The organism is Proteus faecis, assembly GCF_030286765.1.
Lineage (GTDB): Bacteria > Pseudomonadota > Gammaproteobacteria > Enterobacterales > Enterobacteriaceae > Proteus > Proteus faecis.
This window is the reverse complement of record NZ_JASVWV010000013.1, coordinates 1-57,671: the sequence shown is the minus strand read 5'-3', so window position 1 is coordinate 57,671 and position 57,671 is coordinate 1. Positions and strand designations below refer to the sequence as shown.

Below are 57,671 nucleotides of genomic sequence, written 5' to 3'. Positions count from 1 at the left end.
TCATTATTTAATGGTGCTGGAACCGTATTTTCATCAAACCAATCTGTATTAACCACTGTCACGTTGCCCGCTTTAGCAGCAGGAGCTAATGTGTCGTTATCATTAGATGCAGCTTGGCTCACTTTTTGTTGTAATGCGAAGAAATCATCAATTGCTTTGTTTTCACGCATTTTTGCCAATAAATCTGTTTTCACATCATCAAATGGTTTTACAACAGAGGGTTTGACATCATCAAGGCGGAAAATTGCGTAGCCATTGCTGATTTTAACAGGTTCAGAAATTTGACCTTTTTCTGTCAAACTTGCATTAGCCAGCTCGGGTAACTCTTGTCCGATAGTTATCCAACCTAAAGAACCATTTTGTTTTTTAGAGAAACTATCAATAGATTTTTCTTTCACTAATGAAACAAAATCAGCGCCTTTTTTCAGCTCGTCTTCTGCTGCTTTAGCCGAAGCTTCATCAGCTAATACTAAGATGCTGTACTGTTTCTGTCCTGCAGCCGTGAACTCATCAATATGACCATCGTAGTAAGCCTTCGCTTCTTCATCAGTAATATTGATATTATTAAAATCTTTTTGAGCATTTAATTGGATATAGCTAACTTTAAATTGCTCTGGCGCGATGAACATTTGGTTATTTTGCTCATAGAACGCTTTCACTTCTTCATCAGATGCCGTTTCTTTTTCGAGGAATGGCTGAATGTCTAATGATGCTAAACGTACATTACGGCTTTGTAGCATTAATCCAGCAAACTCTTTAACTTCACTATCTAAAGCAAAATCGGTACCTTGAATAGAAAATCTTAATTGCTGGTTAATTAGATTTTGACGAATACCTTCTGCGAAGGCATCCGCATCGATATTATTGCCTTTCAATAAATCGACATATTTCTTATTGTCAAATTTGCCGTCAGTTTGAAAGTAAGGAAGTGCGAAAATAGCGTCTCTAATTTGCTGATCACCAGCTGAGATACCCAGCTTTTGTGCAAATTGATCAAGTAATGCTTGGTTGATTAATAAATCAAGCGCTTGTTGGCGAATGAGCTTCTGGCCTTCTTCTGAGGAAGCAAGAGCAGCAAAATTTTCACCCATATCTTGTTGTAATTGAGCACGACGTTGCTGGTAAGCTTGCTCTAATTGAGCACGGCTAATTTTATATCCGTTAACTTCAGCTGCATCATTAACGCCTGAACTAAAGAGATATCCGCCCACACCAGTTAGGACGAAGGAGAGGATAATCACAGCTAATAATATTTTTATAAATGGATTATTAGCAGTGGAACGAATGTTGTCCATCATAACGAGACGAGGCTCCGTTTGGTGAAATAAAAATTATTTTTATGGGTGTTACACGACTATTTTGAGCACAGCGAAAAGATAATATGCTCATGCTGGCTTAATATCAAAATGTCGCGACACGCGACAATCATTAAAAACAGCCAGTCCCGTATTAATGCACAGTCCTAACACGCACTTTCTATAACTAAGAGAAAACTAAACAGCATTATTTGATTCATTGATTAATGGCAGTTAACTCATCACTGAATCATTCATTGTTGTCTATTTCAGTTATAGAACAACGGGTCATTCTATCAAATGACCACTTCAGTTTCACGTTTTATCGCCAGAGAATACAAGGTTTAATCGTGATTTGTAATCTAAAAAAGAAAAGCGCATCTCAAAAAGATGCGCTTCATTTTTTAATTGAGTTGTTTTCTGTTTACCCATAACGTTAAGCTAATAACAAATTGGCAGAAAATAAGTTCAACTATTATTGATTAACTGCGTCTTTTAAGCCTTTACCTGCACGAAATGCAGGAACTTTTGCAGCTTCAATTTGGATCTCTTTACCTGTTTGTGGGTTACGGCCTGTACGAGCAGCACGATCACGTACAGTGAAAGTACCGAAACCTACTAATGCTACATCATCACCTTTTTGTAAAGATTCAGTGATAGAAGCAACCAGAGCATCTACAACACGACCTGCTGCCGCTTTTGAGATATCTGCATTTGCAGCAATTTTGTCGATCAGTTGAGTTTTATTCACGCTTTCATCCCCATAATTTTATGCGTTATTTTTCACCATTAATGGCAAATTTTGCAAACGTCGTTATATCAAGCCTTTTTAGATATAGCAAGACCGATAAAACAGCATTTTTAATTAAAATCGCCATTAAATTAGCGACACAAAAAAAGGCTGGCAAGCTTTTATTACTTATCCAGCCTTTTTTTTAGCTATAATTTATGACTAACATCACTCTTTAGTGTGATTTATCAGTAATAACTTCCATGCCAAACGGCGAGTTTTGCAGGGCTAGCGATAAAACTTCCTCTATTGTTTTCACTGGGTGAATATCCAGATCAGCAACAATATTTTCAGGAATTTCTTCTAAATCACGTTTATTTTCATCAGGGATAAGAACTGTCTTAATTCCACCACGATGTGCAGCAAGTAACTTTTCTTTCAGTCCGCCAATTGGCAACACTTGCCCGCGTAACGTAATTTCACCCGTCATTGCAACATCAGAACGTACAGGGTTACCTGTTAGGCTTGATACCAATGCAGTACACATTGCGATACCTGCACTTGGACCATCTTTTGGTGTTGCGCCTTCAGGAACGTGTACGTGCATATCACGTTTTTCATAGAAATCGCCATTAATGCCCAGTTTATCAGCACGAGCACGAACTACCGTCATTGCCGCTTGGATAGACTCTTGCATCACTTCACCTAAAGAGCCGGTAAATGTTAGCTTACCCTTACCTGGTACACTTGCTGTTTCAATAGTCAGTAGATCACCACCCACTTCTGTCCATGCAAGTCCTGTTACCATACCTACTCGGTTTTCTGTATCAGCACGACCGTAGTCAACTTTACGAACACCTAAGTAGTCTTTGAGATTATCTTCGTTAATCTCAATATGCTTGATTGTGCTATCCATTAGCAGCTGTTTCACGGCTTTACGGCATAATTTAGAAATTTCACGTTCTAAACTACGTACACCTGCTTCACGCGTGTAATAACGAATAATGCCCATAATCGCGCTGTCATGGATTGTCAGCTCGCTTGGTTTTAACGCATTACGCTCAATCTGTTTTGGTAACAAATGTTGCTTAGCAATATTGAGTTTTTCGTCTTCGGTATAACCTGATAAACGAATAACTTCCATACGATCTAACAACGGTGCAGGTATATTCATGGAGTTAGATGTCGCCACAAACATAACATCAGACAGATCGTAATCAACTTCCAGATAATGATCATTAAATGCGATGTTTTGTTCTGGATCTAACACTTCTAACAGAGCAGAAGCTGGATCGCCTCGCATATCCGATGACATCTTATCAATTTCATCTAACAGGAAAAGTGGGTTTTTGACGCCAACTTTCGCCATTTTCTGAATCAATTTACCTGGCATAGAACCGATGTAAGTACGACGGTGACCACGGATTTCAGCTTCATCACGTACACCACCTAACGCCATACGAACATACTTACGGCCTGTTGCTTTAGCAATAGATTGACCCAGTGAGGTTTTACCTACTCCCGGAGGCCCTACCAAGCACAGGATTGGCCCTTTAATTTTGCTAACACGAGACTGAACCGCGAGGTATTCAAGGATACGCTCTTTAACACGTTCTAAACCGTAATGGTCAGTATCAAGAACTTCTTGTGCTTTCACTAAGTCTTTTTTAACTTTGCTACGGCTATTCCAAGGAACTTGAACCATCCAATCAATATAACTACGTACAACCGTGGCTTCTGCTGACATTGGCGACATCATTTTTAATTTCTGAAGTTCCGCTTCTGTCTTCTCTTTTGCCTCTTTTGGCATTTTAGCCGCATCGATTTTACGTTTCAGCGATTCCATTTCATCAGGTGCATCATCCATCTCACCTAATTCTTTTTGAATAGCTTTCATTTGTTCATTGAGATAATACTCTCGCTGACTCTTTTCCATCTGCTTTTTAACACGGTTACGAATCCGTTTTTCAACTTGTAGCAGATCGATTTCTGATTCCATCATCGCCATTAAATATTCAAGGCGTTCTGTCACATCAGACATTTCAAGCACAGCTTGCTTATCTTTTAATTTCAGCGGCATATGTGAAGCAATGGTGTCTGCTAATTTCGCTGATTCTTCGATAGCATGTAACGAGGTTAATACCTCTGGCGGAATTTTTTTATTCAGCTTGATATAACCTTCAAACTGATTAATCGTTGTACGATTTAAGACTTCTTGTTCACGCTCATCAACGGCTGGCGTTTCAAGGTATTCAGCTTTCGCCTGAAAGTATTCACCATTATCAGATAACGTCGTAATTTTGGCACGACGAATACCTTCAACAAGTACTTTTACTGTTCCATCAGGTAGTTTTAGCATCTGTAAAACAGACGCAACTGTACCAACAGAAAAAAGATCATTAACACCTGGTTCGTCAGTAGATGCATCTTTCTGCGCAACCAGCATAATTTGTTTGTTGTCGTTCATCGCGGCTTCTAAGCAATGAATAGATTTTTCACGACCAACGAACAACGGGATCACCATATGCGGATATACAACGACATCACGTAATGGCAATACAGGTATTTCAATACGTTCTGGACGCTCAGGATTCATAGAGCTCTCTCTTCGTTTTTAGCTTAACGCTTTTACAGGTAATTTTATTCGCATGTCACCAAATAAAATTAATTCCACGGATTGTCAAAATATATAAGGGCACTTTTCTGACATTCAATAGCATTACGCATTAAAAAAACAAAATGAGGGAAAATTCCCTCATTTTTATTGCGTTGGCACGCCTTATCTTAAATTTCCCTCTTATTTTTGAGAGAAAACGAGATAATGTCAGACAAAAGACACTGCCAAATTACGATGCATTATTCACCTGAAGCCTGATTTTCTGGCTGGCTATAAATAACCAGTGGCTCAGATTTTCCATTAATAACGCCTTCATCAATGACCACTTTTTCTGCATTTTCAAATGAAGGAAGGTCATACATCGTATCAAGTAATGCAGCTTCAACAATCGAACGTAAACCACGAGCACCCGTTTTACGTACCATGGCTTTTTTCGCGATTGCCGTCAGCGCTTCCTTACGGAATTCTAAATCCACACCTTCTAATTTAAATAATGCCTGATATTGCTTAGTCAATGCATTCTTAGGTTCTTGTAAGATTTGGATTAACGCTTCTTCGTTTAATTCGCCTAGCGTTGCAACAACAGGTAAACGACCAATAAATTCAGGGATAAGACCAAATTTAATCAGATCTTCTGGCTCAACTTGGGCTAATAATTCACCTTCGCTAGCTTTCTCTTTTTGGCTTTTAACTTCTGCACCAAAACCGATACCTGAGTGTGTATTTAAACGCTGTGCAACGACTTTATCGAGTCCTGCAAATGCACCACCACAAATAAAGAGGATCTTAGAAGTATCAACTTGTAAAAACTCTTGTTGTGGATGCTTACGTCCGCCTTGAGGAGGAACAGAGGCTACAGTGCCTTCAACTAATTTCAATAATGCTTGCTGTACACCTTCACCAGACACATCACGGGTGATTGATGGGTTTTCAGATTTACGCGTGATTTTGTCAATTTCATCAATATACACAATACCACGTTGTGCTTTTTGCACATCGTAATCGCATTTTTGTAGCAGTTTTTGAATGATGTTTTCAACATCTTCACCCACATACCCCGCTTCTGTCAGGGTTGTAGCATCTGCCATAGTAAAAGGAACATCAAGGTAGCGTGCTAATGTTTCTGCTAGTAACGTTTTACCGCTACCAGTGGGACCAATCAGCAAAATATTACTTTTCCCTAACTCAACACCATCGGCTTTATCGCCATTACGCAGACGTTTATAGTGGTTATAAACGGCAACAGCCAAAACTTTTTTAGCCAATTCCTGACCGATAACATAGTCATCAAGGTGCTTACGGATTTCATGCGGCGTTGGCAATTCACTGCGTTCATGATGAGGTGCCAGTTCTTTTATTTCCTCACGAATGATATCAACACAAAGATCGACACATTCATCACAGATATAAACCGACGGACCAGCGATCAATTTTTTTACTTCATGCTGGCTTTTACCGCAGAAAGAGCAATACAGAAGCTTCCCTGAGCTATCTTTGCGCTTATCTGTCATCAGTCAACCTCACTTAGTTATTCTTCTTATCATTTATAAGAAGAAAGTCTTTTTTACATAAATATTGATAGCCGTTTCCTTTGCGTGCGTTATTGACTAACAAAAGAAACGTATTAATTCAGTTGCTATTACAACGTGTAATAATTAGCTACGTTGAGTATAGACTTTATCCACTAATCCATATTCTAACGCTTCGTTAGCGGATAAGAAACGATCACGCTCAGTGTCTCTTTCTATTTCTTCAATAGATTTACCTGTATGTTGAGCCATTAGCTCATTCATACGAGATTTTACTTTCAAAATTTCTTGAGCATGAATTTGAATATCTGTTGCTTGACCTTGGTAACCACCTAATGGTTGGTGGATCATCACACGAGAGTTAGGTAAGCAAATACGTTTACCTTTCGCACCAGCAGATAATAAGAAGGCACCCATTGAACATGCCTGTCCCATACAAATTGTACTAACATCTGCTTTGATATACTGCATGGTGTCATAAATAGACATACCCGCAGTAATTACACCACCCGGTGAGTTAATATACAGGTTGATGTCTTTCTCTGGATTTTCAGCTTCTAAAAATAGCATTTGAGCAACGATAAGATTAGCCATGTGATCTTCAACTTGGCCAGTCAGGAAAATAATTCGTTCTTTTAATAAACGTGAGTAAATGTCGTAAGAACGCTCTCCTCGCGAAGTTTGCTCTATAACCATCGGCACCAGAGCCATATTAGGTGCGAATTGTTCCTGTGTGTCGTTAAATGACATGTCTGTCTCCTATTGCATTCTTATTGGTGCCAATGACAACAATTTTACTTGAGATAATTGATCATGACCATTTCTAATGATCTAATCTCTCACAAGACATTCAAGGCGCCTCGCGAGGAGTGATAAAGAGAATATAGAATTATCTGGAGATAATCGCTCAAATTTCAAGGCAAATTTGATAAATTTATATAAACTGAAAAAAACCCGTGGTAAAAACCACGGGTTTTTGCTTAAAACCAATATTCGCGGTTAAGAATTAACCCATTTGAACTTCGTTCATTAGTTCAGTGAAGTTAGTTTCTTTTTCAGTTACTTTAGCATTTGCTAAGATTTTTTCTACCGCTTGCTCTTCTAACGCAAGATTACGGATGTTGTTCATCAGTTGTTCGTTCTTATTGTAGAACTCAACAACTTCTGATGGATCTTCGTAAGCTGAAGCCATTTCATCGATCAGTGCATTCACACGATCGTCTTCTGCTTTCAGTTCATTACTATTGATCACTTCACCTAACAGTAATCCAACGATTACACGACGTTTAGCTTGTTCTTCGAACAGTTCACGTGGTAATTGCAGAGCTTGTTTCTCATCGCCACCAAAACGTTGAGCTGCTTGACGTTGCAGAACTTCAATTTCGCTGTCAACAGCAGCTGCGGGTACGTCAACTTCGTTTGCTTTAACTAAGCCATCAATAACTTGTGATTTAACACGAGTACGGATTGCATTTTTCAGTTCACGTTCCATGTTTTTACGTACTTCAGCACGTAAACCATCAACAGAACCATCAGCAATACCAAAACGTTTGATGAACTCTTCAGTTAATTCAGGCAGTTCACGCTCTTCAACTTTTTTCAGGTTGATAGCGAATTGTGCTTTTTTACCTTTCAGGTTTTCAGCGTGGTAATCTTCTGGGAAAGTCACATCAATTGTGAATTCTTCTCCAGCTTTATGACCGATAACGCCTTCTTCGAAACCTGGGATCATACGACCTTGACCCATTGCCAGTACGAAATCTTCAGCTTTTCCGCCTTCAAATTCTTCACCGTCAATAGAACCGTTGAAATCAACAGTTACGCGATCTTCTGCTGCGACTGCGCCGTCTTTGTCTTTCCACTCTGCTTGTTGCTTACGCAGTGTTTCTAACATGTTATCGACATCTTCGTCTTTAACAGTGACAACAGGTTTTACAACTTCAATGCTTTCCAGATCTTTCAGTTCGATTTCTGGGAAAACTTCGAATTCTACAGAGTAAACAAAGTCTTCACCTTCTTTGTATTGCTCTGGTTTGTAGTCAGGCGCACCAACTGGGTTTACTTTGTTTTCGATGATAGCGTTAATGAAATTACGCTGCATCATGTCACCCAGAACATCATTCAGTACTGACATACCGTAACGCTGTTTAACCATTGACATTGGAACGTGACCTTTACGGAAACCATCAATGCGAACAGTTTTAGCAGCTTTTTTCAGTTCACTGTCTACAGCAGTTTGGATATCAGCGGCTGGTACGGTGATTGTGACACGACGCCCTAGGCCTTGAGTCGTTTCAACAGAAACTTGCATCTTGTTACCTCAAAATAAGTTTTAGTGCTCGGTCTACTTTAAAGGAAACTAACATGATATTGACATGATTAGATTTATTTTCCTTTCAGAACCGGGGCCGCCACATTTAAAAAAACGAGGATCCCTGATATCAGAAGCATCCCGAAACCTTACTGAAAATTAGACGCGACATTATAACGATCTAGAGGGGTTGAGTCGAGAAAGAGCCGTTTTATTCCTCAATTTTTTCATAAAATCGAGCAACTCCCCCTTTTTTTTCGCTATAAAGAACAAAAAACACGCATCTTAGGATCTATTTACTCACGATTAACGATAAGGTTGCTAATCTTCTTGGCTTCCGCCACGGCACCCAGGAGAGCGTAATGCTTTATCCTGCTGTTCATTCCATTCACTTAACGTAAATGTGTGTAATGCTAATGCATGAACACCATTTTCCATTTCATGAGCTAATGTTTGGTACACGTCACGATGGCGCGAAACACTGCGTTTCTCATTAAAACCATCACTAACGATAATGACTTTGAAGTGGCTTTCAGAGCCTTCCGGTACATTATGGCGATGGCTTTCGTTTATTACTTGTAAAAAATGCGGTAAAAAGCGTGAAATCAGCTTATTCTCAATATCATCACGGATCATCTCTGCCCCTAATCCTCTAGCCTTTATACCATGGCGAATAAAAAATAAGTCCACCAGATTACCTTGATTGAGTCTTTATCAATACAAAATGATGGGCTTATTCTTTTTAATTTTACTGATGATAATCGCTTATTTTTCATCTTGAGTAAAACCATTGACCAAATATTGTCAAATACACAAGTAAAAATGAGAGTAATTTGAAATAAAATCAATTGATAAAATCAGATAATTTCGTTCGTTAAGGGGATATTAGCAGCCCATCAGCAGTGGTATGATAGGCTAAAGTTTAAAGCCTATTCTACTTATTAACACAACAGACTTATTTAACCGAGATTACCTCATGATTAAAAATTTACTCTGTGCTGTTTTTGCATTAACACTACTTTCAGGTTGTGCAACCCCTAGTAACAAATTATCTATTGAGCCAGTGATGTCAGTTCCTGCGGCCGACCCAACAATGCGCCCTATTTCACTGAATATTTCAAGTCAAGACAAACGCGCATCAAAGAGCTTAGCGGAAATCAACCGCAACGGTAAATTAGAAGTCCTAGTTCCAACTCGTGACATTGCATTTTTAATGCAAGAAGTTCTACAAAAACAAATGACAGCTCGTGGTTTTATGGTGGGTTCTCCGGCTTCTGCTGATGTCATTATTGTTATCAATAAACTCAATGCAGATGTTGGCGAAGGTAGTGTTCGCCATAATATCAGTGCAAAAGCGGATATTTCAGTTATCGTCACCCTACCAAATGGCAGCTCTAATACCAAAACATTCCGTACTAGCTACAATGTCCAAGGCCCATTTGGTGCAACTAATGAGAAAATTGCCGCCGCAATTAACAATGTCTTAAGTGAACTCGTTAGCGATATGGCAAAAGACGCCTCAGTCAGTCAATTTATCAAATCTAACGCACGTTAATTTTATTAGAATAAACGACCTGTTATCTCAAACAGGTCGTTGAAAGGAATTTTTGCATGGTTCAGCCTGCCTTCAAACAAACCACTTGGTATAAATCATTTATTCTTCTATTACTTGGCTTTACTTCAGGATTACCTCTAGCGTTAACAGCAGGCACACTACAAGCCTGGATGACAGTAGAAGATATTGATTTAAAAACCATTGGTTTTTTCTCACTGGTGGGACAAGCCTATGTTTTTAAATTCCTCTGGTCACCCTTTATGGATCGCTATACCCCCTCTTTTCTTGGCCGACGCCGAGGATGGATGTTACTCACTCAAATAGGGTTAGTACTTGGTATTGCAGGAATGGGATTTTTAAATCCTAATGATCATTTATGGTGGCTTGCTTCTTTAGCTGTCATTGTTGCTTTTTGTTCCGCTTCACAAGATATTGTTTTTGACGCCTATAAAACAGATATATTAAAAGCAGATGAGCGTGGTACAGGTGCTGCAGTTTCTGTCTTAGGTTATCGCATAGCCATGCTTGTTTCTGGAGGAATGGCGCTTTGGTTAGCTGATAAATATATTGGTTGGCAAAACATGTACTGGTTAATGGCCGCCTTAATGGGAGTTGGTATTATTGCCACGTTACTTGCCCAAGAGCCAGAAACCACTGTAAAGCCACCCCGTACACTCTATGAAGCCGTTATTGAACCTTTATATGAATTCTTCTCTCGTAATAATGCTTGGCTAATTTTACTGCTTATTGTGCTGTATAAAATGGGGGATGCCTTTGCCCTAAGTTTAAGTACCACTTTTCTTATTCGCGGTGCAGGATTCGATGCAGGTGAAGTAGGATTAGTGAATAAAACACTTGGGCTTGCAGCCACTATTATTGGGGCATTGCTAGGTGGTTTATTAATGCGCCGTTGGAGTTTATTTAAAGCACTGATGATTTTTGGTATTTTGCAAGGTGGTTCAAATATCGGTTATTGGTATTTAGCTATTTCTGAGCAAAGTATTTATAGCATGGGTGCGGTAGTTGCATTTGAAAATATCTGTGGAGGAATGGGAACCGCCGCATTCGTCGCCCTCTTAATGACACTTTGTCATCTCTCCTTTTCAGCAACACAATTTGCGTTGCTCTCTGCTCTCTCTGCAATTGGTCGTGTTTATGTTGGCCCAGTTGCAGGTTGGTATGTTGAAAGTCATGGTTGGGAAGCATTTTATCTTTTTTCTATCGTTGCTTCTGTACCCGGTCTTATTTTGCTGTTTGTTTCGAAGAACACACTGATTTATACGCAAAAAACGGGGGAATTCCTTAGAAGAACCTTGTTTATTAAACAGTACCGTTTTGCTATTTATGGTTTGATGCTAACGACTCTTTTCTTTATTTGTAGTTTAATTCTTGTTGTTACAAATTCACTACCAACATTAGAAATGTTCCAATCTGTCGATTTTATTCAATCAATAGATACTGATAGATTAAGCTCTTGGGCTTCAACACTCTTTTTATATGGTGTTATCGTTGGTGCGGTAAGCCTTGTCTTTGGCACAATCCTAGATTATTTAGCCCTTAAGAAAACAACACATTAGTTTTATTATTTTCTCAAGATATGAACCATAAAAAAGGACAGTTTAAACTGTCCTTTTTGTATTCTTATGTTATGGGTAAAAAAATTTATCTAAATAATCTTACTTTTACTGTTTTACCCTTAATTTTACCTTGTTGCAGCTGTTTCCAGACTTGTTTTGCAATAGATTGTTTCACAGCGACATAAGCATGTGTTGGATTAATCATAATTTTACCAATATCGGCACCATTGAAACCCATATCCCCCGTTAATGCCCCTAAAATATCACCAGGGCGCATCTTGGCTTTTTTACCACCATCAATACATAATGTAGCCATTGTTGCTTCAAGAGGCGTAATTTGTAGCCCAGTAGGTACTGGTAACCAATTTATCTTCATGTGAAGCATCTCTTCTAAAGCGTTAGCACGCTGAATTTCTTCTGGTGCGCAAAAGCTAATAGCCAATCCACTTTCCCCCGCTCTGGCTGTACGGCCAATTCGGTGAACATGCACCTCTGGATCCCATGATAATTCGTAGTTAATTACCATTTCTAACGCTTTAATATCAAGTCCACGAGCCGCTACATCTGTTGCGACTAATACACGACAACTTCCATTAGCAAAGCGAATAAGCGTTTGGTCACGCTCTCTTTGTTCCATATCACCATGTAAAGCCAGCACACTTTGGTTGCTTTCTGTCAGTGTTTCATACACATCTTGGCAATCGCGTTTTGTGTTACAAAACACGACACAAGAAGCTGGTTGCTCACGGCTTAAAAGTTTTTGTAGCAATCCTATTTTTCCATGACGAGATATTTCATAAAACTGCTGTTCAACAGCGGGAAGCTCATCAACAGAATTGATTTCAATAGTGACTGGGTTTTGCTGGATCTTACGACTAATTGTTGCGATCTCATTTGGCCAAGTTGCAGAAAACAGCAACGTTTGACGTGCCGTTGGCATACGAGAAATAATATCATTGATATCATCAAAAAATCCCATATCCAACATTCTGTCTGCTTCATCCAACACTAATGTTTTCACATCATCTAGGGTGACAGTCTCTTTTTTTAGGTGATCAAGCAATCTGCCCGGTGTTGCAACAATAATATGTGCAGCATGTATTAATGAATCACGCTGAATACTAAATGGAACACCCCCACACAGCGTTAATACTTTAATATTTGGAAGATAACGAGCAAGACGACGTAATTCATTTGCAACTTGATCAGCAAGTTCTCGCGTTGGACATAAAATAAGTGATTGGGTATTAAACTGTTTTGCATCAATATGTTGCAAAAGCCCCAAACCAAAAGCCGCAGTTTTACCGCTACCTGTTTTTGCCTGAGCGCGAACGTCTTTTCCTTCAAGAATAGCGGGCAAAGCAGCTTCTTGAACTGGCGTCATAGAGAGATAACCCAATTCATTAAGGTTAGCGAGTTGTTCAGCAGGAAGTGCGTTAAGTTCAGCAAATGAGGTCACAATAAAAATTCCAAGTAAGATAAAAACGAATATTGGCTAATGATACTATCCCTTGATCCCTGTGTCGTGAGGTATTTTTACGCGATTGATACCACATATTTTTCTTTCTTCTCCCACTTCCTTTTTTTCTTTGCCCAAAAAGCAGTTATTAAGCGCTTAATCCATTCAAAATAGCTCAAATAATAAAAATAAACTAAACAATGCTAAAATTCTCATTTTTAATTATCAATTTAATATTCTAGAAATAGACCTTATTTTCAATATCATAATCTGCAAATTGAAATTTTATAGGTTATAGTTTCAAAGCATATAAAAATATAAATTCACCGCAAAATTATTTCATTAAAATCAATTGAGATTAGTCATGATAAAAAAAACATTTTTATTAACCATCGCAAGTACACTTTCTTTATCAGCTCAAGCTAGCTATTTAGGTGGCTTCGCTGATATCAGCATCAATTATCTTGATTGGACGACTCACACAACACACAAAACAGGGCAATCTTCTCATAAAGATGATTTTGCCTATTTAGAACTTGAAGGTGGTGCCAATTTTTCATGGGGTGAATTTTACGGTTTTTTTGATTTGGAAAATCCATTTAATCCTCGAAAAACAGAGCCCGGTGATAATCAACGTTATACCGTTAAAGCAACAAGTCGCATTTACTTAGGCGAAAGTGATTTTAATTTATACGGGCATATTTACGGTACATGGTCACTCCCAGGTAAAGAAAACAATGGCAACTTCCATGAAGTTAATACACTTTATGGCTTAGGCTATAACACACAAATAGATAATTTATGGTTTAAACCATTTGTTGCACTTCATTATGTCGATCAAACCTACTATTCAGGAAATAATGGCTACGTCGTTGGCTGGGTTACTGGATATGATTTTTCGATTAGCGATCAAAAATTTAGCATTAGCAATTGGCATGAAATGGAATTTAACCGTCATCAGCGTTATGGCAATGGTGGGAAAAATGGATTTAATGGCGCTTTAGCTTTTTGGTGGCATCCAACAACCTCTATTACCACGGGTATTCAATATCGTTATGCTTATAAAAAGTTAGGCGAAGATTTTTTGCAAGACGGCATTGTATATAGCCTAAAATATAATTTTTGATCGCTAATTGTTAATTTTTATTACAGCGAAAGCATTTTTATTCGCTGTAACCTCTTTTTACCACTTAATGAAAAGTTTTCTCATTGGATATAAATATTCATCAAATAACTAATTACCCATATTAAAAATTACACAAACATCAAATATAGATATTAAACATTAAGATAAAAAGGATTTTACCTCTCAACTCTCCTCTGACCTCTTTTTTGTTACTTTTTTAATCACAATACGTTTTCTTACACTTTTTATTGCATTTTTATTTGTAAAAATATGTATTTATTTTAAAAACATGGTACTTTATGAAATTATAGTTAATACACAATAATTAAATTAACATTTATTTAATATTTTAATTACTTGTGATCACATTAACACAAAAGACCAACCAATCACTTACTTACCATTACAATTGTTTACACTGTCGCAACCTTACCGTAAAATGTCCTTACTGATACTGATGAAACAACAATAGAACCTTTGTCATTTGGGTCGTTGGATGAGACTTATGAAATACATAAAAAGTATTGGGACACTCTCGCTATTAGCAGCAGCGCTTCTCTTAAGTGGCTGTGATATGGCGTTAATGAATCCCAAAGGCGCTATCGGCGCTGAGCAAAAAACATTAATCCTCATTGCGCTTGGTTTAATGTTAATTGTTGTGATACCGGTCATACTGATGGTGATTGTTTTCGCTTTTCGCTACCGTGAATCCAATACTAAAGCCACCTATCGCCCAAACTGGGCTCACTCAAATAAAATTGAACTCGTCGTTTGGACAGTGCCAATTATCATCATTGTGATTTTGGCAAGCATTACATGGAAAACAACCCATGAGCTTGATCCTTACAAACCTTTAGAGTCCACAGAAAAACCTGTCACCATTGAAGTTGTTTCAATGGACTGGAAATGGTTATTTATCTATCCAGAACAAGGTATTGCAACAGTTAATGAACTGGCTTTCCCGACTAATGTTCCTGTTAATTTCAAAATCACTTCTGACTCTGTCATGAACTCATTCTTTATCCCTCGCTTAGGTGGACAAATCTATGCGATGGCAGGAATGCAAACTAAGTTGCACTTAATTGCTAATGAGCCTGGTGAATATCAAGGTATGTCAGCAAGTTATAGTGGACACGGTTTTTCTGATATGAAATTTACAGCGATTGCGACACCTGATCGTGCCGGTTTCGATGCGTGGGTTGAAAAAGTCAAACAATCGCCAGATACGTTAAATACGACCGCTGCATTTAATGAACTTGCTAAACCAAGCCAGAAAAATCCAGTGACCTACTATTCAAGCGTGAAGCCAATGTTATTCCAAGAAACCATTTCTAAATTTGGTCATACAGGTCATGGCGCTCACACAGGTGGCAATCAGACAGCACATGCTGATGCAACAATGAATATGAACATGAGCCATGCGGCGCATGCAGGAGCAGAGGAATAAAGGCATGTTCGGAAAATTAACTCTTGATGCAATCCCTCTACATGAACCAATTATCGTAGTGACTTTACTCGGTATTGTTCTTGGTGGACTTGCTATTGTTGGCGCACTAACTTATTTTCGTAAATGGAAATGGTTGTGGAGTGAATGGTTAACCAGCGTTGACCATAAAAAAATTGGTATTATGTATATCCTCGTTGCAATGGTCATGATGTTCCGTGGCTTTGCTGATGCGATTATGATGAGAAGCCAACAAGCTCTCGCCTCTGCTGGCGAAGCGGGTTTCTTACCACCTCATCACTATGATCAGATTTTTACCGCACACGGCGTTATCATGATTTTCTTCATGGCAACACCTTTCGTTGTGGGTCTGATGAACCTCGTTGTACCTTTACAAATTGGTGCCCGTGATGTGGCCTTCCCTTTCCTTAACTCACTGAGCTTCTGGTTCTTTGTAGTTGGTGTTGTACTCATCAACATCTCTTTAGGTATTGGTGAATTCGCACAAACAGGTTGGTTAGCTTATCCACCACTTTCGGGTTTGGAGTATAACCCAGGAGTCGGGGTAGATTATTGGATATGGAGTTTACAGATATCCGGTATTGGTACACTGCTAACAGGGGTTAACTTCTTCGCGACTATTCTGCGTATGCGTGCGCCGGGTATGAGCATGATGAAAATGCCAGTATTCTCTTGGGCGGCTTTATGTACTAACGTCCTAATTATTGCTGCATTCCCAATTTTAACCGTTACTATTACGCTATTAACTTTAGACCGCTATCTTGGTACGCACTTCTTTACCAATGATATGGGCGGTAACATGATGATGTACATCAACCTTGTATGGGCTTGGGGTCATCCAGAAGTTTATATCCTTGTTCTACCCGTATTTGGTGTGTTCTCTGAAGTAACAGCAACATTCTCTAAAAAACGGTTATTCGGTTATACCTCTTTAGTTGGTGCGACTGTCGTTATTACCGTGTTGTCGTTTATTGTTTGGTTACACCACTTCTTTACTATGGGCTCTGGCGCCAACGTCAATGCCTTCTTCGGTATCGCCACGATGATCATCGCTATTCCAACAGGAGTTAAAATCTTTAACTGGCTGTTTACGATGTATCAAGGCCGTATCGAATATAAAAGCCCAATGCTATGGACTATCGGTTTCCTGATTACCTTCTCTGTTGGGGGGATGACAGGGGTTCTGTTAGCCGTTCCGGGTGCAAACTTCGTTTTACATAACAGCTTATTCTTAATTGCTCACTTCCATAACGTTATTATCGGTGGTGTGGTATTTGGCTGTTTCGCAGGTATGACTTACTGGTTCCCTAAAGCATTCGGTTTCACACTGAATGAGAAATGGGGTATCCGTGCATTCTGGTTCTGGTTTATCGGCTTCTTTATGGCCTTTATGCCACTGTACATTCTTGGCTTTATGGGTATGACTCGTCGTATTAGCCAAAATATCAACCCAGAATTCCATCCAATGCTGATGGTTGCAGCGGGTGGTGCGGCACTAATCGCTATCGGTATCGCTTGTCAAGTTGTCCAAATCTACGTAAGTATCCGTGACCGTGATCAAAACCGTGACTTAACGGGAGATCCATGGGGCGGACGTACACTGGAATGGTCTATTTCTTCACCCGCTCCGTTCTATAACTTTGCTGTTGAACCTCACGTTCAAACTCGTGATGAGTGGTGGGATCAGAAAGAAAAAGGCACAGCTTATCAACGTCCAACCAAATACGAACCAATCCATATGCCTAAAAATACAGGCGCAGGTGTGATTATTTCAGCGTTCAGCTTAGTGCTTGGTTTTGCCATGATCTGGCACATCTGGTGGTTAGCTATCGTTGGTTTCGCTGGCATGATTGTCACTTGGATCGTGAAAAGCTTTGATACAGATGTGGATTACTATGTCCAAGTACCTGAAATTGAAGCTCTCGAGAATAAGCATTATGAAGAACTGAAAAAAGCAGGTGTGAAATAATGTCTACTCAAACTGTAAATAACACAAACGCCCATGAACATCATGGGCACCACGATGCAGGAGCGACGAAAGTTTTCGGCTTCTGGATCTATCTAATGAGCGACCTTATCCTGTTTGCCAGCTTATTCGCCACTTATGCGGTGCTTGTTAACGGGATTGCAGATGGTCCTTCAGGTAAAGAGATTTTTAGCTTACCGTTTGTTTTAGTTGAAACCTTCTTACTGCTATTTAGTAGTATCACTTTCGGTTTCGCTATGCTGAGCATGAATAAAGGTAGCGTTAGCCAAGTAAATCTGTGGTTATTTGTTACTTTCTTATTCGGCTTAGGTTTCGTCATCATGGAAGTTTACGAATTCCATGAACTAATCGCAGAAGGTTATGGCCCAGATCGCAGTGCATTCTTATCAGCATTTTTTGCATTAGTTTCAACGCACGGTCTTCACGTAACGGCGGGTTTAATCTGGATTGTTATTATGATGATCCAAGTATCACGCCGTGGTTTAACTGAAGTTAACCGTACTCGTTTAAGCTGTTTAAGTCTGTTCTGGCACTTCCTTGACGTTGTCTGGATCTGTGTGTTCACCGTAGTTTATCTGATGGGAGTGATGTAATGAGTCATCCAAATACTTCTCCTTCAGGCGCAAGCCACGGCAGCATGAAGTCTTATCTAATCGGCTTTATCCTGTCTGTTATCCTCACCGTTATTCCATTTTGGATGGTGATGGAAGGAACAGCGACACCAGCAACAATTCTCTGGACTGTTGTCGGTATGGCAGTTGTGCAGATTGTGGTTCACTTAGTCTGCTTCTTGCATATGAATACGTCATCAGAAGAGCGCTGGAACGTCGTCGCATTCCTGTTCACACTGCTTATTATCGGCATTGTTGTCGTAGGCTCGTTGTGGATTATGTACAACCTGAACATCAATATGATGATGGATTAAGAGTTGTCGCTATGATTAAGCAATACCTACAAGTCACCAAACCAGGAATTATTTTCGGAAATTTAATTTCTGTAATAGGTGGTTTTCTGCTCGCTTCTAAAGGTGAGATTGATTACTCCCTATTTTTCGCGACTCTACTTGGGGTGTCTCTGGTCGTTGCTTCTGGTTGTGTTTTTAACAACTATATTGACCGTGATATTGACCGTATCATGGAAAGAACGAAGAATCGCCCATTAGTTAAAGGATTAATTGACCCTCGAATTAGCCTGATTTATGCCTCAGTATTAGGTATTGCAGGTGTTGTGCTGCTCTATGTAGCAGCCAACCCGCTTGCAATGTTTATCGCTGTATTCGGTTTTATCATTTATGTTGGGGTTTATAGCCTCTATATGAAGCGTAAGTCTGTTTATGGCACACTGATTGGAAGTTTATCTGGCTCTGCACCCCCTGTTATCGGTTATTGTGCCGTTAGCGGTGAATTTGATGCAGGCGCGGCAATCCTATTACTTATCTTTAGTTTATGGCAAATGCCTCACTCTTATGCTATTGCTATTTTCCGTTTTAAAGACTACCAAGCTGCAAATATCCCGGTATTACCTGTAATTAAAGGGATCTCCGTCGCTAAACGTCATATCATTCTCTATATTCTGGCGTTTATGATTGCAACCTTAATGCTGACATTAGTTGGTTACGCAGGCTATAAATATTTGATTGTAGCTTCAGCCGTTAGTATTTGGTGGTTAGGCATGGCTTTATCTGGTTATAAAGCAACTAATGATATTGTGTGGGCACGAAAATTATTTATTTTTTCTATCGTCGCAATCACTTCATTAAGCGTAATGATGTCTGTTGATCCAACAAGCTCAACAGAAGCGGTTTTTGCATATCTAAGATAATGTATTTACAAACGTACCCCAAATACCAGTCAGCCTTCTGACTGGTATTTTTTTATCTCCGTTATGACTTCACGTGATATCAGCACAGTTTTGTCTTTTTTATATCCCATTTATTGATTAACCTCGCCAAGATTTGCCATTACAATAGGAGGTATCAGTAATACGAGGTAATCCATGAATGATAATAAAATGACCCCATTAGAGCGCAAAGCGACATGGGGACTAGGCACTGTTTTTTCTCTTCGCATGCTTGGCATGTTTATGGTGCTCCCAGTTTTAACCACCTATGGGCTTCAACTACAACACGCAACAGAATCTCTCATTGGATTAGCCATCGGTATTTATGGATTAACACAAGCTATATTCCAAATTCCTTTTGGTATTTTCTCTGATAAATTGGGTCGAAAACCGATGATAGTTTTTGGCTTAATTATTTTTATTATTGGTAGTCTGATTGCGGCTCTCAGTGACAATATCTATGGCATTATTATTGGTCGAGCATTACAAGGTGCTGGCGCTATCTCAGCAGCAGTAATGGCTTTATTGTCAGATTTAACACGAGAACAAAATAGAACAAAAGCCATGGCCTTTATTGGTATTAGCTTTGGGATAACGTTCGCTTTAGCCTTAGTTTTAGGACCTATTTTAACGCATATTTTTGGCTTGCATGGCCTGTTTTGGGGAATTGCCCTACTTGCCTTTGGTGGCATTATTATTACGCTTTTTACTGTACCGAATAGCGATCACGCTATTCTTAATCGAGAGTCAGGTTTTGTTCGTGGTAGTGTAAAAAAGGTTTTATTTGATGCACAGCTTCTTAAACTTAATATAGGCATCTTTTCACTGCATACTTTATTAATGGCTGCATTTGTTGCACTTCCTCTGGTTATGAGTAGCGCCGGTTTAGCAAAAGAGAATCATTGGATTGTTTATCTAGTCACCATGCTGATTGCCTTTATTACTGTACTTCCTTTTATTATCTATGCGGAAAAGAAACGAAAGATGAAACAAGTTTTCTTATTCTGTATTTCCTTACTTATTCTGGCTCAAGCCATTCTTATTATTTCAGACACTAGCTTATGGTTAATTATTGCAGGTGTTCAAGTTTTCTTTATTGGATTTAATATTATGGAAGCTCTTCTTCCTTCATTAATCAGTAAAGAGGCACCAGCAGGTTATAAAGGTACAGCAATGGGAATTTATTCCACCAGCCAATTTTTAGGTGTGGCATTAGGTGGAATTTTAGGCGGATGGCTTTACCAACATTATAGTGCACAAATTGTATTTTTAGGTTGTTTCGTGATTGGCCTTATTTGGTTCTTCATTAGCTTAACATTACGTCAACCCTCTTATGTCAGTAGCTTACGCGTTGAATTGCCTAAAAACCTATCTTCAAGCCAACAACAGAAACTACAACAATTATTTAAGCAACAACCTGGTGTTAATGAAGTTATGATGATGGCAAATGAGCAAAGTGCTTATATTAAAGTTGATACTAAACAGACGCCGAGAGCAACATTAGAGTCTCTGATCCCTTTAGTTTAAAGATCGATAATTTGACGGGATAAAATAAAAATGCGCTGGTTTAACAGCGCATTTTTATATGACTCAATAGATAAACAATTAGTCACGAAAATTATTAAATTGGAATGGCTGTCCTAACTCACCTTCTCTAACTAATTTCATTACGGCTTGTAAGTCATCACGCGATTTGCCTGTAACACGGACTTGCTCACCTTGAATTTGAGCCTGAACTTTTAATTTACTGTCTTTGATCAACTTAACAATTTTTTTTGCTAAGGCAGTATCAATACCTTGTTTTAACGTGGCTTCTACGCTGTACATTTTTCCACTGTGAGTCATCTCTTCAGGGATATTTAATACCGCACCATCAATCCCTCTTTTTGCCATTTTCTCACGTAGAATATCTAATAATTGTTGAACCTGAAATTCAGATACACTAGTCGTTTTCACTGACTCTGCTTTTTCGTTTAATTCAAAGCTTGCTTCAACGTTACGAAAATCCCAGCGAGTAGTCAGTTCACGTTGCGCGTTTTCTACCGCATTACGCACTTCATGTAAGTCAACTTCAGATACGATATCAAAAGATGGCATTCTTTCTTCCTCAATAAATAAATACAACCCGAATAATAGCTTCTTTTAGAGTTGCAAAAAAGCATTGCACATTCAATAACAAATTTATCCCTTTCATTTCCTCTTATAGTAAAGCGCAAACATACATTAAACAGGAAAGTGTAATCAATGTTATAATTTTAGCTTAATAGTCTAATAAGCGTCAGTAGCCATCTTGCGCTATTACGATTTGCAAAAAGAGGCACAATGAAAATTACCGTTTTAGGGTGTGGTTCAATTGGTAAACTTTGGGTTGCAGCTTTAACACTTCAGTCTCATGAAGTACAAGGTTGGCTAAGAGTGCCACAACCTTTTTTAGATGTAAGTGTTGATAACATTAATGGTGAGCCTTTTTATCAGCGTATTCCCGCAAATCAACTTGAATGGTTAAAACAAAGCGAATTATTAATTGTTTGCTTAAAATCTTGGCAAGTATCAGATGCTGTTAATGCACTATTACCTTATCTTTCTGCACAATGCCCCATTTTACTCATTCATAATGGTATGGGTACAGCCGATGAATTAACAGCAACACAGCACCCCATTATCAGACCTATATTACAAGGCATTATTACTCATGGTGCTTATCAACAAGGGCAAGATGTTATTCATACAGCAACAGGAATAACACATATAGGTCCATTTAATCATGCGGCTCAACAATATAGCTATTTAGCAGAAACCTTGCACCACGCATTGCCCGATGTCGCTTGGCATAATGATATCCATACAATTAGTTGGCTAAAACTTGCAGTTAATTGTGTTATCAATCCGCTTACCGTTTATTATCAATGCCGTAATGGAGATTTATTGCGTTACCCTGAGCATATTCAAAAAGTATGCGACGAAGTTTATCAAGTGATGGAACGTGAAGGCGTCGTACCAACGTCTCAAGCTCATCTTCATGGCTATATTATTGATACCATAGAACAAACTGCAAATAATTATTCTTCTATGTATCAAGATGTGAAATATCAACGCCATACAGAGATTGACTATATTACGGGTTATTTATTACGTCGAGCTTCAGAACAAGGGCTTGTATTGCCAGAAAATAACCGCCTTTTTCAATTTATTAAACAACAGGAAGGCAATTATGACCATATCAGCGCTCATCTGCCTAGCTAATGGAAGCGAAGAAACCGAAGTCGTTACTACCGTAGATTTGCTGGTAAGGGCTGGGATTCATGTCGTACTTGCAAGTGCAGAAGATGATGTTGATGAACTGATAATTACATGTTCACGAGGCATAAAACTTGTCGCAGATGCCCCTTTAGTTCGTGTTGTCGATCATCACTATGACGTTATTATTCTACCCGGTGGATTACAAGGCACTGAAACCTTAAGGGATAGCCCTTTAGTGGTTGAAAAAGTGCGTCGTATGCACAGTGAAAATAAACTTGTTGCCGCTATCTGTGCTGCCCCAGCAATGATCCTTGAGTCTCACAATATTTTTCCCGTCGGCAACATGACTGGTTTTCCTGCATTAAAAGATAAAATATCACCGAAAAAATGGGTTGATTATCGAGTCTATTTTGATGAAAGAGTTAACTTAATTACTAGCCAAGCACCCGCAACATCTATCGATTTTGCACTAAAAATTATCGAACGCTTAAAAGGTAAAGAAGTCGCCGCTGATGTTGCCAAACAACTGGTATTGCCACCTGGTATTTATAATTACCGAGATGAGTTTACTGGATTTGGGGATAGATAGATAACAAAAGCCACTATATTGAGCAGTCTAATATGTTAGAACAATTCAATATAGTGGCTTTTTTATTTCTGATAGCTAAAGATTATCGCACTATTTTTTACGATATACTTTTACGTTTTCAAATCCTTGTTCACGTAAATAAAGCGCTTGTAAACGACTCATCATGCCACGATCACAATAGAGTAAATAGGTTTTAGTTTTATCTAAATCACCAAACTGAGTGCTTAATTTATAGAAAGGTAACTCTTTAACATCAATACCGTCTATTTTTAGTGGTGATGTTTCTTGTTCTTCAGGTGAACGAATATCAAGAATAACGTCATTAACACCAAATTCAGAGACCATTTCAACTTCAGTGACTTGTTGTACAGTTTCTTCTGCAATACGGCGAATATCCATATTCTTGGCATTTTCAACAACGCTATCAAGAATAGAAAAATCAAACTTCTCTTCTTCCGCTTCGATCTTCGCTTTGATGGCTTTCACTGTTGGACTTTTTGAAATGACACCGCAGAATTCTGGCATTGTGCGAGCAAAATCTTCTGTACCAATTTGACGTGCGATATTGATGATATTCTCTTTATCATGCGTAATAAGAGGACGTAGAATTAACGTATCCGTCGCATTATCAATTAAACGTAAGTTAGTTAAAGTTTGGCTAGAAACCTGTCCTAATGCTTCGCCCGTAACAATTGCTTGAACACCATAACGCTCTGCCACTCTAGATGCTGCACGTACCATCATACGTTTTAATACAACACCCATTTGACCATCATCGACTTTTTCTAAGATTTCTGCGACAACAGGTTCAAAATCAACAGCAACGAAATGCACTTTATGTGAACGGCCAAAACGGTTCCATAAATAATGAGCAACTTGTTTAACACCAATTTCGTGAGCAGAACCGCCTAAGTTGAAGAAACAATAGTGAACTCGGCTACCACGACGCATTAACATATAGCTCGATACACTTGAATCATAACCACCAGAGATCAATGATAAAACATCTTCCTGTGTGCCAATTGGGAACCCCCCAATACCTTCATAGCGGGCATTCACTAAAATAAGTTTATCATCTTCAATTTCTAAATTAATGGTGACATCTGGACGCGTTAATTTCACTTTTGCACTTTCAACATGTTGGTTAAAACCACCGCCAACATAACGCTCAACTTCATTGGAAGTAAAACTGTGCTTACCACGACGTTTGGCACGCACACAAAATGTTTTATTTTCAACTAAATGCTTAAATGCCGCAAAAGTTTGCTCAAAAATATTGTGTAAATCAGTATACGGGTGCTCTTCTACTTGTAAAAAGTGATGAATACCAGGAATGCGTGTTAATGCATCACATACCGCTTCACTTTTGCTTTCATCTTTACTAACAACAACAATATTATCCCAATTACGGACAACCGTGATTTCATCACCTAATGTATTAAGTACATTACGAATATTGCTAGTGAGAATTTTGATAAAACGTATACGAACTGATTGGCTTTTGATCGTAATTTCGGGGAATAATTTAATAATAAACTTCATAGTCAATGGTCATAGGTTATTAAGTAGAAACATAAACTACAGTGATGTTAATTGACTGGAGTTTATAAAAGTCACAAAGTATATCACCAATATTTAGGGCTCACCCGCAAAAATCATCGACTGAATAAGAAATTTTCATCTTACTTGTAGTAAGATGATTGCTATTATTCAGCGCTAACATGCTTTATTATCAAAAATATTATGGCTAAGAAAACGACACCAATTAACGAAGACATCTCACAAGCACCAAGTTTTGAAGCATCTATGCAAGAACTTGAGCAAATCGTAAACCGTTTAGAATCCGGTGAACTCCCTTTAGAAGAAGCGCTTAATGAGTTTGAACATGGCGTTCGTCTAGCCCGTGTTGGACAAAAAACGTTACAAGACGCTGAACAGCGTGTTCGTATTCTTCTAAAAGAAGACGATAATGCAACTCCTGATGATTTTATCCAAGAGGCTGAATAATTGAGTAACGCAACTTCAAGTACGGATGCGTTCCGTCATAAATTAGATTCCGCCCACCAGCGTGTTAATGATGCATTAAACCAAGCACTATCAGCTTTACCATTCACTGACATGCCCCTAGGGAAAGCCATGCATTACGGTGCCCTTTTAGGTGGAAAGCGCTTACGTCCTTTCCTTGTTTATGCAGTGGGTGAAATGTTTAAAGTCCCAGCACTTAACCTTGATGCCCCCGCTGCTGCAATAGAATGTATTCACGCTTATTCTCTTATACATGATGATTTGCCTGCGATGGATGATGATGATTTACGTCGTGGGCAGCCAACATGTCATATTGAATTTGGTGAAGCAAACGCAATTTTAGCGGGTGATGCATTACAAACACTAGCCTTTGAGATCTTAGCAAAAAATCCAATGCCTGATGTGGCAATAGCCGATCGCGTTGCAATGATTGCTGAATTAGCAACAGCCAGCGGGCTTGCGGGTATGTGTGGCGGTCAAGCTCTTGATCTTGAAGCAGAAGATAAATCGATTGATCTCGCATCTCTTGAAAAAATCCATTTACACAAAACAGGTGCATTAATTCGTGCAGCTGTTCGTTTAGGCGCCTTTAGTGCCGGCTCAAAAGGCCGTAATGTATTACCCGCACTAGATAAATATGCCCACTCAATTGGCCTTGCATTTCAAGTACAAGATGACATTTTAGATGTCATTGGCAGTACTGAAGAAACAGGAAAACGTCAAGGTAGCGACCAAGAATCAGGAAAAAGCACATATCCTGCACTCCTTGGGTTAGAGCAAGCTCAAAAGAAAGCACAGGAATTGTATAACGAAGCACTGGATGCCTTAGCGTTTCTTGAGCAATACGAGTACGATACAACCACGCTTAAACAATTAGCGAGTTTTATCGTCGAACGGAAAAACTAATAAAAATAAAGAGAGCAGCTTACCTGTTCTTTCCCTATTACAAGTGATTAATTAATAGGCATCACATGAGCATTGATATCGAAAAATATCCCACATTGGCGTTGGTTGAAACACCAGAAGATTTGCGCCTATTACCAAAAGAGAGTTTACCTAAACTCTGTGATGAGCTAAGGCTATTTCTTCTTAACAGTGTCAGCCGCTCAAGTGGTCACTTCGCCTCAGGTTTAGGTGCTATTGAGTTAACGGTTGCTCTTCATTACGTCTATAAAACCCCTTTTGATAACCTCATTTGGGATGTTGGTCATCAGGCCTATCCTCATAAGATCTTAACAGGTCGTCGCGACCGCATTGATACTATTCGTCAAAAAAACGGGTTACATCCCTTCCCTTGGCGAGAAGAGAGTGAATACGATAAGCTTTGTGTCGGTCACTCTTCAACCTCTATCAGTGCAGGTTTAGGTATGGCTGTTGCTGCTGAACAAGAAAAACTGAACAGAAAAACAGTTTGTGTCATTGGTGATGGTGCGATTACTGCGGGGATGGCTTTTGAAGCGATGAACCACGCAGGAGACATTGAACCTGATATGCTCGTTGTACTTAATGACAACGAGATGTCAATTTCAGAAAACGTTGGTGCATTGAATAATCACCTTGCGCAATTGTTGTCTGGCAAACTGTATACTACCTTACGTGAAGGTGGAAAAAAGGTTTTCTCTGGTCTTCCTCCAATTAAAGAATTACTGAAAAAAACTGAAGAACACATTAAAGGCATGGTTGTTCCAGGTACCATGTTTGAAGAGTTGGGCTTCAACTATATCGGCCCGGTTGATGGTCATGACGTTATTGCGCTAGTACAAACACTCGCCAATATGCGTGATCTAAAAGGCCCCCAGCTTCTGCATATTATGACTAAAAAAGGTCGAGGATATGCCCCTGCTGAACGTGATCCTATTAGCTGGCACGCTGTACCTAAATTTGATCCACAAACAGGTACATTACCTAAAAGCCCTAATGCACGACCTACATTTTCCAAAATCTTTGGTGACTGGTTATGTGAAGAAGCCTTAACCGATCCAAAACTTATGGCAATTACTCCGGCAATGCGTGAAGGCTCAGGGATGGTGCGTTTCTCAAAAGAATACCCATCACAATACTTTGATGTTGCGATCGCAGAACAACATGCCGTTACCTTTGCAGCAGGTTTAGCCATTGGTGGTTATAAGCCGATCGTTGCTATCTACTCAACATTCTTACAACGCGCTTACGACCAAGTTATCCATGATATTGCTATTCAAAAACTGCCTGTTTTATTTGCTATTGATCGTGGCGGTATTGTGGGAGCAGATGGACAAACTCACCAAGGTGCTTTTGATCTTTCGTTCTTACGCTGTATTCCTAATATGGTCATTATGGCGCCAAGTGATGAAAATGAGTGTCGCCAAATGCTTCATACCGGTTATCACTATCAAGATGGCCCTGTTGCTGTACGCTATCCAAGAGGCTCAGGTGTTGGTGCGCAATTACAACCACTTAGTCCGCTACCTATGGGTAAAGGTATTATTCGTCGCCAAGGCAAAGGTATTGCGATCCTAAACTTTGGTACATTACTACCAGAAGCATTAGAAGTCGCTGAAAAACTTGATGCAACTGTGGCTGATATGCGTTTTATCAAGCCTCTTGATAAATCACTTATCCTTTCCCTAGCAGAACAACATGACATGTTGGTAACACTAGAAGAGAATGCCATTATGGGTGGAGCGGGTAGTGGTGTTAATGAATTACTCATGCAAGAGCGCTGCTTAGTACCTGTCTTAAACTTAGGTATACCTGATCTGTTTGTGCCACAAGGTGGACAAGAAGAGATCAGAGCTGACTTAGGATTAGATGCAGAAGGTATTGAGAAATCGATTAACGCTTATCAAGCTAAATAATTCTGTTATCATTTAGAAATCGCTTCGACTTCCCTGAGTTGGAGCGATTATTAAAAAACTATTCACTGCTTATCTTACTTCTTTTAAAAAATCATCCTTGCTTGCATTCTACATTTCACTCTTTTCAAGCTTTGTTGAATGTCACGTTTTTATGAAATTCACTGAAAATAACTACTTCCTCTCTTGAATCAATTCAGCGTTAATTTATTCAATCAGTTAGATTTTTCTTTCTTTTTGTTTACCAACGAAACGTTTCGATCATGCTCACAATATGAATAAATCAAACTTGTTTTCCCATCTTTCTTTTCTACTATATAGACAGCGAAACGTTTCGCTGAGGAGGAAACATGAAAAAAGGTATATTACTTAATAGTCCCATTTCGAGTGTCATTTCACGTTTAGGACATACTGACAAAATCACTATTGCAGATGCCGGATTGCCTATTCCCTCCTCTGTTGAACGTATTGATCTTGCTCTCACTCAAGGGATCCCAGACTTTATGTCTGTGTTGCAAACGATCACCCATGAGATGCAAGTTGAAGCCGTCATGCTGGCAGAAGAAATTAAAACCATCAATCCCTCTCTGTTTAATGAAATCACCTGTTATCTCCATTTATTAGAACAAGAACAAAAAAAGCCTATTCAAATAATCTATGTTTCACATGAAGCATTTAAAAAGCAACTTACTGAAAATAAAGCTGTTATTAGAACCGGTGAATGTACGCCTTATGCCAATATTGTGTTGTTTTCTGGTGTGACTTTTTGAGGACAATATGAAACCTTTACTTGAACTTAAAGATATTGATAAGTCATTTCCCGGTGTAAAAGCACTATCAGGTGCAACTTTACGAATTTACCCCGGTCGAGTAATGGCTTTAGTCGGTGAAAATGGCGCAGGAAAATCAACGCTGATGAAAGTACTGACTGGGATCTATAAAAAAGATGCCGGTGAAATCATTTATCAAGGTGAAAGTTGTACTTTCAATGGTCCTAAATCTTCTCAAGAAGCAGGTATTGGTATTATTCACCAAGAGCTTAACCTTATTCCTGAATTAACCATCGCAGAAAATATTTTCTTAGGTCGTGAGTTTACTCGTGCTTTTGGTGCTATCGATTGGAAGAAAATGTATGCAGAGGCTGATAAATTATTAGCTCGATTAAACCTAGCTTACAGTAGCCACCGTTTAGTGTCTGAATTATCGATTGGTGATCAGCAAATGGTAGAAATCGCCAAGGTACTTAGTTTTGGTTCCAAAGTGATTATTATGGATGAACCAACAGATGCATTAACTGACACAGAAACTGAATCACTATTTAGTGTTATTCGTGAACTAAGAGATCAAGGTTGTGGCATTGTTTATATCTCACATCGCTTAAAAGAGATCTTTGAGATCTGCGATGATGTGACTGTACTGCGAGATGGTCAGTTTATTGGTGAAAAACCTGTCTCCTCATTAAAAGAAGACACGCTGATTGAAATGATGGTTGGTCGTAAGTTAGAAGACCAATACCCTCGGATTAATATCCCTCAAGGAAAAACCAAACTTAACGTCATTAACCTCAGTGGCGAAGATGTTCACGATGTTAGTTTCTCATTACATGAAAGCGAAATTCTTGGTATTTCAGGATTAATGGGAGCGGGCCGAACTGAATTAATGAAAATTATCTACGGTGCATTACCCAAAACTAATGGCACCGTTGAATTAGATGGTAAACCCTGCCAAATCAAAAAACCGGTTGAAGGATTGGAACAAGGCATTGTTTACATCTCTGAAGATAGAAAGCGTGATGGTTTAGTACTTGGCATGTCAGTAAAAGAAAATATGTCTCTGACCGCACTTCGCTATTTTAGCCGTGGTATGGGTGTGCTTAATCATAAAGAAGAGCAACTCACTGTCGGTGATTTTATTAAATTATTCAATATAAAAACCCCTTCAATGGATCAAACCATAGGCTTTTTATCAGGGGGAAATCAACAGAAAGTGGCTATCGCAAGAGGCCTAATGACTCGCCCTAAAGTACTTATTCTTGATGAGCCCACTCGTGGTGTTGATGTGGGCGCTAAAAAAGAAATTTATCAGTTAATTAATAAATTTAAACAAGAAGGATTAAGCATTATCTTAATTTCTTCTGAAATGCCTGAGGTAATGGGAATGAGTGACCGTATTTTGGTTATGCATGAAGGTCGTATTAGCGGTGAGTTTTCTGCTCACAATGTCACACAAGAAATGCTAATGGCAGCGGCTGTTGGTAAGCAATATGACGCTAAAGTAGGAGTTTGATATGAGCACAAATTCAATTCCAGCGTCAAAACGTTGGTTCTCAAAAGCTTGGCTATTAGAGCAAAAATCACTGATTGCATTGCTACTTTTGATTATTGTAGTTTCTACACTCAGTCCTAACTTCTTTACCTTAAACAATATTTTCAACATCCTCCAACAAACATCGGTTAACGCCATTATGGCGGTTGGCATGACACTGGTTATTTTAACCTCTGGTATCGACTTATCTGTTGGTTCATTACTTGCATTAACAGGTGCCGTTGCTGCTTCTATGGTTGGTGCAGATGTTAATGCGCTTGTTGCTGTTGTTGGGGCATTAGCATTAGGCGCAGCCATTGGTGGTGTTACCGGGATTATCGTTGCTAAAGGTAAAGTTCAAGCCTTTATTGCTACGTTAGTCATGATGTTATTACTACGCGGTGTTACTCGTGTCTATACAGACGGTAGCCCAATTAATACCGGATTTAGCGATAATGCTGATCTGTTTAGTTGGTTTGGTATTGGTCGCCCATTTGGCATTCCAACGCCAATTTGGCTCATGATGATCGTCTTTTTGAGTGCATGGTATTTATTACATCACACCCGTTTAGGTCGCTACATCTACGCACTAGGGGGTAATGAATCTGCCACTCGCTTATCCGGTATTAGCGTCGATAAAATTAAAATCATCGTTTATTCATTATGTGGTTTATTAGCCGCCCTTGCGAGTGTCATTGAAGTTGCTCGACTTTCATCAGCACAGCCAATGGCCGGTAATGGTTATGAGCTAGATGCAATTGCCGCCGTGGTTCTGGGAGGCACCAGCCTTGCCGGTGGTAAAGGTCGTATTATCGGTACATTAATTGGTGCGCTTATTCTAGGTTTCTTAAATAATGCACTGAATTTATTAGGAATATCATCAAACTATCAAATGATAGTAAAAGCAGTAGTCATCTTACTTGCTGTTTTAGTAGATAACAAAAAATAACGCTCTATTCTCTTAATCCGAACCCCGACAGGAACTTATATTATGAAACTGAAAAAAATGGCGACACTTCTTTCTGTTGTTGCATTAAGCGCCACAATCAGCGCCAACGCATTTGCCAAAGAATCGATCGCACTTGTTATTTCAACACTTAACAACCCTTTCTTTGTCACCATGAAAGACAGTGCACAGAAAGAGGCAAATAGATTAGGTTACGACCTTGTTGTTCTAGATTCTATGGACAATCCTGCTAAAGAGCTTGCTAACGTGCAAGATCTGACCGTAAAAGGCACACGTTTAATGCTTATTAACCCAACAGATTCAGATGCTGTGGGTAATGCAGTTATTTTAGCTAATAAAGCCAAAATCCCAGTGATCACCTTAGACCGTGTTGCAAACAAAGGTGAAGTCGTCAGTCACGTCGCTTCAGATAACCGCCTTGGTGGTAAAATGGCAGGTGATTATATTGCTGAGAAAGTTGCTAACGATGCCAAAGTCATTCAACTCGAAGGGATCACAGGAACATCGGCATCTCGTGAACGTGGTGAAGGTTTTAAACAAGCAGTTGATGCCCATAAACTGAATGTACTGGCAAGCCAACCCGCTGATTTTGACCGCACTAAAGGTCTTAACGTGATGCAAAATCTGTTAACTGCATATCCTGCGGTTCAAGCTGTTTTTGCACAAAATGATGAAATGGCATTAGGTGCATTACGTGCGTTACAAACCGCTGGTCGTACCGATGTATTAGTGGTTGGTTTCGATGGTACAGATGATGGGATCAAGGCAGTAAACCGTGGCGTGTTAGGTGCAACCATTGCTCAACGCCCAGATCAGATTGGTATTATTGGCATTCAAACTGCAGATAAAATTCTCAAAGGTGAGAAAGTGGATGCAACAATCCCAGTCGAGCTTGAATTAGTTATTAAACAATAACAACAAATACCACGGAGTGATATTGCTCCGTGGTAGCTTTAATCATTAAAACATGTTTTCACAAGGATAAAGGCTATGACAACACCTCGCCTTGCTGTTCTAGGTAGCATCAATGTTGACCACATTATGAATATTTCACAATTTCCCAAACCCGGTGAAACGATTATTGGTCATCAATACAAAATAGCCTTTGGTGGTAAAGGTGCAAATCAAGCTGTTGCTTGTGGCCGCAGTGGCGCTGATATTACCTTTATTGCTTGTGTCGGTGATGATGCCATTGGTAATGAAATAATCTCTCAACTTAAAACAGATAATATTCATATCGATGCAATTAGTATTATTCCGCAAACACCTACAGGTGTAGCGATGATCTTGGTTAATGAACAAGGTGAAAACGTAATTAGCATCGTTGCAGGAGCGAATGGTGCACTAACACCTACGCATTTTCAGCAATACCATCATATTATTGAGCATGCTGATGCCTTATTGATGCAATTAGAATCACCGTTAGAGACTGTTTTTGAAGCTGCAAAACTGGCAAAATCACATCAAACTAAAGTCATTTTAAATCCCGCACCAGCACAAACTTTATCTGATGAATTTCTGAGTTTTATTGATGTTATCACTCCAAATGAGACAGAAGCCGAAATATTAACCGGCGTTTCTGTGCATGATGAAGCGGGAGCAGCAAAAGCTGCCGACATTTTACATCGTAAAGGCATCAAACAAGTGCTTATCACTTTGGGTAGTCGCGGTGTGTGGTTCAGTGAACAAGGAAAAGGCATGTTAATCCCAGGCTTTCGTGTCGATGCTATTGATACCATTGCCGCAGGTGATACCTTTAACGGTGCATTTGTCACTGCTATATTAGAGGGGAAACCTTCCGTTGAAGCGATCCGTTTTGCTCACGCAGCAGCTGCCATTGCAGTTACACGTCATGGTGCGCAATCTTCAGTTCCTTGGCGTCATGAAATCGAATCATTTTTAGCAGAGCGAGCATAGTACTTTGGCAACAATGAAAGATGTCGCCCGTTTGGCGGGCGTTTCGACATCAACTGTTTCTCACGTAATCAATAACAATCGTTATGTTAGCGAGGGTATTCGTAAAAAGGTTAACGACGCTATAGAAACCTTAAATTACGCGCCTTCTGCTTTAGCGCGCAGTTTAAAAATGAACTGTACTCATACTATTGGAATGTTAGTGACAGCCAGTAGCAACCCGTTCTATGCAGAAGTTGTTCGTGGCGTTGAACGCAGTTGTTACGAAAAAGGTTATAGCCTTATTTTGTGTAACACAGAAGGAGATTACGAACGCATGGATAGTAGCCTTGAAACATTGCTACAAAAACGTGTTGATGGCTTATTATTAATGTCAACAGAAGCCAGAGCGCCCTCTCATGAAGTGCTAAATCGTTATCCTCGCTTACCTATGGTTATGATGGATTGGTCCCCCTTTGAATACGGGGGCGATATTATTCAAGATAACTCTCTGCTTGGCGGAGAAATTGCAACCAATTATCTGATTGAAAAAGGCTTTACTGAAATTGCCTGTATTGCAGGCCCACAAGATAAACTTCCTGCTAAACATCGTTTGCAAGGTTATTACAATGCAATGCAAAAAGCAGGGTTAGCTATTCGAGAAGAGTTTGTGTTAACAAGCGATTTTGAATTTGCTGGTGGATTTCGTGCAATGCAAAAATTACTCTCACATTCTGTTTTACCACAAGCCGTTTTTACCTGTAATGACGCGATGGCTGTTGGTGCTTATCAAGCTATTTATCAAAAAGGTTTGCGTATACCAGATGATATTTCAGTTATGGGTTATGACGATATCGATCTAGCTTCTTATATGATCCCTCCTCTTTCTACGATCCACCAACCCAAGGATGAATTAGGAAAACTCGCCGTCAGCCAATTATTACATCGCATGGAAAATATCGATGCTGATGACAATGTTCTGGTGCTTACACCTAAACTGATAGAGCGAAGCTCGGTGATAAACCATAGAAAATAATCTATTAAATTAATAGGTTATTAGGATCTGTATATATTTAATACAACATGTTTGGTATCCTATTAAAACTGCTATATACTTATGCTATATAGCAGTAATTGATAGGAGCTATTACTATGATCCAGCATGGCAAAGTATTTATGAGCAATAGAACACAAAATGTTCGTTTACCCGCTGAGACTCGATTTCCTGATGATGTAAAAGAAGTTTTTGTTCGCGTCAAAGGAAAAGAAAGAATAATCACACCGATACAAAATGCATGGGATAGCTTTTTCTTATCAGATCAGTCTGTAGCAGATGATTTTTTATCTGAAAGACCAGATCAAGTCACAAGTGAAAGAGAATCCTTTGATGATTAAATACCTATTAGATACAAACATCGTTATATTTACCATTAAACGCAGACCTGAATTTTTGCTACCGAAATTCAACCAACATGCTGAACAATTAGCTATTTCTACAATCACACTTGCTGAGCTCATTTTTGGTGCTGAAAAAAGTTTAAATTCAGCTAAAAATTTAGCTACGGTTAACGACTTTGTTTCTCGACTCACTGTTTTATCTTACGATGAGTTAGCCGCTTTTCATTATGGGGAAATCAGAGCAACACTTGAAAAACAAGGTAAACGCATTGGTGATAATGATTTACACGTAGCTGCACATGCTAGAAGTAAAGGGCTAATAGTAGTTACAAATAATACTCAAGAATTTGAAAGAGTTGATGGGTTAAGAATTGAGGATTGGACTCATCATTAATTTAGATATCAAAACTTATAGAGCGTGGCTCGGTGATAGATTTCATAAAATAACTAACAACAAGAAAGTTAGCACTATTATTACTGATGCTCTCTTTTAAGATGAGGGCTTTTATTTCCAGTTATATTTATTAAATTAAATACTTAATATCAAGTAGTTAAACTATTTTTAAAACTACGTCTATTTATCTTTATTTCCTATTTAACACTCTATATCTACTCTACTTTTCCTCTCCCGTTATGCCATAACGGGTGAAAGATGCAAATTTCCATCAAATCTATTATACTATCGCCCTTTCACATTATCAGAAGCAGTACCATATCGGAAACTGCCTAGAACTTTCACTCTTAAACGATAATGTGTCCTTTAATTTATGGGGCAAGTGTTATCCTCATTGTGACGATTAATCACTTCCCATTTTGATAAAATTTGAGAGTATTATTATGTCATTACCTTCTTGTCCTAAGTGCAGTTCAGAATATACCTATGAAGATGGTGCAATGTATGTTTGCCCTGAATGTGCACACGAGTGGAACGATGAAGAACCCGCTGTTGATAACGATGAGTTAGTGGTTAAAGATGCTAACGGCAATGTATTAGCTGATGGTGATTCAGTCACTGTGATTAAAGATCTCAAAGTCAAAGGTAGCTCAACCATGCTTAAAATTGGTACTAAAGTAAAAGGTATCCGTTTAGTGGAAGGCGACCATAATATTGATTGTAAAATTGATGGCTTTGGACCAATGAAGTTAAAATCTGAATTTGTTAAGAAAAACTAAGAATAACAGATTATTGATAATATCTTTGTTGATAGATCTAGATGTTATCGCATTCTGAAAGGCGCTTATAGAGCGCCTTTTTAATATCCATTAATATATTTAAGTATTTAAGTATTTAAGTATTTAAGTATTTAAGTATTTAAGTATTTAAGTATTTAAGTATTTAAGTATTTAAGTATTTAAGTATAAATATATTTTCACTTTTATCTCTCATCAATATAGAATATTTAAATTCTTTTTAAATCAAATCATACCATTACAAGTAATGACTACAATTATTTCTCAAAATTTAGCATTTGTAGCAGCAGATAGATTATGGACTGATTGTGATGATAACCCTGCGCCTGCCCCTTTTAAGAAATTTTATGTTCTTGATGATAGCATCATATTCTATTCTGGTTATATAAATGCAATATTAGCTGTATTAGCATTTTATATTGGAGATAATATAGGAATAGATGAAGAGTATGCTACACTAATAGGTGTTCTTTCAAATATGGATGAGGATATTTGTGAATTTATTGAAGTAGATAGAAAGAACGGAGAAGTTGTTTATTTTCAAGGCGCGACTACAACAAAAAACTATAATTATATTTTTTATGGTGCTGGTTCTGGTTCTGAATATGCAATTGAGTGTTATATAAATAATATTCAAATAATTACTATAAATGGTCAAATTTATGATTTTATCAAATACGGTGATCACTTTATTAAAATAAGTATGAATTCGGCATCTATAAAAGATCGTTGTTCTGGTGGAGGCTTTGATTATATTAAGTGGCTAGAGAAAGAGCTTATTGTTGATAAACTAAATTGGTTGGATACAGAAACAATAGAGCAATATAATAAAAAAATTCTCCGTTTAATTAAAGAAAACTGTGGAAGTAAAGAAGAACTAAGTGAATTAATATTAATGATGGATAATGAAAGGGAAAGAGATAAAGAAGAGTTAGAACGAGAAATCAAATCGGTTGACACCTCATTGGCTCATGAGCATAATTTAACCAATAATCCGCAAACTAAAGGAGGCTCTCGCATGAATAATTCAGTTAAACCCAAAACGAGAGTTGCAGTGAAAACCTCAGGTTCAAACAAAGGCGTTATACTAGATATAGCATCCATTAAAGAACGTATTGCTAAACGTAAAGCAACTGAAAGAACCTAATATAATAGCCTCTTCAAAATATTCTGAAAGGCGCTTATAGAGCGCCTTTCAAATTGAGATAGGCTTACTGCTCAGACTCACTAAAATGATCAAACCCTTTAAGATTAGGGTAAACATCTTTACCATCTCGTAAATAACGAATACCTTCAGCAATCGGCATAATTTGCCCTATACAATGAAAATCTGCGCCTGTATGTGCTAATGCAATCTCTAATGCGCCACGGTTGATTTCAGGCACCGTAAAACATAATTCATAATCTTCGCCACCACTTAATGCCCAAATCTCCGCTTGTTCTTCACTCACTTGCGCTTTCATCGCTGGCGAATAAGGTAATGCATCTAGATTTAAGCGAGCCCCACAACCACTTGCGGTAAGAATATGGCCTAAGTCTGAAATTAATCCATCAGAAATATCAATCGCAGATGTCGCCAAATGGCGTAATGCTTGACCTTGTAGCAAACGAGGTTGAGGACGCAAATGCCTTGCAACAAAATAATCACTATGCTCTTTTTCTGTCGGCTGTAATCTATTTTGTAATACAGCAAGCCCTGCCGCGCTATCACCTAAAAAGCCCGTAACATAGATCCAATCACCAATTTTAGCACCGGAACGAAGTAATGCCGTTCCTTGTGGTACAAGTCCTTGTATTGTGATTGTTAAACTCAACGGACCGCGAGTAGTATCACCGCCGATAAGCTGGATTGCATAATAATCAGCTAAGGCAAAGAAGGAACGGCTAAATGCCTCAAGCCATTCACTGTTTGTATCAGGAAGTGTTAAAGCCAATGAAGCCCAAGAAGGGTCTGCGCCAACGGCAGCTAAATCACTAATATTCACAGCAAGTGCTTTATAGGCTAAATCTTCAGGTGAGATAGAAGGAAGGAAGTGAATGCCACTCACTAAAGTATCGGTACTAATAGCGACTTGTTGCTTTTCAGGTACTGTCAATATTGCACAGTCATCCCCAATCCCTGTACTCACATCTTTTCGTTTTACAGGCTGTGAAGTGAAATATTGCTTAATAAGGGAGAATTCACCACAAGGCATTATCTATTTCCTATTGAGCTATGCATATTAAACTAGCTTTATTAAACAAAAGGCCGGAAATACCGGCCTTGAATTATTTACCATAGAGGAAACGTGAAAAACGTTATTTTTTACGTACAGTTGGTGCAGCTTTATCAAGCACGCCATTAACAAATTTATGGCTATCGTCAGCACCAAATACCTTAGCCAGTTCAATCGCTTCGTTAATCGCAACTTTGTAAGGAACATCTTCACGGAAGCTAAGTTCAAACATTGCTAAACGTAAAATGGCTTTTTCAACTTGACCTAATTCTTCAAGTTGGCGGGATAGATAAGGTTCCATCGCCTTATCTAAACGTGTTGCATTAATGGCAACACCCACTAAAAGCTCACGAAAATAAGCAATATCTACACCTTGGGTATCCTGCTCGGATAAAAACTCCAATTCCACATCCGCGATGTCATTTCCGGATAATTGCCATGAGTAGATAGCTTGAACAGCACACTCACGAGCACGACGACGAGCAGCAGGTTTCACAAAATTCCCCTTAAGTTAAAACAGATGATTAGCCTTTTATGGCTTTAAGTACATTGATCATTTCAAGTGCTGTCATTGCTGCTTCAGCACCTTTGTTGCCCGCTTTAGTTCCAGCGCGTTCAATAGCCTGTTCAATACTTTCCGTAGTTAATACACCAAAAGTCACAGGGATCTCACTTTGCATTGCAACTTGAGATAGGCCAGAACTACATTCACCAGCAACGTATTCAAAATGTGCGGTTCCACCACGGATAACAGTACCGAGTGCGATAACTGCATCGTATTTGTCGCTTTCTGCTAATGCTTTAACAGTTAATGGCAACTCATAAGCGCCTGGAACCCAAACGACGGTAATATTTTCAGAGGAAACTTGTCCAATGCGTTCTAATGCATCAACCGCACCTTCTAATAGGCTGTCGTTGATAAAGTTATTAAAACGGGCAATTGCAATTGCTACGCGTGCGTTTGGCGCCGCGACAACACCTTTGATTACGTTCATAGGTTACCTTTTTCTCCTATCCGCGGGGCGCGGATTTTATCATATTCTTTCCCTTACTGCGCTCTGTTTTATTATTACACAGCAAAGGAGCCAAAAACCCTTGATAAATCAAGGCGGTTAGTTGGCTGATAACGATGTCGTAACGACAGGAAATAACACACACGGCGCCATTTTACTACAAATAGCGCCGTAGACACACTTATTTGCGTCTATTAATAACGAGGTTTTAAACAAACTCTGATATCAGAGCCAATTTGTTGGAGAGAATCTACTGTAAATTCAGGTGCTTCGGATAATGATGACAGAGGAGAAAGTGCAAATAATCCACGTGCATCATTCCCTAAAATTTTAGGTGCAATATATATAATAAGCTCATCAACAAGCCCTGCCTCTAATAATGCAGCAGCAAAATGCGCGCCACTTTCAACCCATACGGTATTGATATTGCGTTTGCCCAATTGCATCATTAATAAAACTAAATCCACGCCACTGTTTTTGCCATTCGTTGGTAATAGAATTTCTGATACATTACCTTGCCAATCAGCAGGCTGTAATTTTGTGCGCGCCAACCAGCATTCGCCTTCAATTTGAGTGATTTTATGATGTTCAGTCACTCTATTTTGGCTATCAGCAACAATGCGAATAGGTTGGCGTAGCGTTTCTTCAGGATAAAGCGCTTTAATTTCATCTGAAAGCTCATCCCAACGTACATTCATAGATGGGTTATCAGCAAGCACTGTTGCACTTGTCGTTAAAATAGCACTAGCTTGAGCTCGGAAATTTTGTACATCCCGACGAGAGGCTTTAGAGGTTATCCATTGGCTTTCACCTGATGCTAATGCCGTTTTACCATCTAAAGATGCACCTAATTTTAGCTGGATATAAGGGAAGCCTGTTCTCATTCGCTTAAAAAAACCAACGTTAAGTTTTTCAGCTTCTTGCATTAAAACACCGTGTGAAACATCAATTCCAGCTGATAATAACTTGTGTAATCCTCGTCCTGCAACTTGAGGATTCGGATCTTGCATCGCAGCAACAACGCGTTTTACACCTGCATTAATCAAGGCATCAGCACAAGGTGGCGTTTTACCAAAGTGGCTACAAGGCTCAAGTGTGACATAAGCTGTTGCCCCTTTTGCTTTATCTCCTGCCATTTTTAATGCATTAACTTCAGCATGAGGACCACCTGCATGATGGTGATAACCTTCACCAATAATCTCCCCCTCTTTTACAATCACACACCCCACATTAGGATTAGGCGATGTTGTAAAGCGACCTAATGCTGCGAGCTCAATGGCTCGACGCATATAGTATTCATCATGCAGTCCTTCATTTTCACTTGGATTGTTGCTGTTGTTATTTATCATAATAATTACATATAAATTTATTATTTATCGTTATTTTTCAAATAATTAAATTAATTACAGTATTAATGTATTAATCCTGTAATTTCGCAATCTCTTCACCAAAATCTCGAATATCTTCAAAACTACGATAAACAGAAGCAAAGCGAATATAAGCCACCTTATCAAGCTTTTTTAGTTGTTCCATAACAAAATTGCCAATTTCTTTTGAAGGGATTTCTCTTTCGCCCGTCGCTCTTAGTTGTGATTTGATATGGCTTATCGCAGCTTCAACATCATCTGAACTCACTGGACGCTTCTCTAATGCTTTAAGCATACCTCGACGAAGTTTCTCTTCATCAAAAGGCTCTCGTATTTCATCACTTTTCACAACACGAGGCATTACTAACTCTGCTACTTCAAAGGTAGTAAAGCGTTCATGACAAACAAGACATTGGCGACGACGGCGCACTTGTGAACCATCACCAACAAGTCTGGAATCAATTACCTTGGTATCTACGGCTCCACAAAATGGGCAATGCATAGTTATTCCTACTTTTGACAATACTCATAAACAGTGTACCTGTTCAGTGAACAAAAAACACCCTGTCAGTATACACTGGCAGGGTGTTTGCGATGTTTTATCAGAAAAACGCTCTATTATGGTAAGAGAGTTGTCTGATCGGCACCCTCTTTTTCCACTTTTTGTACAATCAAGTGTTCACGTTTCATGCCCATTTTAAGTGCTAATGCAGAAGCCACATAAATAGAAGAAATAGTACCGATTGAAACACCGATTAACATAACTAAAGAGAAGCCTTCAAGCATTGAACCACCGAAGATATACAGCATTAATACAACTAATAATGTTGTTGCTGATGTCATGATGGTACGGCTTAATGTCTGTGTAAGAGAAACGTTCATAATTTCATATGATGTTCCTCGACGAATTTTACGGAAGTTCTCACGAATACGATCCGATACAACGATACTATCGTTTAGTGAGTAACCGATAACAGACATCAATGACGCTACAATGGTTAAGTCAACTTCTATATGGAACAGTGAAAGCACACCCAGTGTGATCACCACGTCATGCGCAAGTGCAATAACCGCACCTAACGCCAAACGCCATTCAAAACGGAATCCAACATAGATAAGAATACAGATAAGTGCGGATAATAACGCCATTGCACCTGTTTGAGCCAATTCGCTTCCCACGCTTGGCCCAACAAATTCAATACGTTTTACCACTGCATCGTTATCAACTTCAGCATTGATAACATCGATGACTTTCTTACCTAATTCTTGACCAGCCTGTCCTTCAACAGGAGGCATACGCACCATAATATCGCGACTGCTACCAAAGTTTTGTAACAGAGGATCTTTAAAGCCCGCAACATCTAGGCTATCACGCATTTTATCAAGGTCGGCTGGTTGACTGAGATTGATCTCAATGACTGTACCACCTGTAAAATCTAATCCCCAGTTAAATCCTTTCATCGAAATGATAGCGATTGACGCTATCAAAAGCAGAATCGAAATACTAAAGGCAACGTTGTCCCAACGCATAAAGTCAATGACTTTACGACCATGGTTTAATTGTTCAACAGTATAATCCTGTGCCACAACGTGCTCCTTAAATAGACAGTTTCTTAACGCGTTTACCACCATACAGCAGGTTTACAATCGCACGAGTACCGACGATAGCTGTAAACATGGATGTTGCAACCCCGATTGCTGTTGTGATAGCAAAGCCTTTAATTGAGCCGGTACCGACTGCATAAAGGATCACAGCTGTAATCAATGTGGTTAAGTTAGCATCAATAATACTGGAGAAGGCGCCTTTATAACCTTCATGGATTGCTTGTTGCACTGATCGACCATTACGTAACTCTTCTTTGATACGTTCGTTTATCAGTACGTTGGCATCGACAGCAACGGCAAGTGTTAAAACGATACCCGCAATACCTGGCATGGTCAGTGTTGCTCCCGGTAATAGTGACATTACCCCAACAATTAACACTAAGTTTGCCATTAATGCAGTACTCGCAATCACACCAAATTTACGATAATAAATTATCATAAAGGCAACAGACGCAATCAGACCCCATAAACACGCTTCTAAACCTTGAGTAATATTTTGCAGACCCAAAGTTGGACCAATGGTTCTTTCTTCAACGATTTGAATAGGTGCAATCAACGCACCAGCACGTAATAACAGAGATAATTGACGTGCTTCATTCGCATTTGAAATACCCGTAATACGGAAACTATTTCCTAGACGACTTTGAATATTCGCAACGTTGATAATTTCTTCGCTTTTAACCAATATAGCACGGTCATTCTCATCGCGTTTACCGCTGTCTTTATACTCTACGAACAGTGTTGCCATCGGTTTACCGACATTGTCCTTCGTAAAGTTAGACATGATAGAACCACCCGCGCTATCAAGTGAAATATTCACTTGAGGTTGACCATATTCATCAGCTTGAGAAGTTGAGTCAGTAATGTGGTCACCCGTTAAAATAACGCGTTTATAAAGAATAGTTGGTCTACCTTCGCGGGTATATTTCACTTCTGAATCGCCCGGAATACGACCAGTTTCTAAAGCGGAAGGATCAACGGTGGTATTGACTAAACGGAATTCTAATGTTGCTGTCGCACCTAAGATTTCTTTAGCACGCGCGGTATCTTGGATACCAGGCAATTCAACAACAATTCGGTCAGCACCTTGACGTTGAACTAATGGCTCAGCAACACCTAACTGGTTAACACGATTACGTAAGATAGTGATGTTTTGCTGTACTGCATAAGTACGCGCATCACGTAAACGTTCGTCAGTAAAAATAGCGCTTAATGAGTTATTTGCACCATCTCTAAAAATAAGATCTTGATTACGACGAGCTAGGTAATCTGAAGCTTTAGAGCGATCATCCGAATTACGGAAACGAATTTCAACGCCATAGTTATCCGTTTTACGGATAGATGAATATGGAATGCCTTCATCACGTAATAATGTACGTAGGCTTTCAACATTTTGTTCCTGAAGTTTACCTAACGCGGTTTCCATATCAACTTCCATCAAGAAGTGAACACCACCACGTAAGTCTAACCCCAGTTTCATCGGCTCACCGCCAATGGCTTCTAACCATTTTGGTGTTGCCGGTGCAAGGTTAAGTGCAACAATGAATTGGTCACCTAATGCAGGCAACAATACTTCACGGGCACGTAACTGAATATCAGGGTTACCGAAACGAGCTAAAATCGCACCATTTTCAAGTGCAATAGACTTCGCTTCAATTTTTTCTTTATCTAATAAAGATCGAACTTGATCCAGTGTTTGCTCATTGGCGGCGGTTCCCCGCGCGCCAGTGATTTGAACAGCCGGATCCTCACCATATAGGTTAGGAAGTGCGTAAAGCAGACCGATGAGGATAGCGGCTATCAACATCAGGTACTTCCACAAAGGATAACGGTTTAGCACGGCAGTTCCCTTTTCCCTTTGGGGAAATGTTATTAAATAGCTTTCATTGTGCCTTTAGGTAATACAGCGGCAACAAAGTCACGTTTGATAGTTACTTCAGTTGTTTCATTCAGAGCAACAACGATATAGCCGTTATCTGAAACCTTAACAACACGACCAATTAAACCACCTGTCGTTAAAACTTCATCACCTTTACCAATAGAATCCATCAGTTTACGATGTTCTTTAGTACGTTTTTGCTGTGGACGTAGGATCATAAAATAGAAAATCAGAATAAAGATCACTAACATTGGTAAAATAGACATAAAGCTAGCTTCAGGTGCTGCTTGTCCAGCAGAAGCAACAGCATCAGAAATGAAAAAACTCATTCACTTTTCCTCATTGTTGTCGATATCGACGATATTCAAGTTATAAGCCCAATATCATACACAGAATTGGGCTTTCTCGTATACATTATTCACACTTAGTCGCACTGCCATTTAGCGGTGGGACGGGTTTTCCAATACGTTCGTAGAATTCGTGTACAAACTCTTCAAAACGCGAATCTTCAATAGACTGACGAATTTCAGCCATTAAACGCTGATAATAACGCAAGTTGTGGATAGTGTTCAGCCTTGCACCTAAAATTTCGTTACAACGATCAAGATGATGTAAATAAGCACGGCTATAATTTTTACAGGTATAGCAGTCACAATGTTCATCAAGCGTTGATGTGTCAGAGCGATGTTTTGCATTACGAATTTTAATGACACCATCGGTTACAAACAGATGGCCATTTCGTGCATTTCGCGTTGGCATAACACAGTCAAACATATCAATACCACGACGAACACCTTCAACTAAATCTTCTGGTTTACCAACTCCCATTAAATAACGCGGTTTATTCGCAGGAATTTGAGGGCAGACATGCTCTAAAATGCGGTGCATATCTTCTTTAGGCTCACCGACTGCAAGGCCGCCGACAGCGTAACCGTCAAAACCGATTTCGACTAGTCCTTTTACTGAGATATCACGTAAATCTTCGTAAACACCACCTTGAATAATACCGAATAATGAATTTTTGTTATTAAGTTCATCAAAGCGCGCACGACTACGTTTAGCCCAACGTAATGACATCTCCATTGAGTTTTTTGCATAATCCCAATCTGAAGGATATGGCGTACACTCATCAAAAATCATCACAATGTCAGAACCCAAATCGTATTGGATTTCCATTGATTTTTCTGGGCTTAAAAAAATCTTTTCGCCATTAATTGGGTTACGGAAATGAACACCCTCTTCTTTAATTTTACGCATCGCGCCTAAACTAAAGACTTGGAAACCGCCTGAGTCCGTTAAAATAGGGCCTTGCCATTGCATAAAATCATGTAAATCACCATGTAACTTCATGATTTCTTGACCAGGGCGTAACCATAAATGGAAAGTATTACCTAAAAGAATTTGTGCACCTGTTGCTTTCACTTCTTCAGGTGTCATTCCTTTTACTGTGCCGTAAGTACCCACAGGCATAAATGCAGGTGTTTCAACAACACCACGTTCAAAAATAAGGCGACCGCGGCGAGCATTACCGTCGGTTTTATCTAATTCGTATTTCACTCATCCTCCAAGCATCAGAAAAACAGTCCAATGCGTAATAAAAAACAGCACATTCTAATCATTTGTTAGACGGCTGTATATGTTACTTCAACAAAAATCGAGCTGAGTCAAAGGGATTAAGCAATAAAATTGAAATAACAATTCATAAAACGAAGAAAAACGTTAAAAAATAATAAATCTTTATTCCTGTCCTACTTTTTCATTGATAGCTAAAGGATTACAAGTAATAAACATCGCATCACCATAACTGAAAAAACGATACTCTTGCTCAACGGCCTCTTTATAAGCATTCATGGTATTTTTATACCCAGCAAAAGCAGAAACCAGCATGATTAAAGTCGATTCAGGCAAATGGAAGTTCGTAATCAATGCATCAATAATTTGATATTGATAACCCGGATAAATAAAGATTTGAGTATCGTCGAAGAAAGGTGCTATTAATGCATCTTTTGCTGCTTTCGCGGCACTTTCTAATGAACGAACCGAAGTTGTTCCCACAGCAATCACTCTATTACCACGCGCTTTACACGCTAATACAGCCTCAACCACTTCTTGTGGTACTTCTGCGTATTCAGAATGCATTGTGTGTTCTTCGATATTATCCACACGCACGGGTTGGAAAGTCCCCGCACCAACATGCAGTGTGACAAATGCCATCTCAACGCCTTTTTCTTTTAAGGCTTGCAGTAATGGTTCATCAAAATGTAATCCCGCAGTTGGTGCTGCAACAGCACCTGGACGCTCATTATAAACCGTTTGATAAAGCTCTTTATCAGACTCTTCATCAGGACGATCAATATAAGGAGGTAACGGCATATGCCCAATGCTATTCAGGATAGTAAGAACATCTCTTTCATCATCAAAGCGAATTTCAAAAAGTGTATCATGACGCGCAACCATAGTTGCTTGTACGCTTTCATCTTCACCTAACACAAGCGCAGCGCCTTCTTTCGGTGATTTAGAGGCTCTAACATGAGCAAGGACACGATGTTCATCAAGCATACGCTCAACCAACACTTCGATTTTACCACCTGACGCTTTACGTCCATAAATACGTGCAGGGATCACCCGAGTATTATTAAAAACCAGCAGATCACCGGCATTTATTTTATCTAACACATCGGTAAAAACACCGTGTGATAAGGCACCAGTCTTACCTTCTAATGAGAGCAAACGACAACCACTACGTTGAGGTTGTGGATAGTGAGCAATCAAGGCCTCTGGCAATTCAAATGTAAAGTCTGATACACGCATAATTAAACGACTACTTTCATAAAAAACAGGCGGACTAGTCTAGTGCTGCCAGCTTATCAGTGCAACAAAGAAGCCCTTTTTTATTCAAAAAGCGCTATGATGATGTGATGAATTATCTTGCTCACTTACATCTAGCCTTTAGAGCAAAAAGCTCTCTATTAGGTAATATGATGGCAGATTATATTAAAGGCGCTCCTAGCTCTGATTACAGTCAAGCTGTTATTGAGGGCATTCGTATGCATAGACGTATTGATGTACTCACCGACACTCATCCATTAGTCAAACAAGCTCGTCTTTTATTTCCAGATGAATATCGCCGAGTTTCACCGATTACCTTAGATGTTTTTTGGGATCATTTTCTTTCTTTAAATTGGTCAACATTCGAACCGGATATCCCCTTAACAAAATTTGTCACCCAAACCCGAAATATTATTGAACCTGATTTATGGCAAACACCTGAAAAATTTCAAGAGCTCAATGAGTATCTGTGGTCGCAATCTTGGTTAATTCGTTACGCAGACAAAGCATACATTGCTCAAACATTGAAAGGAATGGCGAGAAGAAGACCACGATTAAGTGCACTAGCGGGCTCTTATATTGTACTCGAAACACATTACAATGAATTGAGTGAGATTTTTTGGCAGTTTTATCCGCAATTGCTAGAAAGAGCACAGCATCACCAACTTGATGACTGATACATTTAACTACCATTTTGAGTTTCATCTTTTTGTCATATTGTAGGATTACATTCGATATATCAAACAGATGCAAAGTCAATTTATCATATTATTCGTAACGATTTGTTAACAAGCATAGTATTCATTTCCAAAGTTGATTAGAATGAATCGTTATACAAGGAGTCATAAATAATCCTACTTTATTGTATTAAGTTGATAACTATAATCTATCAAATAGATTGTTCTGATTAACTTTATCAATAGCGATTGATTATTTATGCTGTATGCATCATTTAAAAACAGGGTACACACTCTAAATAATTCGAAGTATAGCTAGGCGACAAGTGAATGAGTCAGTATGTGACTAGTGCGAATGAACGAAGTCAACAATGCTACAACTTGAAGTATGACGAGGATTTTACTCTAAATAATTCGAGGTGTAGCTAGGCGACAAGTGAATGAGTCGCTAGGAGCATACAGTAGTATGTGACTAGTGCGAATGAACGAAGTCAACAACGCTACAACTTGAAGTATGACGAGGATTTTACTCTAAATAATTCGAGGTGTAGCTAGGTGACAAGTGAATGAGTTGCTAGGAGCATACAAAAGTATGTGACTAGTGCGAATGAACGAAGTCAACAACGCTACAACTTGAAGTATGACGAGGATAAATACCCTTAACTCTTTCAATCTACAGGAGTACATTATGGTTCTGGTTACTCGCAAAGCCCCTGATTTCACAGCTGCTGCCGTTTTAGGTAATGGTGAAATTGTTAATGATTTCAACCTGCATTCATTTATCAAAGGCAAACCTGCCGTTATTTTCTTCTGGCCAATGGATTTCACTTTCGTTTGCCCTTCAGAGCTGATTGCATTCGATCACCGTTTTGAAGAATTCAAAAAACGTGGTGTTGAAATCATCGGCGTTTCTATGGACTCAGAATTTGTTCATAACGCATGGCGTAAAACCCCAATTGATGATGGTGGTATTGGTGAAGTTAGATACCCAATGGTTGCTGATATCAAACATGACATCATCAAAGCTTACGGCATCGAACACCCAGAAGCGGGCGTTGCGCTACGTGGTTCATTCTTAATTGACAAAGAAGGCGTTGTTCGTCACCAAGTGGTTAACGATCTGCCATTAGGTCGTAACATTGATGAAATGATCCGTATGGTTGACGCACTGCAATTCCACGAAGAGCACGGCGATGTTTGCCCTGCACAGTGGGAAAAAGGTCAAGAAGGTATGGGTGCATCTCCAGATGGCGTAGCTAAATACCTGAAAGCAAACTCTGGCAAACTGTAATATTTCAGTAAGCTAATATATTTCTAAAAGCCTGTGAAAACAGGCTTTTTTCTTATTCAGCATTTATCCATTTATTGTTGATTGACTGTATTTATTACAACAACTAGTTATACACAAGATTATTGTTTACCTGCTTAAAGATAGTTTTGTGATCATCACATCAAAAAAAATTCTCATCACCAATAACCACTCTCTATACTTATTGTTACGCAATTGTTAATTCATATTAATAACAGCGTAAATCTCTATATTTGTATTTATTCAATATAACTCACTGTTATTGATGGAGATAATAATGATTACTATAAAAAGAACTCACCTGCTGTTACTCACTACCCTTTTTTCAACTTCACTCTATGCTGCTTATGAACCTGCTGTTGAAGCACAACACGGCATGGTTGTTTCTTCTCAACATTTAGCCTCTCAGGTAGGGAATGATATTTTACAAAAAGGAGGTAATGCGATTGATGCAGCCGTTGCAGTTGGCTATGCACAAGCAGTAGTCAATGCCTGCTGCGGTAATATTGGTGGTGGTGGTTTTATGACAATACACCTTGCTGACGGCACAAATACCTTTATCAATTTTAGGGAAACAGCGCCCGCCTCTGCTTCTAAAGATATGTATTTAGATAAAGAAGGTAATTTAGTTAAAGATGCCAGTCTATATGGCTATCTCGCCTCAGGCGTACCAGGTACAGTAAAAGGGCTCGACATAGCATTAGAAAAATACGGCACACTTTCGCGCCAAGATGTTATGGCACCGGCCATTAAACTGGCAAGAGAAGGTTATATCTTAACGCGTGCTGATACTGATGTGTTAGAAACGACAACAGAACGCTTCAAACAAGATCCAGAGTCTGCAAAAATTTTCTTAAAACCTGATGGAACACCATGGCAACCCGGTGATCGCCTTATTCAAACTGATTTAGCGAATACATTAGAATTAATCGCAAACCAAGGTGCTGATGCATTCTATCAAGGCGAAATACCTAAAAAAGTTGAAGAAGCATCAAAACAACATAATGGTCTATTAACTCAAGAAGATTTTGCTAACTTTACTATCACAGAAACCAAACCTATCACCTGTACTTACCGAGGTTATGAGTTTATTTCTGCGCCACCGCCAAGTTCAGGCGGAGTCACTATCTGCCAAACACTGAATATTTTGGAAGGTTATGATCTTAAATCAATGGGCTTTAATTCAGCTGAATATGTTCATACTCTAACTGAAGCAATGCGTCACGCTTATATGGATAGAAACACCTTTCTTGGCGATCCACAATTTATTAAAAATCCAACAGAGAAACTACTCAGTAAAACCTATGCCACAGAAATCCGCCAACAAATCATGCCAAATAAAGCGACACCTTCAGAGAAGGTACAACCAGGGATCGCTCCTCATGAAAGCCCTGAGACAACACACTACTCCGTTATAGATAAAAATGGTAACGCAGTATCAACGACTTATACGATAAATGGTCGTTTCGGTGCGGTTGTCATCGCTCCGGGAACGGGTTTTTTTCTCAACAATGAGATGGATGATTTTACCACCAAAGTCGGCGAGAAAAATCTCTATGGTTTAGTACAAGGTGAACGCAATAGTATTGCACCATTAAAACGCCCATTGTCATCAATGAGCCCAACGATTGTGACGAAAGAAGGTAAGCCATTTCTTATTTTAGGATCGCCAGGCGGTTCTCGCATTATCTCAATCACCTTACAAACTGCGCTGAATATCATTGAATTTGGTATGCCACCACAAGAAGCGGTTAATAGCCCTCGTATTCACCATCAATGGTTGCCAGATGAGGTTTATTATGAGCAACGAGGATTATCAAAAGACACATTAGAAAAACTCGCCTCCATGGGATATAAAATGGTAGAACAAACTCCATGGGGAGCAGCTGAATTGATTATGGTTGGACTCCCCGGAGAAGATGGGGTGATCCCAGCTTCATCAGGTAATGATTCCGCTGTATCGGGTGCAGTACGTGAAGGTTATCTCTATGGTTCAAACGATGTTCGTCGCCCTGCCGGTAAAGCTGTGGGTTACTAACCATAAAATGACATCATAGAGCTCAGAAAAGAAACCTTATCTTGATTAGATAAGGTTTCTTTTTTTATAAAAATGATCTAGTCATGGTTTTACAATTTATTCATATATTTTTCTATTAATAATAATCAACACCAGATTTTGATTAAATAAATAATTAACATTAAATATCAATTTATTATTAAAATAATAATATTAGATAAAATATAAGAGCAAATCACCTTTTATTTAATTTCAACAATAGAATATATATAAATAGTAGTTATTCTCTTTCGTAATTACAGACAAAAATAATAATCATTTAATTAAATAAAATTAATAACACTCGCTATTTTTATTTCTATGATAGCAATCACAGTATTAAATTTTTAATAACCACACTATCAAAGAGTGATAATAAAAAAACGAAAAAGTGGGGATAACACATTGTAAATACAAATATTTAACATTTCATCACAATATATTTTTTATCGTAAAAAGAGTTGAAATTAATAATATATCCCTTAAACACATCGTTATTATCTTTTTTATATAACGATAAAGCAAGCGGATAAATAAATAATTTATCATCACAACTTATTTCTTATTAAATTAGTTAAGCGGAGATAAATATTAATGTCTGATACACATCATCGTCCAATCTTAGATATTGGGCTATCAAGACTAGAGTTTCTGCGAATATCCGGTAAAGGGCTGGCAGGGATCACAATAGCACCCGCATTGCTTTCTCTTTTAGGTTGTAAGCAAGAAGAGATAGACAGTGGCATTATTCAGCTAACCACTACACCTAAAGGTGTTTTAGTGACGAATAGAGCACGTTGTACGGGTTGTCACCGTTGTGAAACCGCATGTACAACATGGAATGATGGCAGTGTAGGTTCATTCTTCTCTCGCACAAAAATCCATCGTCATTTTTATTTTGGTGATAAAGGTATTGGCTCCGGTGGTGGGCTTTATGGCGATTTAAACTTTACAACAGACACTTGCCGCCAATGTAAAGATCCTGAATGTATGAAGGTCTGCCCAGTAAAAGCTATCCGTTATCAAGAAGAGTTCGGCTGTATTGTCGTTGATACACGTCGTTGTATTGGTTGTGCCGCCTGTACAACAGCTTGTCCGTGGATGATGGCAACCGTCAACCCACAAACTAAAAAATCCGGCAAATGTAATTTATGTGGTGAATGTGCATCAGCGTGCCCAACAGGTGCTCTGCAAATCATTGAATGGAAAGAAATTACTGTTTAATAAATCCAGACAATCACATAACTGAACCACATTTAGATTAGGAAGCAATATTATGATTAACGGCTGGACTGGAAATATTCTAAGAATCAATTTAACTACCGGTGCCATCACTCGTGAAAGCTCAAGTAAATTTAAATCCTTAATTGGTGGAATGGGCTTTGGCTACAAAATTATGTACGACGAAGTGGGCCCAGGAGTTAAACCTTTTGATGAAGAAAACAAAATTGTCTTCGCAGTAGGGCCTCTAACAGGATCAGGTGCACCTTGTAGCTCCCGCGTCAATATCACTTCTCTTTCCACTTTTACTCGTGGCAATCTTGTCGTTGATGCCCATATGGGAGGTTTTTTTGCCGCATGGATGAAATTTGCCGGCTATGATGCACTAATTATTGAAGGTAAATCAGATAATCCTGCTTGGATCCATATTGACGATGACCAAGTCTCTATTCAAGATGCCTCTTTCTTATGGGGTAAAGGTGTTCGCCAAACGACAGAAGAGTTATGTGCTCAAACAAGTCCTGAGGCTTGTGTCGCAGCCATAGGTCCGGCGGGTGAAAATCTCGTACCTTTATCTGGCATCATTAATAGCCGTAACCACAGTGGTGGTGCGGGGATTGGTGCTGTATTAGGTGCTAAAAAATTAAAAGCCATTGTTGTTGAAGGTAGCCGAGGCGTTAACGTTGCAGACCGTAAAGCGTTAAAAGAACTGAACGACTATATGATGACACAACTCATTGGCTCTAATAACAACCACGTTGTACCAAGTACCCCACAATCATGGGCAGAATATTCACATCCTGGCTCTCGCTGGAATGCACGTAAAGGGTTATATTGGGGCGCTGCTGAAGGTGGTCCAATTGAAACCGGTGAAATCCCTCCTGGTGATATCAATACTGTTGGTTTCAGAACCATGAAATCGACTTTTGACTTAGGACCAGAAGCAGAAGAATACACCGTAAAAATGGGAGGATGTCACTCTTGCCCTATTCGCTGTATGGCGCAACTTAACGTTCCACAAGCGAAAAAATTTGGTGTGCCGCAAACAGGCGGAAACACTTGTGTTGCTAACTTCGTTCATACAACGATCTTCCCTAATGGCCCTAAAGATGTAGAGAAAAAAGGCGATGGTAACGTCGTTGGTAACCTTGTTGGCCTGAATATTTTTGATGATATGGGTTTATGGTGTAACTACGGCCAACTTCATCGTGACTTCACTTATTGTTATACCCACGGTGTCTTTAAACGCGTTCTTTCTGAAGAGGAATATAATGATATTCCTTGGGATAAGCTTGAAGAAGGTAATCCTGAATTTATCAAAGATTTCTATTATCGCTTAGCGCACCGTAAAGGTGAATTTAGTCACCTAGCTGATGGCTCTTACCTCATTGCGCAACGCTGGAACTTAGGTGAAGAGTATTGGGCGAACAAGAAAAACAAACTTTGGTCACCAATGGGCTTCCCAATTCACCACGCCAATGAAGCCTCTGCTCAAGTTGGTTCTATCGTTAACTGTATGTTTAACCGCGATGCAATGACACATACCCATATCAACTATATCGGCAGCGGTTTACCACTGAAACTACAAAAAGAGATTGCAGGTGAGCTATTTGGCTCTGGTGATGCTTTTGATGAAACCAAAAACTATACACCAATCAATAAAGCCAAAATTGCTTATACCAAATGGACTATTTTGCGTAGCTGCTTACACGATGCTGTCACCTTATGTAACTGGGTATGGCCAATGACCGTTTCTCCTCATAAGAGTCGTAATTATCGTGGTGACTTAGAAATGGAGGCTAAATTCTTTACCGCCATCACGGGTGAACCAACGACCTCTAAAGATCTGGATTTAGCCTCAGAGCGTATCTTCACGCTACACCGCGCTTATACAGTCAAATTAATGAACACCATGGATATGCGTAATGAGCACGACCAAATCTGCTCATGGGTATTTGATAAAGATCCCGATATTCCAGTCTTTACCGAAGGTACAGACAAAATGGACCGAGAAGACATGCAGCTCTCTCTCACCATGTTCTATGAAGAAATGGGCTGGGATCCTAACTTAGGTTGCCCAACAAAAGAAACGTTAGTTCGCCTTGGATTACAAGATATTGCAGACGATTTATCGTCTCGTGGTTTATTACCAAGTTAATCGGTAAAAGAAGGAGATCATGATGATAGAACAAAATGCATCGGCTTCTATACCACAAGATATCGCTGATGATTCAGATATTGCTTCCGAGCAACCTGATATCTCTCGTCGACGTTGGTTACTACCACTATCAGAAACAGGTGTTGGACGTAATGCTAACACCTCAACAGATATCGTAGAAGAACCCGTTGCAGAGGTAGCAGAATTATCTGCCGAACAACATCTAGCGAATGCAATTCGTCAATGTTCAAAAGATGGTGAACTATTAGCAATTTCAACGCTGTATGATGCGCCCTATTCTCTGACTGAAGAGGATATTGTGCAGTTAAAAACCGCGTTAAAGAGCGACGAGTTTATTGATATCGCCCATTTAAGTCTCAATGACGAGGATTATTTCTACTCTGATGAATTTATGTCAGATAACTTCGCACAACTGCAATTATTAAACCGCCATGCGGATATTTGTACAGCAATTGCAGGTGTGGTTCGTTTTGAATGCGAAACCTATCCTCGACCATTGAAACAAAGCATGTTGATGTCTGAACCTTTTCACTATACGGCTTCAGAGATTGAAGATGCACTGACACTGATGAAAACTCACCCTGATTTTCAGGATATTCAGCAAGTTTTAGCATCCAACGATGCCCCTTATCTCTTTAGCAATACGTTAATGAGTTATGGCAAAGCACGAGGCTTAACTGAATGGATTGAGGTAGAACAACATGAAAATCCTTAATGTTCTACTTTATCAACGAAATTCGATGTGGGTATTACAACATCATCAGACTGAGGAGCAAAAATAATGCGTGTTTCTCGCCGTAAATTTGTAGCCGGTATGGGATCGGTCATTTTTTTCAGTGCGCCACTAGGAAGTGCGCTTGCAGCAACAACAGAAAAAAAACCAATCCGCTATGCCATGATCCACGATGAGACGCTCTGTAATGGCTGTAATATCTGCGCCACTGCATGTCGTCGATTAAATAAAGTACCTAATGGTATGGCGCGAATGGATATTGCTCATATTCCATTAAGCCTCAAAGAAGATAACGATAAATACCATTTCTTTAGACACTCTTGCCAACAATGTGAAGATGCCCCATGTATCTCGGTTTGTCCTACAGGTGCTTCTTGGCGTGATGAAACCAATGGCATTGTTCGTGTTAATAAAGAGAAATGTATTGGTTGTAGCTATTGTATATCAGCATGCCCATACCAAGTCCGTTATCTTAACCCAGTGACACAGGTTGCTGATAAATGTGATTTTTGTCTTGAGTCTCGATTACAAAAAGGTTTCCCACCGATTTGTGTGAGTGCTTGTCCACAAAATGCTTTGTTATTTGGTAGAGAAGACAGCCCTCAAATTCAAGAATGGCTCAAGACACACGATTACTATATTTATCAACTTGATGGTGTAGGGAAACCGCATCTCTACCGCCGTGTAGGGCCTCATATTCAAGAGGAGGGTAAAGTATGAGTGCTGTTAATATCATGCCAAATGCCGAGCAATTCCAAGCCTCACTAAAAGAGTATGTCTTAATTTACACACCCGACTACTTACCACTTTGGTTAATCGTTGCAGGCGTACTTTTAGTTGGAATGTTGCTTGTTCTTGCACTGCATGGCTTCTTGCGTTATCGCTTTGCCACTCCACATGGTGGATCGCATAAAGAAGAGAAGCTCTATCTTTACTCTAAAGCGGTTCGTTTGTGGCACTGGAGTAATGCCTCTTTATTTATTCTGTTGCTTCTAAGTGGTGGGATTAACCATTTTGCCTTACTTTCAGCCCACGATACGGCGTTATTAGTCAGTGTTCATGAAATTTGTGGTTATCTGCTCTTAGTATGCTGGTTATCTTTTGTATTGATCAATATTGTTGGTGGTAATGGTAAATTTTATCGTATTGACGGTAAAAATTGGTTACAACGCGCTTTAATGCAAATTCGTTTTTACCTCTACGGCATTATCAAAGGCGAAGATCACCCCTTTCCTGCAACCCCCAACGTTAAATTTAATCCACTGCAACAAATGGCTTATTTAGGTGTGATGTATGCATTAGTTCCACTACTGTTGATAACCGGTATTTTACTGCAAAACCCAGCACTTATTCCTGCTGATGCCGTAATGTTTAAAGCATGGTTATTAATCACGCACCAAATATTAGCAGTATGTAGTGTCTTTTTTATCATTGGTCACCTTTATCTGTGTACAACTGGAAAAACGCCATTCCAAACATTTCGCAGTATGGTTGATGGTTACCATAGACACTAATTAATACATGGATTAAGGAGCTTATATGTCAGTCCCTTCAAAGGAAAATATTCGATTAACAAAAAAAGACTTACGACAACTGCATGTTTCAACTTCGCTTTATCGTTGGTTTTTGCGTTATTTTCCTGATGGAGGCACTTACAGTGCTATCCATAGTGAGTTAATAAAACAGCGCCGTACACAGTGGATAGAAAGCCTTATTCAATATATTTATTTACGTCATTTTAGAGAAGTATCCTTTGCCAAACAGGAACAAGAAGTCATAGAAAACCTCTTGTTCCTGCTCGGCAATGAACAACAGCAAGGCGTGACATTACAACGTTTGCCCTATCACAACACGTTGCCAACATCTGAAAACATTCAATTTTCTACCGAATGGCATCAATTGATCTTAAAAAGTCAGCAACTAAGTACCGATCTTGCTTTGTGTGGGAATAATAATATTGTGGCTTTTTCTGGCGATGAAAATAGCATTGCCAACACAGGTTATAGCAATCAACTAATGGTTACTGGCTTTGCAGGAAAAATAGCTAATACAGGAAATCAGTGTCGTATTGGGAGTTTAGGCGGACGCTCCCGCATTTCTAATAGTGGCAATGATGTCAAAATTTATGCCGCAGGTAATGGTGTTCATATTGCAAACAGTGGCATGCGCAATTTTATTACGGCCTCTCAAGATAGAGCAAAAATCACTAACACAGGTGATTTAGCGCAGATCAATGTGACTGGAAAAAACGCAGTAGCAATTAACACTGGCGATAACTGCAAAATCACGGTATCTGGCGACAACAGTATTTGCATATCAACGGGTAATATAGAACAGTTCTGCCTAGGAAAAGGGGGTAGTGCCGTGATTGCTTATCATGACGGCAATCGTACTCGCTTTAAAATCTTCTATGAAGGTGAAGATGATATTGTTGCTGGCGTTTATTACTATTTAGATGAAAACCAACAACCTGTGGCAGAAAAACAGTATTCTGCAAATAAAATTTAATGAGCAACGTGACTGCTCCCTGCCCTGTCGGGCGAGGCTTCCCACTTCTTAGACCGCAACCGTCTGTGTGACGGATTTACGCTGGCCTCCATGGGCAGAAACGACGAGTCCCGCCGCTTGTAATTCCAGTATGCCCTTGCGTTCGATG

General features: G+C 39.2%; 53 protein-coding genes and 1 pseudogene (1 of these 54 running past the window's edge). 33 read left to right on the top strand and 21 right to left on the bottom strand.

Going from position 1 to position 57,671, the window contains the following annotated elements; all coding sequences use genetic code 11:
* The 7 genes from ppiD to bolA all read right to left on the bottom strand — a co-directional run.
* Positions 1-1,298, bottom strand: the 5' portion of a protein-coding gene (ppiD, locus tag QSH13_RS15100; protein ID WP_109406810.1) for a peptidylprolyl isomerase. The gene continues 580 nt to the left of window position 1, outside the view; only the first 1,298 of its 1,878 coding nucleotides appear in the window; it begins with the start codon at positions 1,296-1,298; its stop codon lies beyond the left edge, outside the window.
* 472 nt (positions 1,299-1,770) lie between these two features.
* A complete protein-coding gene (gene hupB / locus QSH13_RS15095) occupies positions 1,771-2,046 on the bottom strand; it encodes a nucleoid-associated protein HU-beta (protein ID WP_036911695.1) in 276 nt (91 codons plus the stop codon).
* 214 nt (positions 2,047-2,260) lie between these two features.
* Complete coding sequence (gene lon, locus QSH13_RS15090) at positions 2,261-4,621, bottom strand: endopeptidase La (protein WP_109397176.1); 2,361 nt, start codon at positions 4,619-4,621, stop codon at positions 2,261-2,263.
* Between the two features lie 260 nt (positions 4,622-4,881).
* Positions 4,882-6,153, bottom strand: coding sequence for an ATP-dependent protease ATP-binding subunit ClpX (gene clpX, locus QSH13_RS15085; RefSeq protein WP_109397175.1), 1,272 nt, complete (start codon positions 6,151-6,153; stop codon positions 4,882-4,884).
* 144 nt (positions 6,154-6,297) lie between these two features.
* Positions 6,298-6,921: an ATP-dependent Clp endopeptidase proteolytic subunit ClpP gene (clpP, locus tag QSH13_RS15080; protein WP_004245088.1), complete on the bottom strand. Its 624-nt coding sequence runs from the start codon at positions 6,919-6,921 to the stop codon at positions 6,298-6,300.
* Between the two features lie 256 nt (positions 6,922-7,177).
* Positions 7,178-8,482 (bottom strand): trigger factor, encoded by a 1,305-nt coding sequence (gene tig, locus QSH13_RS15075; RefSeq protein ID WP_109397174.1) that lies wholly within the window; start codon positions 8,480-8,482, stop codon positions 7,178-7,180.
* Between the two features lie 321 nt (positions 8,483-8,803).
* On the bottom strand, positions 8,804-9,118 hold the full coding sequence (gene bolA, locus QSH13_RS15070; protein WP_286039347.1) for a transcriptional regulator BolA: 315 nt from the start codon (positions 9,116-9,118) through the stop codon (positions 8,804-8,806).
* Between the two features lie 340 nt (positions 9,119-9,458).
* Here bolA and QSH13_RS15065 point away from each other — a divergent pair, with 340 nt between their 5' ends.
* Positions 9,459-10,037, top strand: coding sequence for a YajG family lipoprotein (locus tag QSH13_RS15065; protein WP_109397172.1), 579 nt, complete (start codon positions 9,459-9,461; stop codon positions 10,035-10,037).
* Between the two features lie 56 nt (positions 10,038-10,093).
* A complete protein-coding gene (ampG, locus tag QSH13_RS15060; protein ID WP_196543913.1) occupies positions 10,094-11,614 on the top strand; it encodes a muropeptide MFS transporter AmpG in 1,521 nt (506 codons plus the stop codon).
* Positions 11,615-11,699: 85 nt separating this feature from the next.
* Here ampG and dbpA read toward each other — a convergent pair whose 3' ends face one another.
* Positions 11,700-13,073, bottom strand: a complete 1,374-nt coding sequence (dbpA, locus tag QSH13_RS15055; protein WP_109397170.1) for an ATP-dependent RNA helicase DbpA — start codon at positions 13,071-13,073, stop codon at positions 11,700-11,702.
* 364 nt (positions 13,074-13,437) lie between these two features.
* On the opposite strand from dbpA, the gene QSH13_RS15050 reads away from it, so the two are divergent.
* The 7 genes from QSH13_RS15050 (at position 13,438) to QSH13_RS15020 (ending at position 21,017) form a co-directional block, all read left to right on the top strand.
* Positions 13,438-14,199: a nucleoside-specific channel-forming Tsx family protein gene (locus QSH13_RS15050; protein ID WP_286039338.1), complete on the top strand. Its 762-nt coding sequence runs from the start codon at positions 13,438-13,440 to the stop codon at positions 14,197-14,199.
* A gap of 496 nt (positions 14,200-14,695) precedes the next feature.
* Positions 14,696-15,646, top strand: a complete 951-nt coding sequence (gene cyoA / locus QSH13_RS15045; protein WP_006535098.1) for a cytochrome o ubiquinol oxidase subunit II — start codon at positions 14,696-14,698, stop codon at positions 15,644-15,646.
* A 4-nt stretch (positions 15,647-15,650) separates the two neighbouring features.
* Positions 15,651-17,633 (top strand): cytochrome o ubiquinol oxidase subunit I, encoded by a 1,983-nt coding sequence (gene cyoB / locus QSH13_RS15040; RefSeq protein WP_109397168.1) that lies wholly within the window; start codon positions 15,651-15,653, stop codon positions 17,631-17,633.
* On the top strand, positions 17,633-18,244 hold the full coding sequence (locus QSH13_RS15035; protein ID WP_072063673.1) for a cytochrome o ubiquinol oxidase subunit III: 612 nt from the start codon (positions 17,633-17,635) through the stop codon (positions 18,242-18,244). Before cyoB ends, QSH13_RS15035 begins: the two co-directional genes overlap by 1 nt.
* Positions 18,244-18,576: a cytochrome o ubiquinol oxidase subunit IV gene (locus QSH13_RS15030; protein ID WP_006535101.1), complete on the top strand. Its 333-nt coding sequence runs from the start codon at positions 18,244-18,246 to the stop codon at positions 18,574-18,576. The genes QSH13_RS15035 and QSH13_RS15030 overlap by 1 nt, the downstream gene beginning before the upstream one ends.
* Before the next feature lie 11 nt (positions 18,577-18,587).
* The gene (gene cyoE / locus QSH13_RS15025; protein ID WP_109397167.1) at positions 18,588-19,472 is read left to right on the top strand and encodes a heme o synthase; all 885 of its coding nucleotides are present in this window, start codon (positions 18,588-18,590) and stop codon (positions 19,470-19,472) included.
* A gap of 174 nt (positions 19,473-19,646) precedes the next feature.
* Complete coding sequence (locus tag QSH13_RS15020) at positions 19,647-21,017, top strand: MFS transporter (RefSeq protein ID WP_286039337.1); 1,371 nt, start codon at positions 19,647-19,649, stop codon at positions 21,015-21,017.
* A gap of 78 nt (positions 21,018-21,095) precedes the next feature.
* Here the strand turns inward: QSH13_RS15020 and QSH13_RS15015 are convergent, their stop codons facing one another.
* Entirely contained in the window at positions 21,096-21,587 is a 492-nt protein-coding gene (locus QSH13_RS15015; protein ID WP_072063676.1) for a YajQ family cyclic di-GMP-binding protein, read from the bottom strand.
* 225 nt (positions 21,588-21,812) lie between these two features.
* Here QSH13_RS15015 and panE point away from each other — a divergent pair, with 225 nt between their 5' ends.
* Together panE and yajL are read left to right on the top strand one after the other, a co-directional pair.
* Positions 21,813-22,733, top strand: a complete 921-nt coding sequence (panE, locus tag QSH13_RS15010; protein WP_109397165.1) for a 2-dehydropantoate 2-reductase — start codon at positions 21,813-21,815, stop codon at positions 22,731-22,733.
* Entirely contained in the window at positions 22,702-23,319 is a 618-nt protein-coding gene (gene yajL, locus QSH13_RS15005; protein ID WP_109397164.1) for a protein deglycase YajL, read from the top strand. Before panE ends, yajL begins: the two co-directional genes overlap by 32 nt.
* Positions 23,320-23,409: 90 nt before the next feature.
* Here yajL and thiI read toward each other — a convergent pair whose 3' ends face one another.
* On the bottom strand, positions 23,410-24,861 hold the full coding sequence (thiI, locus tag QSH13_RS15000; RefSeq protein WP_286039336.1) for a tRNA uracil 4-sulfurtransferase ThiI: 1,452 nt from the start codon (positions 24,859-24,861) through the stop codon (positions 23,410-23,412).
* A 201-nt stretch (positions 24,862-25,062) separates the two neighbouring features.
* Here thiI and xseB point away from each other — a divergent pair, with 201 nt between their 5' ends.
* From xseB to QSH13_RS14935, 13 genes are all read left to right on the top strand, one after another.
* Entirely contained in the window at positions 25,063-25,326 is a 264-nt protein-coding gene (xseB, locus tag QSH13_RS14995) for an exodeoxyribonuclease VII small subunit (RefSeq protein ID WP_006535109.1), read from the top strand.
* Complete coding sequence (gene ispA / locus QSH13_RS14990; protein ID WP_286039335.1) at positions 25,327-26,250, top strand: (2E,6E)-farnesyl diphosphate synthase; 924 nt, start codon at positions 25,327-25,329, stop codon at positions 26,248-26,250.
* Positions 26,251-26,315: 65 nt separating this feature from the next.
* Positions 26,316-28,181 carry a 1-deoxy-D-xylulose-5-phosphate synthase gene (gene dxs, locus QSH13_RS14985; protein ID WP_185901705.1) on the top strand — a complete coding sequence of 622 codons (1,866 nt, stop codon included), beginning with the start codon at positions 26,316-26,318 and terminating at the stop codon, positions 28,179-28,181.
* Between the two features lie 347 nt (positions 28,182-28,528).
* The gene (rbsD, locus tag QSH13_RS14980) at positions 28,529-28,948 is read left to right on the top strand and encodes a D-ribose pyranase (RefSeq protein ID WP_109397160.1); all 420 of its coding nucleotides are present in this window, start codon (positions 28,529-28,531) and stop codon (positions 28,946-28,948) included.
* A 7-nt stretch (positions 28,949-28,955) separates the two neighbouring features.
* The gene (rbsA, locus tag QSH13_RS14975) at positions 28,956-30,464 is read left to right on the top strand and encodes a ribose ABC transporter ATP-binding protein RbsA (RefSeq protein ID WP_109397159.1); all 1,509 of its coding nucleotides are present in this window, start codon (positions 28,956-28,958) and stop codon (positions 30,462-30,464) included.
* Position 30,465: 1 nt separating this feature from the next.
* A complete protein-coding gene (gene rbsC, locus QSH13_RS14970; RefSeq protein WP_109397158.1) occupies positions 30,466-31,431 on the top strand; it encodes a ribose ABC transporter permease in 966 nt (321 codons plus the stop codon).
* A 42-nt stretch (positions 31,432-31,473) separates the two neighbouring features.
* Positions 31,474-32,364, top strand: coding sequence for a ribose ABC transporter substrate-binding protein RbsB (gene rbsB / locus QSH13_RS14965; protein WP_109397157.1), 891 nt, complete (start codon positions 31,474-31,476; stop codon positions 32,362-32,364).
* Between the two features lie 75 nt (positions 32,365-32,439).
* Complete coding sequence (gene rbsK / locus QSH13_RS14960) at positions 32,440-33,366, top strand: ribokinase (RefSeq protein WP_286039334.1); 927 nt, start codon at positions 32,440-32,442, stop codon at positions 33,364-33,366.
* A gap of 4 nt (positions 33,367-33,370) precedes the next feature.
* Complete coding sequence (gene rbsR / locus QSH13_RS14955) at positions 33,371-34,378, top strand: ribose operon transcriptional repressor RbsR (protein WP_185901703.1); 1,008 nt, start codon at positions 33,371-33,373, stop codon at positions 34,376-34,378.
* 116 nt (positions 34,379-34,494) lie between these two features.
* Positions 34,495-34,737 (top strand): type II toxin-antitoxin system VapB family antitoxin, encoded by a 243-nt coding sequence (gene vapB / locus QSH13_RS14950; RefSeq protein WP_109406818.1) that lies wholly within the window; start codon positions 34,495-34,497, stop codon positions 34,735-34,737.
* Positions 34,730-35,134 (top strand): type II toxin-antitoxin system tRNA(fMet)-specific endonuclease VapC, encoded by a 405-nt coding sequence (gene vapC, locus QSH13_RS14945; protein WP_196543924.1) that lies wholly within the window; start codon positions 34,730-34,732, stop codon positions 35,132-35,134. Before vapB ends, vapC begins: the two co-directional genes overlap by 8 nt.
* Before the next feature lie 443 nt (positions 35,135-35,577).
* Entirely contained in the window at positions 35,578-35,913 is a 336-nt protein-coding gene (locus tag QSH13_RS14940; protein WP_109397152.1) for a zinc ribbon domain-containing protein YjdM, read from the top strand.
* A gap of 265 nt (positions 35,914-36,178) precedes the next feature.
* Positions 36,179-37,078 (top strand): hypothetical protein, encoded by a 900-nt coding sequence (locus QSH13_RS14935; protein ID WP_109397151.1) that lies wholly within the window; start codon positions 36,179-36,181, stop codon positions 37,076-37,078.
* 64 nt (positions 37,079-37,142) lie between these two features.
* On the opposite strand, the gene thiL is transcribed toward QSH13_RS14935, so the two are convergent.
* From thiL to queA, 10 genes are all read right to left on the bottom strand, one after another.
* Complete coding sequence (thiL, locus tag QSH13_RS14930; RefSeq protein WP_109406820.1) at positions 37,143-38,126, bottom strand: thiamine-phosphate kinase; 984 nt, start codon at positions 38,124-38,126, stop codon at positions 37,143-37,145.
* 103 nt (positions 38,127-38,229) lie between these two features.
* Entirely contained in the window at positions 38,230-38,643 is a 414-nt protein-coding gene (gene nusB, locus QSH13_RS14925) for a transcription antitermination factor NusB (protein ID WP_006535124.1), read from the bottom strand.
* 28 nt (positions 38,644-38,671) lie between these two features.
* Positions 38,672-39,142, bottom strand: coding sequence for a 6,7-dimethyl-8-ribityllumazine synthase (ribH, locus tag QSH13_RS14920; RefSeq protein ID WP_023580887.1), 471 nt, complete (start codon positions 39,140-39,142; stop codon positions 38,672-38,674).
* Between the two features lie 212 nt (positions 39,143-39,354).
* Entirely contained in the window at positions 39,355-40,509 is a 1,155-nt protein-coding gene (ribD, locus tag QSH13_RS14915) for a bifunctional diaminohydroxyphosphoribosylaminopyrimidine deaminase/5-amino-6-(5-phosphoribosylamino)uracil reductase RibD (RefSeq protein WP_286039333.1), read from the bottom strand.
* Positions 40,510-40,579: 70 nt separating this feature from the next.
* A complete protein-coding gene (gene nrdR, locus QSH13_RS14910) occupies positions 40,580-41,029 on the bottom strand; it encodes a transcriptional regulator NrdR (RefSeq protein ID WP_006535128.1) in 450 nt (149 codons plus the stop codon).
* 116 nt (positions 41,030-41,145) lie between these two features.
* On the bottom strand, positions 41,146-42,114 hold the full coding sequence (gene secF / locus QSH13_RS14905) for a protein translocase subunit SecF (RefSeq protein ID WP_109397148.1): 969 nt from the start codon (positions 42,112-42,114) through the stop codon (positions 41,146-41,148).
* Between the two features lie 10 nt (positions 42,115-42,124).
* Positions 42,125-43,972: a protein translocase subunit SecD gene (gene secD, locus QSH13_RS14900; RefSeq protein ID WP_109397147.1), complete on the bottom strand. Its 1,848-nt coding sequence runs from the start codon at positions 43,970-43,972 to the stop codon at positions 42,125-42,127.
* Between the two features lie 32 nt (positions 43,973-44,004).
* Entirely contained in the window at positions 44,005-44,340 is a 336-nt protein-coding gene (gene yajC / locus QSH13_RS14895) for a preprotein translocase subunit YajC (protein ID WP_006535133.1), read from the bottom strand.
* Positions 44,341-44,425: 85 nt separating this feature from the next.
* Positions 44,426-45,568 carry a tRNA guanosine(34) transglycosylase Tgt gene (gene tgt / locus QSH13_RS14890; RefSeq protein WP_036911729.1) on the bottom strand — a complete coding sequence of 381 codons (1,143 nt, stop codon included), beginning with the start codon at positions 45,566-45,568 and terminating at the stop codon, positions 44,426-44,428.
* Between the two features lie 180 nt (positions 45,569-45,748).
* Positions 45,749-46,822, bottom strand: a complete 1,074-nt coding sequence (gene queA / locus QSH13_RS14885; RefSeq protein WP_109397146.1) for a tRNA preQ1(34) S-adenosylmethionine ribosyltransferase-isomerase QueA — start codon at positions 46,820-46,822, stop codon at positions 45,749-45,751.
* 107 nt (positions 46,823-46,929) lie between these two features.
* On the opposite strand from queA, the gene QSH13_RS14880 reads away from it, so the two are divergent.
* The 9 genes from QSH13_RS14880 (at position 46,930) to ydhT (ending at position 57,523) form a co-directional block, all read left to right on the top strand.
* Positions 46,930-47,517, top strand: coding sequence for an acyl carrier protein phosphodiesterase (locus QSH13_RS14880; protein WP_109397193.1), 588 nt, complete (start codon positions 46,930-46,932; stop codon positions 47,515-47,517).
* A 688-nt stretch (positions 47,518-48,205) separates the two neighbouring features.
* Positions 48,206-48,808, top strand: a complete 603-nt coding sequence (locus QSH13_RS14875) for a peroxiredoxin C (protein ID WP_036911731.1) — start codon at positions 48,206-48,208, stop codon at positions 48,806-48,808.
* Between the two features lie 295 nt (positions 48,809-49,103).
* Positions 49,104-50,864, top strand: a complete 1,761-nt coding sequence (gene ggt / locus QSH13_RS14870) for a gamma-glutamyltransferase (RefSeq protein ID WP_109397145.1) — start codon at positions 49,104-49,106, stop codon at positions 50,862-50,864.
* Between the two features lie 612 nt (positions 50,865-51,476).
* Positions 51,477-52,106, top strand: a complete 630-nt coding sequence (locus QSH13_RS14865) for a ferredoxin-like protein (RefSeq protein WP_006535141.1) — start codon at positions 51,477-51,479, stop codon at positions 52,104-52,106.
* 52 nt (positions 52,107-52,158) lie between these two features.
* Positions 52,159-54,261, top strand: a complete 2,103-nt coding sequence (locus QSH13_RS14860) for an aldehyde ferredoxin oxidoreductase (protein WP_109397144.1) — start codon at positions 52,159-52,161, stop codon at positions 54,259-54,261.
* Positions 54,262-54,283: 22 nt separating this feature from the next.
* Complete coding sequence (locus QSH13_RS14855; protein ID WP_228407273.1) at positions 54,284-54,997, top strand: YdhW family putative oxidoreductase system protein; 714 nt, start codon at positions 54,284-54,286, stop codon at positions 54,995-54,997.
* Between the two features lie 66 nt (positions 54,998-55,063).
* A complete protein-coding gene (locus QSH13_RS14850; RefSeq protein ID WP_185901696.1) occupies positions 55,064-55,735 on the top strand; it encodes a 4Fe-4S dicluster domain-containing protein in 672 nt (223 codons plus the stop codon).
* Positions 55,732-56,529, top strand: coding sequence for a thiosulfate reductase cytochrome B subunit (gene phsC, locus QSH13_RS14845; protein ID WP_286039332.1), 798 nt, complete (start codon positions 55,732-55,734; stop codon positions 56,527-56,529). The genes QSH13_RS14850 and phsC overlap by 4 nt, the downstream gene beginning before the upstream one ends.
* Before the next feature lie 25 nt (positions 56,530-56,554).
* Positions 56,555-57,523, top strand: a complete 969-nt coding sequence (ydhT, locus tag QSH13_RS14840) for a protein YdhT (protein ID WP_286039331.1) — start codon at positions 56,555-56,557, stop codon at positions 57,521-57,523.
* A gap of 48 nt (positions 57,524-57,571) precedes the next feature.
* On the opposite strand, the pseudogene QSH13_RS14835 reads toward ydhT, so the two are convergent.
* A pseudogene (locus QSH13_RS14835) lies at positions 57,572-57,671 on the bottom strand (RNA-guided endonuclease InsQ/TnpB family protein); the annotation flags it as partial.

Coding starts and splice junctions, on each gene's coding strand:
- lon (WP_109397176.1), bottom strand. CDS start 4,621: ATGAATCCTGAGCGTCCAGAACGTATTGAAATACCTGTATTGCCATTA.
- clpX (WP_109397175.1), bottom strand. CDS start 6,153: ATGACAGATAAGCGCAAAGATAGCTCAGGGAAGCTTCTGTATTGCTCT.
- clpP (WP_004245088.1), bottom strand. CDS start 6,921: ATGTCATTTAACGACACACAGGAACAATTCGCACCTAATATGGCTCTG.
- tig (WP_109397174.1), bottom strand. CDS start 8,482: ATGCAAGTTTCTGTTGAAACGACTCAAGGCCTAGGGCGTCGTGTCACA.
- bolA (WP_286039347.1), bottom strand. CDS start 9,118: ATGATCCGTGATGATATTGAGAATAAGCTGATTTCACGCTTTTTACCG.
- QSH13_RS15065 (WP_109397172.1), top strand. CDS start 9,459: ATGATTAAAAATTTACTCTGTGCTGTTTTTGCATTAACACTACTTTCA.
- ampG (WP_196543913.1), top strand. CDS start 10,094: ATGGTTCAGCCTGCCTTCAAACAAACCACTTGGTATAAATCATTTATT.
- QSH13_RS15050 (WP_286039338.1), top strand. CDS start 13,438: ATGATAAAAAAAACATTTTTATTAACCATCGCAAGTACACTTTCTTTA.
- cyoA (WP_006535098.1), top strand. CDS start 14,696: ATGAGACTTATGAAATACATAAAAAGTATTGGGACACTCTCGCTATTA.
- cyoB (WP_109397168.1), top strand. CDS start 15,651: ATGTTCGGAAAATTAACTCTTGATGCAATCCCTCTACATGAACCAATT.
- QSH13_RS15035 (WP_072063673.1), top strand. CDS start 17,633: ATGTCTACTCAAACTGTAAATAACACAAACGCCCATGAACATCATGGG.
- QSH13_RS15030 (WP_006535101.1), top strand. CDS start 18,244: ATGAGTCATCCAAATACTTCTCCTTCAGGCGCAAGCCACGGCAGCATG.
- cyoE (WP_109397167.1), top strand. CDS start 18,588: ATGATTAAGCAATACCTACAAGTCACCAAACCAGGAATTATTTTCGGA.
- QSH13_RS15020 (WP_286039337.1), top strand. CDS start 19,647: ATGAATGATAATAAAATGACCCCATTAGAGCGCAAAGCGACATGGGGA.
- QSH13_RS15015 (WP_072063676.1), bottom strand. CDS start 21,587: ATGCCATCTTTTGATATCGTATCTGAAGTTGACTTACATGAAGTGCGT.
- panE (WP_109397165.1), top strand. CDS start 21,813: ATGAAAATTACCGTTTTAGGGTGTGGTTCAATTGGTAAACTTTGGGTT.
- yajL (WP_109397164.1), top strand. CDS start 22,702: ATGACCATATCAGCGCTCATCTGCCTAGCTAATGGAAGCGAAGAAACC.
- thiI (WP_286039336.1), bottom strand. CDS start 24,861: ATGAAGTTTATTATTAAATTATTCCCCGAAATTACGATCAAAAGCCAA.
- xseB (WP_006535109.1), top strand. CDS start 25,063: ATGGCTAAGAAAACGACACCAATTAACGAAGACATCTCACAAGCACCA.
- dxs (WP_185901705.1), top strand. CDS start 26,316: ATGAGCATTGATATCGAAAAATATCCCACATTGGCGTTGGTTGAAACA.
- rbsD (WP_109397160.1), top strand. CDS start 28,529: ATGAAAAAAGGTATATTACTTAATAGTCCCATTTCGAGTGTCATTTCA.
- rbsA (WP_109397159.1), top strand. CDS start 28,956: ATGAAACCTTTACTTGAACTTAAAGATATTGATAAGTCATTTCCCGGT.
- rbsC (WP_109397158.1), top strand. CDS start 30,466: ATGAGCACAAATTCAATTCCAGCGTCAAAACGTTGGTTCTCAAAAGCT.
- rbsB (WP_109397157.1), top strand. CDS start 31,474: ATGAAACTGAAAAAAATGGCGACACTTCTTTCTGTTGTTGCATTAAGC.
- rbsK (WP_286039334.1), top strand. CDS start 32,440: ATGACAACACCTCGCCTTGCTGTTCTAGGTAGCATCAATGTTGACCAC.
- vapB (WP_109406818.1), top strand. CDS start 34,495: ATGATCCAGCATGGCAAAGTATTTATGAGCAATAGAACACAAAATGTT.
- vapC (WP_196543924.1), top strand. CDS start 34,730: ATGATTAAATACCTATTAGATACAAACATCGTTATATTTACCATTAAA.
- QSH13_RS14940 (WP_109397152.1), top strand. CDS start 35,578: ATGTCATTACCTTCTTGTCCTAAGTGCAGTTCAGAATATACCTATGAA.
- QSH13_RS14935 (WP_109397151.1), top strand. CDS start 36,179: ATGACTACAATTATTTCTCAAAATTTAGCATTTGTAGCAGCAGATAGA.
- thiL (WP_109406820.1), bottom strand. CDS start 38,126: ATGCCTTGTGGTGAATTCTCCCTTATTAAGCAATATTTCACTTCACAG.
- ribH (WP_023580887.1), bottom strand. CDS start 39,142: ATGAACGTAATCAAAGGTGTTGTCGCGGCGCCAAACGCACGCGTAGCA.
- ribD (WP_286039333.1), bottom strand. CDS start 40,509: ATGATAAATAACAACAGCAACAATCCAAGTGAAAATGAAGGACTGCAT.
- nrdR (WP_006535128.1), bottom strand. CDS start 41,029: ATGCATTGCCCATTTTGTGGAGCCGTAGATACCAAGGTAATTGATTCC.
- yajC (WP_006535133.1), bottom strand. CDS start 44,340: ATGAGTTTTTTCATTTCTGATGCTGTTGCTTCTGCTGGACAAGCAGCA.
- queA (WP_109397146.1), bottom strand. CDS start 46,822: ATGCGTGTATCAGACTTTACATTTGAATTGCCAGAGGCCTTGATTGCT.
- QSH13_RS14880 (WP_109397193.1), top strand. CDS start 46,930: ATGAATTATCTTGCTCACTTACATCTAGCCTTTAGAGCAAAAAGCTCT.
- QSH13_RS14875 (WP_036911731.1), top strand. CDS start 48,206: ATGGTTCTGGTTACTCGCAAAGCCCCTGATTTCACAGCTGCTGCCGTT.
- ggt (WP_109397145.1), top strand. CDS start 49,104: ATGATTACTATAAAAAGAACTCACCTGCTGTTACTCACTACCCTTTTT.
- QSH13_RS14865 (WP_006535141.1), top strand. CDS start 51,477: ATGTCTGATACACATCATCGTCCAATCTTAGATATTGGGCTATCAAGA.
- QSH13_RS14860 (WP_109397144.1), top strand. CDS start 52,159: ATGATTAACGGCTGGACTGGAAATATTCTAAGAATCAATTTAACTACC.
- QSH13_RS14855 (WP_228407273.1), top strand. CDS start 54,284: ATGATAGAACAAAATGCATCGGCTTCTATACCACAAGATATCGCTGAT.
- QSH13_RS14850 (WP_185901696.1), top strand. CDS start 55,064: ATGCGTGTTTCTCGCCGTAAATTTGTAGCCGGTATGGGATCGGTCATT.
- phsC (WP_286039332.1), top strand. CDS start 55,732: ATGAGTGCTGTTAATATCATGCCAAATGCCGAGCAATTCCAAGCCTCA.
- ydhT (WP_286039331.1), top strand. CDS start 56,555: ATGTCAGTCCCTTCAAAGGAAAATATTCGATTAACAAAAAAAGACTTA.